Here is a 55,607-nt window from a genome sequence, read left to right as displayed (position 1 = left end):
GTCACGGGCGGGTTCGGCGCGGCTCTCCCGCTGCTGGCCGAGGTACCGGTCGCCGAGGCGGTCCTCGCGGAGATCCCGGCCGATACGCGGGCCGCGGCGGCGCTGCGACTGTTCGCCGAGTCGCTCGAGCCGATGGCACCGCGCGCGGCGCGGCCGGCGTTGCGGTGGCTGCGCGGCAAGGCTCATGAGCGGCTGGGCGACGTGATCGCGGCCGAGGCGGCCTACGAGGCCGCCGAGTCGATGGATCCGAAGTGGGCACCGGCGCTGTACGCACTGGCCCGCTTCGCGGGCGATCGCGGCGACGCCGCCCGTGGACTGGCCCTGCTGCGCCGGGCCGACGCTCCGCCGGACGACATCCTTGCCGAGCTCCTCGCACGGTTCGAGGCCAAGCCCCGCACCGACGTCGGCCGCAACGACCCGTGCTGGTGCGGGTCCGGCCGCAAGTACAAGAAATGCCACCTCAACCGCGAATCGCTGACGCTCGACGAGCGTGCCGGATGGCTGTACCAGAAGGCGGGCCTGTTCCTGGCCGACGGTCCATGGCGGATCGGGATGATGGAGGCCGCGCAGGCGCGAGCGGAGTTCTCCGACAACCCCTTCGCCCTGCTCGAAGCCCTGGAGGACCCGCTGACCGCGGACGCGGTCCTGTTCGAGGGTGGCGCGTTCGCCGACTTCGTGGCCACCAGGGGCGCCTTGCTGCCCGAGGACGAGCGGTCGCTGGCCGGGCAGTGGCTGCTCGTCGAGCGGTCGGTGTTCGAGATCGACGAGGTCCGTCCCGGCAAAGGCTGCACAGTTCGTGACATCCGAACGGGTGACGTCCACCAGGTCAGGGAGCAGACGGGCAGCCGGCAGCTCAAGCCGGGCATGCTGATCTGCGCCCGCGTAGTGCCGGTCGGTGAAATCGAGCAGATCTTCGGCGGCATCGAACCGGTCGCCCTGCACCAGCGCGACGAGCTCATCGCCCTCCTGGACTCCGGGCCTGATCCGGAAACCCTGATTTCGTTCTTGAGCAGGCGGTTCGCGCCGCCCGTGCTGCAGAACACCGAGGGCGAGCCGCTGGTGCTCTGCGAGGTCACCCTGCGGACCAGCGACCCGGCGGCGCTCGCCGCCGAGCTGGACGAGACATACGAGCGCGACGGCGACACGTGGCACGAGCACATCACTGGTGACGGTATGGAACGTATCCGGGCCACCCTTCGTCTCGACGGCCACGACCTGATCGTGAGCACCAACAGCGAAGCCCGCACCGACCGCGTGCTCGCCATCCTCCGCACGCTCGACCCGACGCTCACGGTCGTCGCCGAATCCCGCGAATCCGCGCAGGACGCGGCCCGCCGTCCGGCTCCGGCGGAGGCTCCCGTCACTTCTCCGGAGGCGGCGGAGGTCCTGGCACGATTCGTCGGCGACTACGAGCAGAAGTGGCTCGATGAGTCCATTCCGGCCCTGTCCGGCCACACCCCTCGCCAGGCCGCCGCGGATCCCACCCGCCGGGGAGACCTGATCCGCCTCCTCGACTCCTTCCCGGACACCCACGGCCACCCGGGCGCCATGGACCCGGGCCGCCTGCGCGCCGCCCTCGGCCTTGAATAACCGATCCACGAGGCCAGAGCTAGTCTGCCACCTCGTGACACGACACCAATGCCGATGAACTGGACGGACCGTGAGCGAGTACCAGTACTACGAGTTCGTGGCGATCGACCGCCCACTGGACGATGGCGAACAAGCTGCGGTCCGGGCGCTGTCGACCCGGGCACGGATCTCTTCGACGAGCTTCGCGAACGAATACCACTGGGGCGACTTCAAGGGTGACCCGCGCCGTCTGATGGAGCGCTACTACGACGCGCACCTGTACGTCGCCAACTGGGGCACCCGCCGCGTGATGTTCCGCCTGCCGTGCGATCTGCTCGATCCGGATGTCGTCGAGGACTACACCCTCGGCGACGAGGCGAGCGCTTGGGTCACCGGCGAGTTCATCGTCCTCGCCTTCACGAGCGAAGACGACGGCGGTGAGTTCGACTACGACGCCGAGAACCTGTTGTCGGCGATAGTCGGAGTGCGCACCGAACTCGCCGCCGGTGATCTCCGGCCGCTTTACCTCGCCTGGCTGGCGGCTTACGGCGCGTGGGAGCGTGACGAGGACGTTTTCGACCGCGAAGCCGACGACGATCTCGAACCGCCGGTTCCGCCGGGATTGGGCACGCTCACCGCGGCGCAGCGGGCGCTCGCTGACTTTCTCCGCATCGACGGCGACCTCCTCGCCATCGCGGCTCAGGCTTCTCCGCCGCTCGAGGACACTGCGGACAGTCCTGACGACCTCGCTGCCTGGGTGCCCCACTTGCCGGCCGCCGAGAAAGACCGGCTCCTCGTCCGTGTCCTGCTGGGGGAGGGCATGCGGGTGCGGATGGAGCTGCTGCACCGCTACCGGGGTGACACAGCTCCGGCCATCTCTCGTCCGGTTCGCAGGACCGTGGCCGACCTGCTCGACGCCGCGGCGCAGCGGCGGGCCGATGGCGAGCTGCGCTTGGCCCGCCGGCGTGCTGAAGACGAGGCACGCCGGGAACAAGCACTCTCCCTGGCCCGCGAGCGACGACTCGACAGGCTTGCCGAGGAGGGAGACGCCGCGTGGTCGCGTGTCGAGGCATTGATCGCTACCCGCAAACCGGCCGACTACGACGCCGCCGTCGCACTACTCACCGATCTGCAGGCCTTGGCCGAACGCGAGGACCTGGACGACACATTCGCCTTGCGTACCACCGCACTGCGGCGAACACACGCGCGCAAGCCCAGCCTCATCGAACGCTTCGACCGGGCCGGCATCTGACGCCCCGCTCAGTGCCCCCGGCAGGATTCGAACCTGCGACACCCGCTTTAGGAGAGCGGTGCTCTATCCCCTGAGCTACGAGGGCCTGCTACTGCCGCCGCAAGCTTAGCCTGCCGAGGCCGCCCCCAGCAGCAGGGGCACGGATGGAGTAGCCCGACTCTCGTCGTCACCCAGGTGAGTGGTTCTTACCCTCCGCCCACGGGCTGGATACACCCCGCGGCAGGGTCCACCGCACCTGACCTGGACGGACCAGTCAGTCACCTGGTCGTGTCTGGTTTCGAACTGCTGAACAACAGTAGGTAACCTTCGTTAACGGGACGCGGGGAGTCGCTCCCACCGGCTGTTGCGGAGGGCTTCGTTGATCAAGCTCATGTTCGCCGACGACGAGGAACTGGTGCGCTCGGGACTGCGCGCGATGATGTCCGGGGCCCAGGACATCGAGATCGTGGGCGAAGCCTCCGACGGCAGATCCGCGGTCGAGGTCGCCCGCCGGTATCACCCGGACGTGGCGCTTCTCGACATCAAGATGCGGGCTCCTGACGACGGCATTCGCGCGCTGCGGGCCATCCTCGCCCTGCCTGACCCGCCCACCGTCGCCATGCTGACCACCTTCGACATCGACGAGTACGTCAGCCTCGCCCTGAGGCTCGGGGCCAACGGTTTCCTCCTCAAGGACATCGATCCGGCCGCGCTGCTCAGGGCGGTCAGGGATCTCGCACGAGGGGGCGCTGTCCTTGACCCGGGCGTTGCCGCGAGGATGGTTCAAAGCCACCGGGACGAACAACGCGCTGCTCAGCCCGCCCGGAAGCTGCTCGCCTCGCTGTCCGAACGTGAACGTGAGGTCGTTGCGCTGATCGGCCAAGGGCTGAGCAACGCCGAGATCGGCGGGCGTCTTCACCTCTCCGAAGCCACCGTCAAGGGGTACGTCTCCGCCGTGCTCTCCAAGATCGGTGCGGCCAACCGGGTGCAGGCCGCGCTGCTGGCCTACCGCGGTGGGCTGCTCGACCAATAGAACCAATAGATGCTGCTCACCGGCCTGGAGTTCGTCGGGCTCGTCGCCTTCGCGGCGTCCGGGGCGCTCGCCGCCGTGCGGGCTCGGCTCGATGTCTTCGGTGTTGTCGTCGTCGGGCTCACCACCGCGCTCGGCGGCGGCGTCATCCGGGACGTCCTGCTCGGCATTCACCCGCCGACCACACTGCGGAACTGGCCCTACCTCGCCGTCTGCGCCGGGACGGCTCTCGTCGTCTTCGTCTTCCACCCGCAGGTCGCGCGGCTGCGGCGGGGTGTGCTGCTCGCGGACGCGCTCGGGCTCGGTGTCTTCGCCACCGCCGGGACGACCATCGCGCTCAACGCCGGCGCGACCGTCTACGCCGCGTGTCTGATCGGGATGACGACCGGGATCGGCGGCGGCGCCGTGCGCGATCTCCTGCTTCGGGAAATACCGCTCGTCCTGCGGAAGGAGATTTACGCCGTCGCCGCGCTGGCCGGCTCGGCGCTCGTTGCCGTCGGTCACGCTGTGCGACTGCCGGAAGGGCCGGTGGCCGTGATCGCGGCCGCCGTCGTGGTCACCGTCAGGATGGTCGCGCTCTGGCGGCACTGGAACGCCCCGGTCGCGCGCGGTCCCGAGTGAGAAATCCTTTGTGAGTTCTGTGTGTGTTCTTAGGCGGGTCTCAGCACGCTGCGTAAAACTAGCGGCATGCGCATCCTAGTGGTGGACGACGACCGCGCCGTCCGTGAGTCGCTCCGGCGGTCCCTGGAGTTCAACGGCTACCAGGTCCAGCTGGCGAGCGACGGTGCGCAGGCGCTGGAGGCGATCATCGCCGACCGGCCGGACGCCATGGTCCTGGACGTCATGATGCCCCGGCTCGACGGCCTCGAGGTGGCCCGCCGCCTGCGCAGCACCGGCGACGACCTGCCGATCCTCGTGCTCACCGCCCGCGACACCGTCTCCGACCGCGTGTCCGGGCTGGACGCCGGCGCCGACGACTACCTGCCGAAGCCGTTCGCGCTCGAGGAGCTGCTCGCCCGGCTGCGGGCGCTGCTGCGCCGGGCCGTCCCGGAGGGCCCGAGCGGCCAGGCGTCGGAGGTTCTGTCCTTCTCGGACCTGACCCTCGACCCCGGGACGCGGGAGGTCCGCCGCGGCGGCCGCGAGATCAGCCTGACCCGCACCGAATTCGCCCTGCTGGAACTGTTCCTTTCCTACCCGAAGCACGTCCTCACGCGTGGCCGGATCCTGGAGGAAGTATGGGGTTACGACTTCCCGACGTCGGGCAACGCGCTGGAGGTCTACGTCGGCTATTTGCGCCGCAAGACGGAGGCGGAGGGGGAGCCGAGGCTGATCCACACGGTGCGGGGAGTGGGGTACGTCCTGAGGGAAACCCCACCGTGACCGAACCCGGCGACCCCCGCGGCACGCGCTGGGGGACGCGCCGGTTCTCGCTGCGCGGCCGGGTCACGCTGCTCGCCGCCGCCTCTGTCGCCGGCGCCGTCGCGCTGGTGTCGATCGGCGCGTACATGGTCGTGCGCAGCAACCTGTACCAGCAGCTGGACGACGGCCTCATGGCGCGCGCCCAGGCGGCCGCCGACTCGCCGCAGGTGCAGACCTCGCTGCGGCAGGTCCCCGGCGCGTTCCTCGCGAGTGCCGACCTGCAGATCGGGCAGCTCAACGCCGCGCCCGACGTCCAGCACGCCGTGATGACCTATCCGCTGTCGAGCTCGGCGCCGCCGTTCGACCAGCGCGAGCTGAACGTCGCCAACGGCGATTCGCCGGAGTCGTTGCGGACCGACTTCCGCACCGACAGCCGCGTGGTCGCGTTGCCGTCCGGGCACGGCGAGGCGATCGTGCTCGCCCAGTCGATGGGCCCGACCAAGCGCACGCTGAACGAGCTCGCCCTGGTGCTGTTCCTGATCGGCGGCGCGGGCATCCTGGTCGCCGCCGCGGCCGGCACCGCGGTGGCCCGCACCGGCCTGCGGCCCGTCGACCGGCTGACGTCGGCCGCCGAGCGCGTCGCCAAGACCGGCGACCTGCGGCCGATCCCGGTCAGCGGCGACGACGAGCTCGCGCGTCTCACCCAGACCTTCAACACCATGCTCGGCACGGTCGCGGACTCGCAGGAACGCCAGCGCCAGCTGGTCGCGGACGCCGGGCACGAGCTGCGGACGCCCTTGACGTCGCTGCGCACCAACCTCGAGCTGCTGCTCGCGGCGAGCAAGCCGGGGGCGCCGCCGCTGCCGCACGAGGACCGTGCGGACATCGTCGAGGACATCAGCGGCCAGCTCGACGAGCTGACCCAGCTCATCGGCGACCTGGTCGAACTCGCGCGCCAGGACGAGCCCCGCGAGCGCTTCGAACGCGTCGAGCTGTTGGACGTCGTCGAACGGGCGCTCGACCGGGCACGGCGGCGCGCGGGTGAGATCAACTTCGACGTCTCGCTGCAGCCGTGGGTGCTCACCGGCGACAACAGCTCGCTGGAGCGCGCGGTGCTGAACCTGCTCGACAACGCGGTGAAGTTCTCGCCGCCCGACTCGACGGTCTGGGTGCGGCTGTACCCGCTCGGCGACGGCACCGCGGTCGTCGAGGTGGCGGACGCCGGCCCGGGCATCGCCGAAGAGGACCTGCCCAAGGTGTTCGACCGCTTCTACCGCTCGTCGGAGGCCCGGACGCTGCCCGGTTCGGGCCTCGGCCTGGCGATCGTGAAGCACGCGGCCGAGCGGCACGGCGGAGCCGTCTACGCCTCCCAGGCACCTGAGGGCGGCGCGTTGATGACGATCCGGTTGCCGGGGGCGCCCGGCTGAACCGTTCCCGGGCCGCCATGGGCCAGTATCTGCGGATGTCGCTTCGGGAGTCGGTCCGTCGTTGCCTGGTCTCGGCGGCCGGTGGGGTGCTCGCGGTGCTGGCCGTGGTCTTGTTGCGCGGGCAGTTGTGCGCCGGTTCCGGTTGCCTGGTCGTGCCGATCCTGCAGGAGCCGCTCATGCTGGGCGGCGCGTGGGTGCTCTCGTGGGTGACCATGGCGCTGGGCCGCGTCCGGCCCGCATGGCCCGTCGCTCTGGCCGGGCCGATGGTCGCGGCGGCCTTGGTCATCAGGCTGATCGACGTGGCGAAGTGGCCGCTCGCGGCGATCTTGGCCGTCGTCGCCGCGGGCTATGCGCTGGCCGCTGTGATGACCGCGGCCGGGCTGTCACCGGCGTGGCGAATAGCGCTCGTGACGCCGATGGTGGTGTTGTTCGCCTGGAGCGTGGTGCCCCACCTGGTGCCTGCGCCGTGACCTGCTGTTTCGAAGTTCACCCACACTGGCCATGCGGATCCTGTGTTGAATCGTGTAGGATTTTGTGTGGTTGAGGTGCGACGGACGGAGTGAACGGTGCTGGCGCGTCAGCGACAGGCGGTGATCCTGGAAGAGGCCCGCCGGACCGGCGCGGTCCGGGTCAGTGACCTTGTCACCAGGCTGGGCGTGTCCGACATGACGGTGCGTCGCGACCTCGACGTGCTCGCCGGGCGCGGGCTCGTCGAGAAGGTCTACGGCGGCGCGACCTCGGTCGTCGGCAAGAGCACCGACGAACCCGGGTTCGAGGCCAAGTCCGTGCGCCAGCGGGCGCAGAAGGAAGCCATCGCCGAGCTCGCCGCGACGCTGATCCGGCCCGGCACCGCGATCGGCATCTCCGCCGGCACGACCACGTGGACGCTGGCCCGGGCGCTCGACGCCATCCCCGGCCTCACCATCGTGACCAACTCGATCCAGGTCGCCGACGTGCTCCGCGGGTCGACGCAGCCGGATCGCACGGTCGTGCTCACCGGCGGGGTGCGGACCCCGTCGGACGCGCTGGTCGGCCCGGTCGCCGTGCACAGCCTGCGGTCGCTGCACCTCGACGCCGTCTTCCTCGGGGTGCACGGGATGGCCGACGGGCCGGGCTTCACGACGCCGAACCTCACCGAGAGCGAGACCGACCGTGCGCTGGTCGAGGCCGGGCGCAAGCTGGTCGTGCTCGCCGACCACACCAAGTGGGGCACCGTCGGGATCTCCACGATCGCCGACCTGGACGAGGCCGACGTCGTCGTCACCGATGACGGGATTCCCGACGAGGCCAAGGAAATACTCGCCGAACGGGCGGGGGAACTCATGATCGCCGAGACGGCGGAGACGGACGAGGCCCAAGAAGCGTGAAGCGCACCGTACGACACCTGGCCGACGGCCGGGAGATCATCTATTTCGACCAGCCCGGCGCGTCCGACCGCGTCGCCGAGGACACCCGCGACCTGCCGCCGGTTTCGGCCGCGTCGGAGATCCGGCTTGACCCCCTGACGGGTGAATGGGTCGCGATGGCCGCCCACCGGCAGACGCGGACCTACAAGCCGCCCGCGAACCTCTGCCCGCTGTGCCCGAGCAAGCCCGGCAAACCGAGTGAAATCCCGGAAAGCGATTACGACGTCGTCGTCTTCGAGAACCGGTTCCCCTCCTTCGCCGAGGACGTCGTCGGCGAACCGTCCACTGTGGATGGTTTCGGGCTGGTGCCGGTGCGGCCCGGCCGCGGCCGCTGCGAGGTCGTCTGCTTCACCAGCAACCACGACGGTTCTTTCGGCAAGCTGAGCCCGGAGCAGGTGCGGGCTGTGGTGGACGCGTGGGCCGACCGCACGGCCGGGCTGTCCGAGGTGCCCGGGGTGGAGCAGGTCTTCCCGTTCGAGAACCGCGGCGAGGAAATCGGCGTCACGCTGTCGCACCCGCACGGGCAGATCTACGGCTACCCGTTCGTCACGCCGAAGACCGAGCGCATGCTCGAAGTCGCCCGCGCCTACCAGGTCGAACACGGCCGTCCGGTGCTCGGCGACGTGCTGGCGGCCGAACGCAAGTCCGGCGCGCGCGTGGTGGCTTCCGGCGAGCACTGGACGGCGTACGTGCCGCCGGCCGCCCGCTGGCCGGTCCAGGTCCAGATCGTGCCGCACCGGCAGGTCCCGGACATCCCCGCGCTGACCGACGCCGAGCGCGACGACTTCGCCGAGGTCTACCTGGACGTGCTGCGCCGCTGCGACGCGCTGTACGACCGGCCGCTGCCGTACATCGCGGCGTGGCACCAGGCGCCGGTGCGCCGCGACCGCGACCTCGGCTGGCTCCACCTGGAACTGTTCTCCGTGCTGCGCGCGAAGGACAAGCTCAAGTACCTGGCGGGGTCCGAGTCGGGCATGGCGGTGTGGATCAACGACGCGACGCCGGAGCAGATCGCGGAACGGCTCCGCGCGGCGGGCTGAACCCGGCCATACTCATCTGCGATGCACAGGTTCGGCTCAGGAACCTCTCAGGACCATCGCGCAAGGTGAGGACATGACCGAGAACGACCCCAGCGCACACGACCCCGCGGCGCCGAGGCACCCCGAGACCGGCCGGCAGGCGGCTCAGGGCGGTTGGCCGGGGAGCCCGTACGGTGAGCAGGCCCAGCCCGAGTCCGGCGGTGCGCCGCAGTACTCCGAGCCGTCCTACCACGCGGTGACCGGGGCCGATCCGTCGTACACAGCGCCGCACTCGAACCCGTGGTCCGCCCAGGGTGCGCAGATGCCGTCCGGCCAGAACCCGCAGAGCGTCTACCCGCCGCCGAACCCGTACGGGCAGCCCGGCACGGCCGTCTACAACGCCGCCGCGCCGCAGCCGAAGCGGTCCGGCGGGAAGCTGCTCGCCGGCGTCGCGCTGGTCGCGCTGCTGGTCGGCGGTATCGCGGGCGGGACGGTCGGGTACCTCACCGGCGGGACGTCGGGGCCGGCCGGCAACGCGCTCAACGCGCCCAGGCCGGCCCAGCAGACCGGCAACGCGCCCGCCGGCACGGTCGAGTCGGTCGCGCAGAAGCTGTCGCCGAGCGTCGTCGAGCTGCAGGTCAGCGGGCAGCAGGGGGCGGGCGAGGGGTCCGGGTTCGTCCTCAGCACCGACGGCTACATCCTGACCAACAACCACGTCGTCGAGGTCGCCGCGAACGGCGGGCAGATCCAGGCCGTGTTCCAGGACGGCAAGAAGGCCGCCGCGACGGTCGTCGGCCGCGACCCGACGACCGACATCGCGGTGGTCAAGGTCAGCGGTGTCAGCAACCTGACCCCGGTGGAGCTCGGCCGGTCCGACGACCTGCGCGTCGGCCAGTCGGTGGTCGCCATCGGCTCGCCGTTCGAGCTGGCAGGCACGGTCACTTCGGGCATCGTCAGCTCGCTGCACCGGCCGGTGCGCGCCGGCGGCAGCACGGGCGACCAGACCACGGTGATGGACGCGGTCCAGACCGACGCGGCGATCAACCCCGGCAACTCGGGCGGCCCGCTCGCGAACATGGCAGGCCAGGTCATCGGCATCAACTCCGCGATCTACAGCCCGCAGTCGGCGTCCGGTGGCCAGGGCCAGGGCGCGTCCGAAGGCGGCAACGTCGGCATCGGTTTCGCCATCCCGATCGACCAGGCCCGCCGCACCGCGAACACGATCATCAAGACCGGCCAGGCGGTGCAGACGTTCATCGGTGCCCAGGTGAAGGACGCCCCGCAGGGCGGCGCCGAACTCGGCGCCATCAGCCCCGGCAGCCCGGCGGAGAAGGCCGGCCTGAAGGCCGGTGACGTGGTCGTCAAGATCGACGACCGCGCCATCGACAAGGCCGACACGCTGGTCGCGGCCGTCCGCACGCGGGCGCCGGACGAGAAGGCGACGTTCACGCTCGCCGGCGGCCGCACGGTCGAGGTGACGCTCGGCGGGCAGCCCGTCCAGCCCAACTGATCCGTTTCCCGTCGCTCGGCCGCCCGGTGCGGCCGAGACCAACTTCGGCTCGACCCCCGTTTTCCGGGGCCGGACCCACAAGGCCACGCGCGACCAGGCACTCGATGCCGGTCGCGCGTGGCCGCATTTGTGCCGGATTCAGGGACCCGGACGGTCGGCGGGCGGGCCCGGAGGATCGGTTCGCGTGACGGGAGGGGCATCTCGCGTGATCGGGCGGGCATCACGTGTGATTGGCGGGGCATCACGTGTGATTGGGGGGACGACACGGTGGGCCAGGGCCGTCAGGATGGCGACGAGCCAGACCGTGGCCACGGTGAGGGCCAGGCCGAGGGCCGGGCTGGTGTCGTGGAGGCCGGGCATCGGCGGGGTGCCGTACGGACGCCAGAGCAACGGGAACGCCAGGATAGCCAGCACGCCGGTGATCACCGTGGCGGCGACGACCGGGGCTTTCCACGGTGGCGGGAGGACGCGGGCCAGGACGACGCCGAGCAGCGCCGTCAGCGGGGCGACGACCGCGTCGTTGAGGATCGGGCCGCCGACGATCCAGCCGACTGCGCCGAAGACGTCCGGACGCAGGGGCAGCGCGTACTCGGCGAACAGCACCACGCCCCACGCCAGCGCCGCGAGGCCAGGCAGGGCGAGGAGCGCACGGGCGGTCTTCACAGCGCCTCCAGCTTCGTGACCCATTTCGTCTGCAGCACGCCGGGCCGGTTCGGGGCGATGATCCGGCACGGGAAGCCGTGGTCGGGGGCGAGGACCTCGCCGTTCAGCTCCAGGGCCAGCAGCGTCAGGTCGTCGGCCGTGTGTTCGCCGGGCAGCACGCTGACGCCGTAGAGCCCGGAACGCTCCAAAGAGGACACTCGCACCGAGGTCCCTGGCCGGGCGCCGGCGGCTTTCAGCAGCGCCGGCAAGGAGATTCCGCGCCAGGTGGCCGACTGGCTCCAGCCTTCCACACACGCGATCGGCAGTTCCGCCGTCGTCTGCGGCAGGGCGCGAAGCTCGTCGAGCGAGAACTCCGTCGTGCCGCGCGGGGTCACCACCGAGAGGCGCCAGCTCGGCGACCACGTGACGCCCGCGGCCGCTGCCGTGCGGTTCACGGGGAGGTGCTGGGTGCCCTTGCCGGTCCTCCAGGAAAGGCCGGAGACGCCGCGGAGGAACGGGACGGTCGCGCCCGCGGTGGCCACGACGGCGACGCCGGTCGCCAGCCCGGTGGTGAGCAGGAAACCCCGCCGGGACAGCCCCTCGGCGGGCGGCTCCTCAGCGGTGCTCCGGCTCAGGCCGCGCCGGATGATCGGCAGCTTCACCGCTACGTGCACCAGGATCGAGCCGATCGCCAGCCACGCGACCGCGTAGTGCACCTGCGGGAAGTAGAAACCCCACGGGTAGTTCTGCGCGACGTTCAGCAGCCCGGTCGTCAGCTCGAAGAACGCCGCACCGGACAGCACGAGGATCGACAGCCGCTCCAGGGCATGCGGAAGCGAGCGGACCAGCGGACGGCCGAACAGCTTCGGGTAGACGCTCCACAGTTTCGCGAGGAGCAAGGGAACCGACGCCACACCGGAGATCACGTGCAGCCCCTGCGTGACGCGGTATAGCCCGACCGGGCGGCTGGGCCAGAAGAACCACGTCGGCGGGTGCTGGATCAGGTGGCTGATCAGGCCCGTCACGAAGCACGTCGTGAACGTGATCGCGAGCGCCAGCCCGATCTTCGACGTCACCCGTTCGTCGTGTGCGGATGCCTTGAACTGGTCTTCCGTCGGGATCGGCAGCTTCATCGGGATGCGCAGCTTCACGACCGCTCCAATCGTGCGAACCAGCGGTGACCGTGCCGGGTCGTCCAGACGACACGCAGCCCGGCGCGCACGGCGACTTGGGCGATCGCGTCCACCCCGACCCAGGCCCAGGTGAACCAGGCGACGTCGGCGTGTCCGGGCCGCAGCCGGACGCGCGAGTGCCGCAGGCCGTGCCCGGGCGGCTCCAGTTCGACGAGGACGTCGCCGTCGGCCGCGATCAGCTGCGTCACGCGCCGCAGCAGCGCCGCCGGGTCGCCGCCGATGCCGATGTTGCCGTCGGCGAGCAGGGCGTGCCGCCACCGGCCCTCGCCCGGCAGCTGGTCGAAGACGTTGCGCTGCAACGCGTTCCCGCCGCGGCGGCGGGTCAGGTGGACGGCCGTGCGCGAGCTGTCCACCCCGAGCGCGACGACCCCGCGCCCGGCCAGCGCGGCGGTGAGCCTGCCGGGTCCGCATCCGATGTCGAGAGTGGGACCGGAACAGGCGTCGAGCAGGACGTCGTCGCCGTCGGAGGGCTCGGTCCAGCGTTCGACCGGCAGCTCGATCCGTTCGCCGTTCGCCAGTTCGAGCCAGCACCGGTGGCCGAGCAGGCCGCGGTCGAACTCGTTGCCGGTGGTCGCCGGGGCGGTCATCACGCGGCCGCCCGTCGGCCGACCGCCGCGACGGCGCGGGCGAACCGGCCGTCCGGGCACGCCGCCGCCACCGCGCGGGCGTCCGCCATCGTGTCCACATCGGACAGCAGCGCGGCCTTGCCCGGCCGGAGTCCGCACGAGGTGAGCGCCCGCCACGTGCGTACGCCGGTGTCGTCGCGGGACATCGGGACGCCCGCGAGGACCTGGGCGTGTCGTGGCTCGGCGAGCCCCAGCGCCCACCAGCCGCCGTCCGCGGCCGGGCCGAGCACCGAGTCGCGCCCGCCGTGCCGGATCGGTGCGGCCGCCGCGGCGAGGGACGCCGGCGTGACCTGCGGGGTGTCCATGCCGATCTGCAGGCTCGGCAGGCCGGCGTGCACCGCGGCGGCGTCCGCGTGGGCGTTCGCCAGCCGGGCGCCGAAGTCCCAGCCACGCTGCGGGATGGCGGTGACGCGCCGCAGCGCCATGGAGATTTCGGCGGTGCGGGCCGCGGCGCCGAGGTCGCCGGTCATGGCGACGACGGGCATGGCACCGGGCACCGCGCAGACGGCGTCGAGCGTGTCGAGCAGCGCGGCCGCGGCGATCTCGGCGGCCTGGGGCGGTGTCGCGGGCGGGCAAAGCCGGGTCTTGGCCAGTCCCGGGACCGGCGCTTTGGCCACGACCAGCAGGACGAACGGCGGTGTTGCCGGGTCAGTCATCGAGCCGGTCATCGGGCCAGCACCCGCCCGAAGTCGCGGACCGCGCGCAGCGTGCCCCGCACCGATCCGGAGACCTTCGACTTCGTGCCCTTGGCGCGTTCGCCGTAGCGGACGTCGAACTCGCGGACCCGCCACCCGGCGCGCTGCGCCTTGATCAGCAGCTCGAGGGGGTAGCCGAACGCTCGATCGGCGACGCCCAGGCGGAGCAGTGCCAGCCGGTCCGCGGCCCGCAGGGGCGCGATGTCCCGCACCGGCAGCCCGCGGTTGCGCAACAGCAGCGCCAGCACGACGTTGCCCGCCCGCGCGTGCCACGGCCACACCCCGGGACCGGTCGGCACCCGGCGGCCGACGGCCAGGTCCGCGCCGCCCTCGACGGCAGCCACCAGCCGCGGCAGGTCGGCGAGGTCCAGGGACCCGTCGGCGTCTGCGAAGCACACGATGTCGGCGGTGGCGGCCTCGAGTCCCGCGTGCACGGCCGCGCCGTAGCCGCGGCGCGGCTCGTGGACGACCTTCGCGCCGAGCGAGGCCGCCACTTCGGGCGAGCCGTCGGCCGAACCGTTGTCGACCACGATCGCGCGATAGCCCGGCGGGAGGCCGGCCAGCACGCCGGGCAGGGCACCCGCTTCGTCGAGGCAGGGTAGGACGACGTCCACGTCTGAGTCAGTCACGGTGCCGACCGTAAGTCCGCGCGGAACGCCGGAGAACCCTTGTGGCGCTTACCGAATCATGACATCCGACGAGTTCTTACCGCGTCGTTACGGCTGCGGTTCCGGGCGTGCGGACGGCCTTCCTCGGTCCTAGGGTGGATGACGATGAGCGAGCCGAACCCGGCAGCCCGGCTCGCCGAGCCGCCTGTCCGTGAACCCGATGCCGACCCCGGTGTCCCGGCACGTGATCGGCGCGGGCACCGCGCCGATCTCCTCGCCGTGGCTGCGGCCGTGGTGCTCGTCGCCGCGGCCACCGCGGTCGGCCTGTACTACAACCGGCCGCACTCCGGCGTGGTCATCTTCGTGTTCGCGCCGCCGTTGTTCGCCGACTGGCTGCCGCACGTCGGCCCGGGCTCGGTGTTCGCCGTGCTCGTCGCGCTCGCGGTGGTGCTCCACGGTCCGGTGCTGGCCGCCCGCCTGCCGTGGCGCCGCGCGCTCGCCGCCGGCTATCTCGCCTCGCTCGCCTGGATCTTCTCGCTGGCCATGGTCGACGGCTGGTCCCGCGGGTTCGCCGGGCACCTCACCATTCCGCAGGAGTACCTCCACGAGGTGCCCGGCATCACCGACATCCCGCGGATGGTGCGTGAGTTCTCCTCCCGCATTCTCGACTTCCAGCCGGACTCGTGGACGACGCACGTGTCCGGGCACCCGCCGGGCGCGACGCTCGTCTTCGTCTGGCTGGACCGGCTCGGCCTGCACGGCGGCGCGTGGGCGGCCACGGCGGTCGTGCTCGCCGGCAGCCTGGTAGCGGTGGCCGTGCCCGCCACGGTGGCCCTGCTCGGCCGGGCCGAGGCGGCCCGCGCGGTGCTGCCGTTCGCCGTGCTCACCCCCGGCGCGGTGTGGATCGGCGTCTCGGCCGATGGTCTGTTCGCCGGAGTGACCGCCACCGGACTGGCCCTGCTCGCGTTGTCCGCGAAGGGGTTCACCCAAGGCCGCCGGTTCGCCGTGCCGGCTGGGCTGGCGGCCGGTGTGCTGCTCGGCTTCGGGATCTTCCTGTCCTACGGCCTGGTGCTGCTCGGCCTGCTCGCGGCGACAGTGGCCGTCCTCGGCAGGCAGTGGCGCGCCGCGGCCCTGGCGATCACCGCGGCGCTGGCCGTCGTCGGCCTTTTCGCCTGGGCGGGCTTCTGGTGGCTCGACGGCTATCACCTGGTCGTCGAGCGCTACTACCAGGGAGTCGCGCTGGTCCGGCCCTACTCGTACTGGGTCTGGGCGGATCTGGCGGCGGTGACCGTCGCCCTCGGCCCCGCGGTGGTGGCCGCCCTCCGGCGGGGGCTCGCCGAGACGTTCCTGCCGCCACGCCGTGCGGTGCTCGCCGACCCGGTCCTGCTCCTGGGCGTGGCAGCTCTGCTCACCATCGTCTTCGCCGATGTTTCGGGCCTGTCGAAAGCCGAGACCGAGCGGATCTGGCTACCGTTCGGGGTGTGGTTGCTGCCGATGACGGCGTTGCTGCCGCGGCCCGGACGCCGGTGGTGGCTCGCCGCGCAGGCCGCGACGGCGCTGGTGGTCAACCACCTGCTGCTGACCGGCTGGTGAGGGAGACGTGATGAACGATCAGGTCGGGCGGGTCCTCGTGGTCGACGACGACGAGACGGTCCGCGACGTCGTCCGCCGCTACCTCGAGGTGGCCGGGTTCACCGTCGACATGGCAGGCGACGGCGCCGAGGGGCTGGCGAAGTTCGCCGCGCACGAGCCCGACCTCGTCGTCCTCGACGTCATGATGCCCGGGATCACCGGCCTGGAGGTGTGCAAGCGGCTCCGGCAGATCAGCCAGGTGCCGATCGTCATGCTCACCGCCCTCGGCGAGGAGGAGAACCGCATCGCCGGGCTCCAGCTCGGCGCCGACGACTACGTGACGAAACCCTTCAGCCCGAGGGAACTCGCCCTGCGCGTGGCCTCGGTGCTGCGCCGCGTGCGGATGCCGCGCCCGGCACCGGTCGCCGCGGAACTCGTGGACGGCGATCTGTGCCTGCAGATGACCGCGCGCACCGCGACCCTCGCCGGCCGGGAACTGCCCCTCACCACCCGTGAGTTCGACCTGCTGGCGTTCTTCCTCGCCCACCCCGGCGCCGCCTATTCACGCGCGGACCTGCTGGAGAAGGTGTGGGGCTGGGACTTCGGCGACCAGTCCACAGTGACCGTCCACGTGCGACGGTTGCGCGAGAAGATCGAGCGCGACCCGGCCAAGCCGGTCCGGGTGGCAACGGTGTGGGGCGTCGGTTACCGCTACGACCGGGAGTCTCAATGATCGGCTCAGGCGAGTCCTTCTCGGAGATGCTGACGCATCTCTGGCACATCCTGCCGTTCGCGCTGGCGTTCTCGCTGCCGGTCGCGGCGCTGGGTGGCGTGGCGCTCTACGTCCTGCGCCGCGGTTCGCTGGCCACGACGCTCACCGTGCTGGTGCTGATCCCGGTGCTCGCCACGCTGGTCGGCGTCCTCGGGATCAGCGGTTTCATGTTCACCCCGGCGCTGACCACGATGCTGCTGGTCTGCCTGCTCGTCGGGCTGGTCACCGTGCCGGCGGCGATCATCCTGGGCCGGGCCATCGCGCGCCGCAGCGTGTGGGAGCGGGAAGCACGCGAGCGGGAGCGCGCGGCCGAGGCGTCCCGGCGCGAGCTGGTCGCCTGGATCAGCCACGACCTGCGCAGCCCGCTGGCCGGCATCCAGGCCATGGCCGAAGCGCTGGCCGACGGCGTGGTCTCCCAGCGCCACGAGGTCGCCGACTACGCCCAGCGGATCAGCGGCGAGACCCGGCGCCTGTCCGCGATGGTCGGCGACCTGTTCGAGCTCTCCCGGATCACCGCCGGCGCCCTGGAGCTCACGATGTCCGCGGTGCCGCTGCGGGACGTCGTCAGCGACGCGGTCGCCGCCCAGTCCCCGGTCGCCGAGCGGAAGCGGGTCCGGGTGCTCGCCAAGGCGTCGACCTGGCCGGTGGTGACGGGCAGCGACCCGGAACTGGCCCGGATCGTGCGGAACCTGGTGTCCAACGCGATCCGCCACACCCCGCCGGACGGGACGGTCGCGGTGCAGATCGGCGTCGACGGCGACGAGGCCCTGCTGGCCGTCGACGACTCCTGCGGCGGCATCCCGGACGACGAGATCAACCGGGTGTTCGACGTCGCGTTCCGCGGGACGCAGGCGCGGACACCCGAGCGCGGAGGCACCACCAGCGGCGGCGGGCTCGGGCTGGCCATCGCCAAGGGCCTGGTCGAGGCCCACCGCGGGAAGATCGGCGTCCACAACCACGGACCGGGGTGCCGGTTCGAGGTCCGCCTGCCGCTGGCGCTGTCTTAGCCGGACCCGTTCCCGTCAGAGGGAGACCGGTTCACGGAGCTCCGCTGTGGCGAAGTCCGCGATGCCCTTTGCGAAGCCGATTTCCGCGGTGAATCCCAGCAGCTCGCGGGCACGGGCCGGATCGGCGACGACGTGACGGACATCGGCGGCACGCGCGCCGCCGATCACCTGGGGTGCCGGGCCGTCGCACGCCCGGGCCAGCTCCTCCGCCAGCTCGCCGACCGTGTGCGGGGTGCCGGAGCAGACGTTCACCGGCATGATGTCGCCTGCCGGGCCGTCCGTGCGCAGTGCGAGGACGTTCGCCCTCGCGACGTCGTGCACGTGGACGAAGTCGCGCTGCTGGCGGCCGTCCTCCAGGACCCGCGGTGCCTCGCCGCGCACGAGCGCCGAGCGGAAGAGCGACGCGACCCCGGCGTACGGCGTGTTCTGCGGCATCCGCGGGCCGTAGACGTTGTGGTAGCGCATCGCCCACGCGGCGCCGCCCGTCTGGCGCGCCCACGCACCGGCCAGGTGTTCCTGCGCGAGCTTCGTCGCCGCATACGTGCTGCGCGGGTTCAGCGGCGCGTCCTCGGGCACGAGCGCCCAGCTCAGCTCGGCCTCGCACGAGGGACACCGCGGCTCGAACCGGCCGGCGTCCACATCGGACCGGCGACGCGGCGACGGCACCACCACGCCGTGGTCCGGGCACGAGTACCGGCCTTCGCCGTAGACGACCATCGACGACGCCAGCACCAGCTTCCGCACCCCGGCCGCGTGCATCCCGGCCAGCAGCACCGCCGTGCCGTAGTCGTTGTGCAGGGCGTACGACGGCGCGTCCGACGGGTCGATCCCGTGCCCGACCACCGCCGCCTGGTGGCACACCGCGTCGACGCCGTCCAGCAGCTCCGCGACGATTTCGGCGTCGGTGACGTCGCCGCGCAGGAAGCGGTGCCTGCCGGTGTACGGCGGCGGGGTGGAGGATCCGTGGGCCGTCGGGAGCAGGTTGTCCAGCACCACGACCTCGTCACCCCCGTCCGCCAGGAGATCGGCGATGTGAGACCCGATGAACCCGGCTCCGCCGGTGACCAGCACGCGCATACCGGCCACGCTAGGCGCCTGGCCCGGGGCGCACCCCGGCTCGCGTGCCCACGTCACCGAATCGTCAGAACTCACCCGGCACCTCCCGGCGCCGGGAGGGCGAAACCGACTACGGTGGGCGCCATGGAACGGAGTGCACAACGGCTGGGCCGGGCCCTCGTGGTCATCGTGGACGATCGCGTGGCGCACGGCGAACACGAGGACACCACTGGCCCGCTGGTCACGGAGCTGCTCGAAGAAGCGGGCTTCATCGTCGACGGTGTCGTGGTCGTCGAAGCCGAGACCGCGGCGATCCGCAACGCGCTCAACACGGCCGTGATCGGCGGCGCCGACCTGGTGATCACCGTCGGCGGCACCGGTGTGCTGCCGCGTGACCGCACCCCCGACGCCACCGCCGGTGTGCTCGACCGCCCCATCCCGGGCATCAGCGAAGCGATCCGCGCGTCCGGCCTGGCCGCCGGTGCGGTCGACGCCGGGATTTCGCGTGGGCTCGCCGGGGTGTCGGGCAGCACCCTGGTGGTCAACCTCGCCGGCTCGCGGTCCGCGGTCCGCGACGGGATGGCGACGCTGACCTCGCTCGTGCCGCACGTGATCGACGAACTTTCGGGCATCGAAGAGGTCTGATCTTCCGTTGCGGATCCGGGGGGACGGAGACTTCGTCGCCCCCGGCTTCACTCTGGAGTTGTCAACGAACGCGTCGTGGGAGACTGGGGGTATGCCCGGTCAGAAACGCGACCCCAAGGCCAGCAGCGACCAGCGCCGCCGGGTCGACGAGATCTTCGGGGACGTCCTGCCCGAGACGACCTCCGACGAGCGCGATCCCGAGCGGCGCTCCGGTCTCCCGGACGACTGGTACCGGGAGAACCGGCCGCCGCACCACGACCGCTGACCGCGTCAGTCGCGGTCGTTGCCGCGCTGGTGCTGCGCGCGCAGCAGGTCGCGGATCTCGATCAGCAGCTCCACGTCCGTCGGCTCCGACGGGCCCGGCTCCTGGCCGCGCTTGCGGCGTTCCTGCACCTTCTTCACCGGCATCACGATGACGAAGTAGACCACCGCCGCGACCAGCGCGAAGTTGATCGCCGCGTTGATGACGCCGCCGAAGTCCAAGAACGTGGCTTTGTTGTTGTCGAAGATCTGGTAGCCGAGGCCGTTCGCGGCGTCCGTGCCGCCGATCGTGCTGATCAGCGGCTTGATCAGGCCGTTGGTGAACGCCGTGACGATGGCCGTGAACGCCGAGCCGATGACCACCGCGACGGCGAGGTCGACGACGTTGCCGCGCATCAGGAAGTCCTTGAAGCCTTTGAACATCTTGCTCTCCTCAGGAACCGGGGAAGGGGACGCCGTCGCCCGTCTCGGCGGGTGCGGGCTAGCGGAGAGTAACCGTTACCGGACGCTCCAGTGAAACCGCCGCCACCCTGGTCGCGATCCCTTCCGGGAGTCGAAGCAGCACGAGCGGTCCCTTGTCGGGCGGGCCGAGCGCCTTCGGTGACGGGTCCTGACGGCCCACCTCGACCACCGTCGCGCCGGCGGCCAGCACGGACGCGGGCGTCCCGGGTTCGGGCGCGGCCACGACGTCGACGTGCCGGCCGGGCTCCAGCAACCCGGCGACGGCCGCGTCGGCCAGCCGGACCGGCACCGTCGCCGTCCCGGGATCACCCGAGCCGGGGAGGACCGTGGCCAAGCGGACGTCGGTCAGGGGTTCACCGGCACGGACGGCGCCCGCCAGCAGGCGCCCGTCGAGGGCATCCAGGGTGCTCAGCGCGCCCTCGGGCCGGGTTTCGTCGGGGAAGTCGGCCAGCCGGACGTCGCCGGCGCGCAAGGTGGCGCCGGAAGGGAGGTCGCGGGCCGCGACGACGGTCGGAGTCGTCGGTGCGCCCCGCGCGGAACCGGGGTGGGCGAACAGCAGCACCCCGATCAGCAGCAAGCAGGCGGCGAGCCAGCGGCGGATCAGCCGCGTCCGCCTGCCCGGCAGCCGGGTGAGAACGGGAGGGTGGAGCTTCGACAGGACGTCCACGGGGCCCCCTCGGCCGGATCGGATGCGGCGGTGTGCCGCACGAGATCGACGTTAGGGAAGCCGGACGGGCCGCCGGAAGGGCCGCATCCGGCATCTGTGGACAACGGGGGTGTTGTGGACAACCTCCGGCGTCAGGATGTCGCGGCGGCCGTTTTTGTCGTACCCGAGGAGGATGATGCCGCGCTCGTGTCCGGCTTCGACTCCGTCTTGGTCTCGGTCTTCGCCGGCGTCGACGCGGTGCTCGACTTGCTCGAGTCGCGCGAGTCGGTGCGGTAGAACCCGCTGCCCTTGAAGACCACGCCGACCGCGCTGAAGACCTTGCGCAGTACGCCGGAGCACTGCGGGCACACGGTCAGGCTGGGGTCCGAGAACGACTGCACGGCTTCGAACCGGTGGTCGCATTCTTTGCAGGCGTACTGGTACGTAGGCACTGACGGCTCCTTTGCTGGCACTCATCCGACCAGAGTGCTAACCCGATTGTGCTTGAAAGCATTCCCCGAAAGCAATTCCTCGTTGCTCACATCGGCAGCTCGAGCACGCCTCGACCCGGTGTCAAGGCCCCGCTCATGCGCACGTCGTGAGGTTCCCCGGGCAGCCGTTCGACCAGCTCTTCGTCGCGGACCACCGCCAGCAGCGTCGCGCCGGCCGCGGCGAACACCAGCGAGCGATCGTAGTGGCCGGCGCCCCGGCCGAGCCGGACGCCCCGGTGGTCCACGGCCAGCGCGGGCACCAAGATCAGCTCCGCCGCCCCCACGGCGCCGGTACCCAGGCGTTTCCCGCCGGGCTCGCGGATGCCGCGGAACCGGCTGGGCACGAGGTCGGCCTCGCCCGTGTACTCGGCCCAGTCGAGCGGACCCGGCTCCGGCAGGATCACCGGCAGCAGCACTCGCGCGCCCCCGGCCGCGAGCGCGTCGACGAGGGCGGTCGTGCCCGGTTCGGTGCCGAACGGCAGGTAGGCGCACACAGTCCTCACTGTGACCTTCGACACCATGCTGACCAGCGCGGATGCTTCGCGGGCGTGGGATTCGGCCGTCTGGTCCGCCCGCGCGCGCGTCAGCCGGTCGCGCCACTCCGGCTTGCTCAGGTGCTCATTGCCCAGCGCATGCATGACCTCACGTTAGGCTTTGCGCCCATGACGGGCGCCGCAACCACCCAGACGTTCAGAACCGCCATCGTGCCTGCCGCCGGCCTGGGGACACGGTTCCTTCCGGCGACGAAGGCCGTGCCCAAGGAACTGCTGCCGGTGGTGGACACCCCGGGGATCGAGCTGGTCGCGGCGGAGGCCGCCGCCGCGGGTGCGGAACGCCTGGTCATCGTGACCTCGCCGGGCAAGGACGCGGTCGTCAAGTACTTCGAGAAGCAGCCCGAGCTGGAGCAGAACCTCGAGGCCAAGGGCAAGACCGAGCTGCTCGCCAAGGTGCGCCGCGGGTCGGAGCTGCTGGCCGTCGAGACCGCCATCCAGGAGCAGGCGCTCGGCCTCGGCCACGCCGTCGCGCAGGCCGAACCGAACCTGAAGCCCGACGACGAGGCCGTCGCCGTGCTGCTCCCGGACGACCTGGTGCTGCCCACCGGCGTGCTGGACCGGATGAGCGCGGTCCGCGCCCAGTACGGCGGCAGCGTGCTGTGCGCGTTCGACATCCCGAAGGCCGAGATCTCGCCGTACGGCGTCTTCGACGTCACCGACACCGACGACGAAGACGTCAAGCGGGTGCACGGGATGGTCGAGAAGCCGAAGCCGGAGGACGCGCCGTCGACCTACGCCGCGGCCGGGCGCTACCTGCTCGACCGGGCGATCTTCGACGCGCTGAAGCGGATCACCCCGGGCAGCGGCGGCGAGCTGCAGCTGACCGACGCGGTCGCGCTGCTGATCAGCGAGGGACACCCGGTGCACGTCGTCGTCCACCGCGGCGGCCGCCACGACCTGGGGAATCCGGGTGGTTTCCTGCGTGCCGCGGTCGATTTCGCGCTTGAAACGCCCGAGTACGGTCCATCTTTACGGGCGTGGCTGACGGAACGGCTCGGGACAGAGCGCCCATGACGGAATCCCTCGACGCGGCGCGGCCCGAGGTGGCCGGGGACGAGGCCGAGCTGCGCTCGGTCGACGCGCAGATCTTGATGACCTTGGACGCCGCCGTCCGGCCTCAGCCGGTGCGCGTGGCGATCTCCGAGGCCCAGGGGCTGCTCTGCGCCGAGGAGGTGGTCGCCGAGCACGCGCTGCCCGGGTTCGACCAGGCCGCGATCGACGGGTACGCCGTGCGCAGCGTCGACGTGCGCACCGCCGGGCAGGAGCCGGTGCAGCTGCCGGTCGTCGGGGAGATCGCGGCGGGCTCGCGCCAGCCGCGGCGGCTCCAGCCCGGCCAGGCCGTGCGGGTCGACACCGGCGCGCCGCTGCCGACACTCGCCGACGCGGTCGTGCCGCTCGCCTACACCGACGGGCACCAGGCCCGCGTCACCGTGCACCGCTCGGTGCCGTCGGCGGGATACGTGCGCCGGGCCGGCGAGGACGTCCAGATCGGCGACGTCGCGGTGCGCCGCGGCGACACGATCGGCTCGGCGCAGGTGGGCCTGCTGGCCGCCGTCGGCCGGGCGAAGGTCCTCGTCTACCCGCGGCCGCGGGTGTCGATCGTGTCCGTCGGCGACGAACTGGTCGACGTCGACCGGACGCCGTCGGTCGGGCAGGTCTACGACGTCAACTCGTACGCGCTGTCCGCGGCCGCCCGGGACGCGGGTGCCGAGGTCAGCCGGGTCGGCATCGTGCCGAGCGAGCCGAAGCGGCTGCGGGAGATCGTCGAGGGCCGGCTGCTGATGTCGGAGATCGTCGTGGTCGCGGGCGGCGCCGGGGGCGCCACCGGCGACGAGGTCCACGCCGCGCTGTCCGACCTCGGCCGGATCGACATGACGCGGGTGGCGATGCACCCCGGCTCGGTCCAGGGCTTCGGCAGGCTCGGCCCCGACTCGGTGCCGACGTTCCTCATCCCGGGCAACCCGATGAGCGCGCTGGTCGTGTTCGAGGTGCTGGTGCGTCCGCTGATCCGCGCGGCGCGCGGGACCCGGAACCCGCACCGCCGGATCGTCGGGGCGCGGCTGCTGTCGCCGATCACGTCGACCGAGGGCAGGCGCGGGTTCCTGCGCGGCCAGCTGCTGCGCGACGAGTCCAACGGCGAGTACCTGGTCCAGCCGCTCGGCCAGTCCGGGGCGCACTTGCTCGCGTCGCTGGCCGAAGCGAACTGCCTGATCAACGTGCCGGAGGAGCTGACCGAGGTGTCCGCGGGCGAACAGGTCCAGGTCACCTTCCTGGCGCAACGGGCCTGATGAACTCCGTGTCGGGCGTGTCCTACCCGGTCGAAAGCCGGCACCCGGGCTGGCCGGCCCGGCTGGGCCCGCTGCGGGTGCCCGCGGGCGAGGTCGCGATCCGGCCGGTCCGGCTGCGCGACGCCGGTGAGTGGAGCCGGATCCGGCTCCGGGACCGGGCGCACCTCGAGATGTGGGAGCCGACCGGCGTCGGCCCGTGGCCGGAACGCAACGCCTTCTGGTCGTGGCCGTCGCAGTGGGCGGCGTTACGTTCGCTCGCTCGGCGTGGTCAGTGCCTGCCGTTCACCATCACCCTGGACGGTCGTCTGGCCGGTCAGATCACGGTGGGTAACGTCATCCGGGCGTCACTGCGGTCGGCCTGGATCGGCTACTGGGTGTCGTCCGAAGTGGTCCGCGGCGGGGTCGCGACGGCCGCCGTCGCCCTGGTCACCGACCACGCCTTCGGCCCGGCCGGGCTGCACCGGCTGGAGGCCACCGTGCGACCGGAAAACGCCGCCAGCCTGCGAGTTCTCACGAAGGCGGGCTATCGGCAGGAGGGGCTGTTCGAGCGTTACCTCGACGTCGCAGGCTCTTGGCGGGACCACTATTGCTACGCCGTCACGCGCGAGGAGACCGGGTCCGGGCTGGTGTCGCGGCTGGTCGCGGCGGGCCGCGCCGACTACGCCTGAAGGTGATTACCCACCCGGGTCAGTAGCCGCGTTACCACATGCTGTGAGTTTCACCTAATCCGGTGAGGCTTTTCCGTGATCGAACCCGGCGAGTCTCCGTCCGATCTGTTACTCCTGTGACTAACGTGATTCGTGGTGGAAGGATCGGGGGAGGTGACGGGAGATGCCCAGCTCCGTGATCATCGTCGCGCTCGCCGCGGCATGGCTCGTCGTTCTCGTGCCTATGGTCGCGCGCCGGCGGCAGCAGGTCGCGAGGACGGCCGACTCGGCGCTCGCGGCCAGGGTCGTACGTAGTGGACGCAACGAAGACCGGGAGGAATTCGCCATGTCCGATCCCGGGAAGTCCCGGCCCTCGGTCGAGGACGACCTCGCCGAGCTGGAGGCCGAGCTCGAACTTGAGGACGACGTCGACGAGCCGGAACCCGAACCGGAGCCGCTCCCGCAGCCCAAGCGCGGTTCGCGGGCCGAACGCGACCGGTCGGGCTACCGTCCCGGCCGGGGTGGTTTCGACCCCGAAGCCGCCGAGATCGCAGCCCGCGCGAAGTACAGCTTCCGGCAGCGCGTCGTCGTCATCCTCCTGGTGATCGCGGTGGCCACGGCGGCCGTCGCCGGCTTCGTCATCCCGCTGGTGTGGTGGGGCCACGGCGCGGTCGACGTCGTGCTCGTCGGTTACCTCGTGTACCTGCGCCGCCAGGTGCGCATCGAGGAGGAGATCCGGCAGCGCCGCCTCGCCCGCTTCAACAGCACCCGCGCGCCGCGGCGCCCGTCTTCTCCGGGTTCCGTTGCGGCGCCTTCGTCTTCGTCTGCGCCTTCGGTGGAGGAGGAGCGCACGGAGGTCGAGGACGTCGAGGTCGTGGAGCCGGTCCGCCGCGAGGTGGTCGAGCGCCGCCCGTCCCCGACATCCCGCGTCCGCCGCAGCGCGGTGGTCGTCGACCTCGACGACGAGGACCCGGCGTTCGAGGAGCTCGACGAGCCGGGGACCGGGCCATACCGGCGTGCGGTCGGAGAGTGACCCCCCTGCGTGAGGTGCTCGTAGGGCGCTGCTAAGCTCTACGAGCACGATCAAGGGGCTGTAGCGCAGTTGGTAGCGCGTCTCGTTCGCATCGAGAAGGTCAGGGGTTCGATTCCCCTCAGCTCCACAACTTGTCAGAACCCGAACTCTCGGGTTCTTGGACACGAACCATTGGTTCGTGTCCATTTTGTTATATGTGGTCTTGTGGGCCGGGCCGATGCATGAGTTGATCAGTCATGCTGTGGGTAGTTGCGTCTGTACTCGCCCCGTATTGGCCGCGCGACTCTCCGGTCCAGAGTTGGCTCACGCTAGTGCCCTCGTCGACGAGGAAGCCGAGGTGTGGTTGCGGGGTCAGAAAGCGGCTCCGAGGAATTGGTCTCAGCCGACTGCCCCGAGCCGCCCCAGGTCACCGAGATCAATAGCTTCGCCTGCCGCCTACCTGAACCTGCAGGACGTCGGACGCCGTGCGGCATTCCTGGCGGTAAGGACACGTAGGTGGCCAAGCTCGAGGTGATGCACGCCGTCACGGTCCGCCAGCGCAGCGCAATGCTGGGGTCGTCAGTGCAGGATAGGAACATGAGCGGCGCGATTTTGTATGACGGTTGGTGCGGCGAGCCTATTGCGTGGGCCCGAGTCGGTGATCTTGTTATCGGGCAAGAGTGGACCGAGCATGGCTCGGTGGCCGTGACTAGTCGGTTGTCCCCGGTGCCAGCGGACATGAAAAAATCCGGGTGGGCGGACAGTTCGGTCCGGGTGGGCGGACATGAAATCTCCGGGTCGATGGACATGAGATCTCCGGGACAACGCCCTGACATCAATGCAGGTAGGGACCCCTCCGGCGGGGGTTGGCTCTGGTTGCTGATCAGTTGCCCGCCCGTGCGGCCGGAGGAGTCCCTTGACCAAGTCTGACAGGGAAATCATGGACATCTTGGAAGCGTTCGATTTGACACGCTGTGCGCACTCGGCAGCGGAGCTGGCGGGGGTGGATGAGAAGACCGTCGCCCGTTATGTCGCGATCCGCGACGCGGGTGGTGACCCGTTCACCCCGGCGCGGCGGGCTCGTGGGATCGACCCGTTCCTGGGCAAGATCGAGGAACTGGTGGCGAACTCCCAGGGCCGGGTCCGCGCCGATGTGGTGCATCAGCGGCTGGTCGCGATGGGGTTCACCGGCACCGACCGCACAACCCGACGCGCGGTCGCCGAGGCGAAAGCAGCGTGGAAGGCCGGCCACCGCCGCAAGTACCGGCCGTGGACCCCGGAGCCGGGGATGTGGATGCAGTTCGACTGGGGTGAGGGCCCTCGAGTCGGCGGGCGGCGCACGCAGTTGTTCTGCGCGTGGCTGTCGTGGTCGCGCTTCCGCGTGGTGCTGCCCGCATGGGGACCAGACCTTGGGCACTCTGGTGTCCTGTGTGGATTGCNACGTTTGCGTCGGATCGGTGGCGCACCAACATATCTGCCTGACCGACAACCCCCGGACGGTGACGATGGACCGGGTCGCCGGGGTGCCGGTACGTCACCCTGAGATCGTCGCCGGCGGGCCGGTATTACGGCTGCAAAGTCGAAACGTGTGAGCCGTTCGACCCCGAGTCCAAGGGCGGCGCCGAGCACACCGTCAAGATCGCCAAGGCGGACCTGGTGCCCACCACGGCGAACCTGCTGCCCGCCTACTCGACGTTCGCCGACCTGGCGGACGCGTGTGTCGAGTGGTGCGAGCGGGTCAACGCCCGCACCCACCGGCGAGACCGGGGCCGCTCCGGATGTCCGGCTGGCCACCGAACTGCAGCATCTGCACGTCCTGCCCGCCGAACCGCACGCGATCGCCCTCGGCGAGGAGCGCCTGGTCGACGATGACCAGACGATCCGGTTCGGGTCGGTGCGCTACTCCACCCCCGACGGGCACCAGGGCAGCAAGGTCTGGGCCCGCGTCACCGGCGACGAGCTGGTCATCGTCGGCGACACCACCGCCGGGGCTGACCGAGGATCGCCCGGCATGTGCTGTCCACTCCGGGTTTCTCCGCATCGACGACGCGCACTACCCGCACCATCCGGGCGGGAATCTGCCTCGCCCGCCGAAGGTCAGGGCACGCACTCCGGAGGAGGTCGCGTTCCTCGCCCTCGGCGAGGGTGCTCGCCGGTGGCTGGTCGAAGCCGAAGCCGCTGCGACCGGGGTGACCCGGATCCGGGGTCAAGATGGCCCGCGCGGTGGAACTGGCGGCGATCCTGGATGCCGGCCGGGTCGACGACGCGCTGGGGGCTGGCGGCGATCGCGGGCCGGTTCGCCGAGGACGACCTCGCCTCGATCCTGGACCACCTGACCTCCTCCCGGGCCGCCGAGTGACGTGGTGGTGGCCGATGAGGCCCACTCCGCGCAACCGGGCACCAGCGCGGCTGGGGAGGTGTTCGGCCAGTGAGCAGCCCCCAAAGCCCCCGCCCTGCGCCTGAGGAACTGGACCTGGTGCTGCGCCGGATGCGGCTGGCCCTACCTGCGCAAAGCCGCACCCGACGTCCTGGCCACCGCGCGGGCGCAACGCTGGGATCCCGCCGAGGTGCTGCGCGTCCTGCTCGGCGAGGAGTCACCGGCCGCGGCGCCGCGACCCGGCGGATGCGGCGCAAGACCGCGAACTTCCCCACCGGCAAGACGTTCTCCTCCTGGCGCGCCGAGGAATCCTCGATCTCCGAGGCTACCCAGAACTCACTGTCCACATTGGAATGGATTGGAAGACAAGAGAACCTGGCCGTCGCGGGGCCGTCGGGCACCGGGAAGTCGCACTTCGTGGAAGCCCTCGCGCACTCGGCGATCGAGAACGACATGCGGGTGTCCTGGTTCACCCTGGAAACCTTGACCGCCGCGGTCGGCAAAGCCAAGGTCGACGGCTCGGTGGCCCGCACGATCTCCCGGATCTGCGGCTGCGACCTCATCGTCGTCGACGACATCGGGATGCTGCCCGCCGGGCAGGACGCCGCCGAGGCGTTCTACCGGATCATCGACGCCGCCTACGAACGCCGCTCGATCGCGGTGACCAGCAACATCCATCCCAGCGGGTTCGACTCGATCATGCCGAAAACCCTCGCCACGGCCACCGTCGACCGGCTACTGCACCACGCCCACCTGGTCACCCACCAAAAGGCGGACAGCCACCGCCTCGCCGAAGCCATCGCGGGCAAGGGGGTGGTCCCCTTGACCTAACCAAGATCCGGAGAACCGCTGTCCATCAGCCCGGACAAGTACTGTCCGCCAGCCCGCAGACCAGCTGTCCGCCCGCCCGGAGTTCCCAATGACCGTTGACACCCGGCCGAGGCGCTTCGTAAGTACGGTCCCATCACTGAGCTGGTGGTTGGTCGCAACGGCGGCTTTGAGTCCGTCACCTACGGTGTGACCAAATTCGTCTCCCGGTTCGTGGATCCGCGAGGCACGGGTCTGTATGACGACACTGTTGTCGTCGTGCACGACCCTGCCCGGGACAATTACGAGTGCCCGGTCTGCCAGGCTGCGCCCGGTGAGCAGTGTGTGAACAAGAAGAAGCAGCCGTGCGGAACGCACAGCAAGCGGTCTCAGGGGCGCTCGCGATGGGAGATCGAGCAGGCTGATGCGGCGGCCCGAAAGGTGCGCGAGGAAGCGGAGGCTGCTGAACAGTGGCAGCGCGAGATGGCCACGCCGCCGACTCGCGGCGCGGCGCTAGAAGTCAAGCGCTGGATGCTTGCTGATCAGGCGACATCCGATGTTGCCGACCGATACACCGTCGAGCGAACCTACGCCAACCGGACGGTTCAGGCCACCGCGGACAGCGGGGAACGAGTGTTCCTGGCCCGCAACGAATACACCGGTGGTTGGCACGTCATCTGTGGCCAGCCGACGTCTATGCGCCTGCCATGCCGGGGTGGCGGTGCTGGCGTGCCGTGCAGGGTACGGCACAAGCCAGGGTTGCACCTGCGAGAGGACTCGGCGTGGACCTGACGCGGCAAGCATGCTTCCCGAATTAGTGCCCTAAACTTCGCCGATCTAAGGCGCGAATGCGCAGCTCAGCGACTCGCGGCCTGTCTGGGGCCATGATCTATGACCTACGTCGGGTTTCACAACCAGAACTTTCCGGTTCTTGGACATGCTCCAGCGGTTGCCGACGCGGGCGAGTGACCAGCCTAGGCGGTAGGGGTGCTCGGCGTCGTCACTCTGGTCGTTGGTGAGGCCGTGCCTCCTTTGCCGTCGCGGTGAAGGGGGTGAGCCAACCGAGGACGGTGCGGCGCCACGGAGCTTCCACTCACATGGCCCCGGAGCGTGGGAGGCCGTCTTGACTAAGGACAACGCCGACCGGATTGGTGTACTCCCCGGCGTTGGCTCGTGCGCCGACCCCGTCGCGGTTACTCCTTTCGTGTTAATGCCCAGCGTCAAGGCCCATCGGGATCAATGCGTCATTCCGGCGATGACTCTCCCCGTCATGTCGGTATCCAGGTACGTTCGGACCCATGGCGGACCCGCACCTGACACTGCCGGAACGATCTGCGCTGCTCGCGCTGATGACCCTGATCCGCGAGGCGTCGAATGCCAACCTCGCGGACGAACTGGGCATCAAGATCAAGAAGGAGGAGAGGGAACATCTGGTCGAGTTGGGCTACATCAAGGCGCGGCAGACCGGTCGATACAGGGCATGGGTGCACGAACTGACCGACGAGGGTTGGCGGCGCTGCAGTGACGAACTGGGCAGCCCCACCCCGAAGGGCGCTCCAAAAGCCACACGGCTGCAATACTCGCTGACCCGCCGGTTCGCCGTTTTCATGGCACGATCCGACCTGCGTATCGCGGACATCTTTGTCCTCGACGACGAGTCGACAGCCCCGGCCGTTGACATCACGGATCGAATCTGCGCCGCGTACACCGAATTGGCTACCGCCCCTGGTGCCGGTGTCAGCCTGACTCGGCTGCGGCGCGCTTTCCCCGACGTGGCGCGTTCCGACCTGGACGCCGCCCTTCTGCGGCTAGCCCTGGAACCGTCAGTGCGGCTCAATCCTGAGTTCAACCAGAAAACGCTGACCCCGGCCGACCGGGCCGCAGCGCTGCGCACCGGCGGAGAGGACGTGCACCTGCTGTCCATCGAACAGTCATGAAGGCGGCCGAACGCGACGCACTGACGGAACTAGCCAAGACCAACTGGGCGCCCACCAGGGAAAGCGTGTGGACGGAGCCCGAGGCGCACGTCGACGGCCTTAACGATCGGGCGTTGCGGACGGTCATGGCTGGCTTCGCTGACGCCAAGGCTAGTGACGCGGAGAGCCCGATCGGCGTGGTCGTCACCGGACGGCCCGGTTCGGGCAAGACCCACCTCGTCGCCACCGTACGGAAGCGAGTCAGCGCGGCGGACGGCTACTTCTTCGCCCTTGAACTACGGCACGAACGATCTTTCTGGCAGAAGGTTGTGCTCGACGTGCTCAGCGGGCTGCTCCAGTTCGGCACTGACGGTTTGGAACAGGGCGTCATCCTGCGGCGGGAACTGTCCCGGAAACTCAACTTGCCCGAACCCTTGCATCGGCAACTCGTGGGACTGGACAAACCAACCCGGGCCGGGCTTGATGGCATGGTAGAGGCGCTGGATCAGGTTGATCGGCGGCTCGCATTCGAATGCGGGCACACTCTGCGAGCCTTGGCGCTGCTCGCCAGCGATTCGGTGACAACCAGGGAGGTCGGCATCGCCTACCTTTCCTCGGAAAGCGAATCGGTAGTTGGCGAACGAGCCGAATGGGGCCTTCGTGCCGACGCTAGGACTTCGCACGAAATGGTCAGTGAACTGTTCAAGTTGATCGCGCTCACTGGACCAAGTGTGATCGCGCTGGATCAAATCGATACGCTGATCAAGCAGTCGGAGCGAGGAACCGACAGCGCTACATCTGAGACTACTTCCGACGCTATATCGGACCCGATAGGATTGCCTAGGCGGCGGTTGTTCGAGGATGTCGGCAGCGGGCTCATGGAGCTGCGCGAAGCCACCCGCCGGTCACTGGTTCTGGTCGCCTGTATGGACTTGGTCTGGCAGGGCATCCGGGACTTTGCGCCAGGCTCTGTCGAGCAACGATTCCGCCGTGCCGAACAATTGGATACGATCCCGACGGCGGCGGTAGGGCAGGCGCTTATTGAAAGACGGTTCGCGCTCAAATTTGAAAAGGCTGGCTTCGTTCCGCCCTATCCGAGTTGGCCAATAAGTTTGGAGGCGTTCGCCGACGCGGTTCGGTTCACCGCTCGCGGCCTCATTCGCCGGGTCGACACCCACATTCAGGCGTGCTTGGATGCAAATGAGGTCATCGAACTGAGCAGCCTCGCCGAGTCGAGCCGCGCTGACGCCGCCGCGCCGCGACCGGGGCCCGCAAACGTTCCGGTCGATCATGGCGCGCTCACCGAGATAGACCGACAGCTGGCCGCCTTGGTGAACGATGTCAACCTCATCGCGGAGGTCGACAAGGCGCTCGACCCGTACCAGGAGGATCAGCGCGTACCGGACCTCTTGTGTCCCGCCTTGAATCGGTGGGTCGCCGAACAGGGCGAAGAACGCTTCCAGTACGAGGTGCTTACGGAGACGATGGCCGCCGGCAATCCGGCCCTGCACGCCGAACTGCGACGGACCTTGGACGAGAGCACCGAGGACAAGATTTATTGGTCGTTTCGGGCGATCGCGTGGAGTGATGGGCGAGCGGTGATCAACCGGATTGACCGAGTCCTGAGTACCACCGGCCTGGACCCGGCGGCGCCGAAACGTAAAGTCTACCTATTGCGCACCGGCGATTGGTCGAACGGTCGCAAGACCCGACAGAAGGTCCAGGAATTCGAGACGGCGGGCGGAGTCGTGATCCGACTGCCAAAGGAGACATTGGAGACAGACCTCCGCACGTTCGTGGCATTGGAGCGACTAGCTGCGACCCAGCCACCGGCTCAGTTCAACGCATGGTTGCTCAGTCGCCGCCCGGCCAGCCACACCGCCTTGCTGCGCGCGGTGTTCGGCGACCCGCCGGATGACGCGGAGCCACCGGGTCCCGAACCCGAACCGACCCCTGCGCCACGACCGTCCGATGTCTCCTGGCCGATGGCCGACCCGGACACCACCAACCTTGCCACTGCGACATCAGGTGGGGTGACGGTGGACCCGGTGACGCTGCACGTCGGCGACCGGATCGACACCGGCGCGGCGGTGACGATCGCGTTGGAATCGTTGCGAAAGCACACGGCGATTTTTGCCGGTTCCGGGTCGGGTAAGACGGTGTTGATCCGCCGGCTGGTCGAGGAATGTGCGCTGCGTGGCGTGTCTGCCATCGTGCTCGATCCCAACAACGACCTGGCCCGGCTCGGCGACTCATGGCCGCAGCCACCGGACGCTTGGGGACCCGACGACTCGGTCCGCGCCGACGACTACCTTCGCAACACCGACGTCGTGGTCTGGACGCCCCGTCGGGAAACAGGCCGGCCGTTGACGTTTCGCCCGCTCCCCGACTTCGCCGCGGTCGCCGACGACCCGGACGAGTTCCGCCAGGCCATCGACACTGCTGTCGCCGCGCTCGCACCACGCGCCCGCGCCGACGGCGCAACCGCGAAGGCCGAGCGGTCCCGCGCGGTTCTCAACCAGGCGTTGCAGTACTTCGCGCACGAGGCTGGCGGCGAGCTCAGCTATTTCCTGGACCTGCTCGGTGACCTGCCCGATGACGTAACACCACTGGCCAAAGCGCACGAAATGGCCGCGGACATGGCGCAAACACTGCGCGCGGCTATGATCAACGATCCGTTGTTCGGCGGCGTTGGCGAGCCGGCGGACCCGGGCGTGCTGCTCACCCCGGCGGCTGGCAAACGCGCCCGGATCTCGGTGATCAGCCTGATCGGCTTGCCTGCCGAGGAACAACGGCAGAGCTTCGTCAACCAACTCCAAATGGCCCTGTTCGCCTGGATCAAGCAGCATCCCGCCGGAGACCGGCCACTCGGCGGGCTGCTGGTCATGGACGAGGCGCAGACCATCGCCCCGTCCGGTTCGCTTACCGCAAGCACGTACAGCACCCTTGCGTTGGCCTCGCAGGCCCGCAAGTACGGACTCGGCCTGGTGTTCGCCACACAGGCGCCGCGCGGCATCCACAATCGGATTTCCGGCAACGCTGCTACGCAATTCTTCGGCTTCCTCAACAGTCCGCCGCAGATCGCCGCTGCCAAGGAGATGGCAGCCGCGAAATCCAGTTCGGTGCCGGACATCTCCCGGCTGGGCGCCGGCCAGTTCTACGCCGTCGCCGAGGGTTTGGCGTTCCAGAAGATCCGCACCCCAATCTGCCTGAGCTACCACCCGTCGAGCCCGTTGACCGTCGAAGAAGTCATCGTCCGCGCTCGGCGTGACTGATGCCCGTGCAAGGAGTGAACCCGCCGTGGAGAAGGTGATCGAGAGCCTGGTCAAGGGCTTCCAGCAGGACCAGGACTTGACCGAATTGCCGGAGTCCGAGGCGTTCGAGGCATTTGCTGCTTATTGCGTGCTCAGTTCGTATTATAACGATCCATTCAACCCAGACGTGTACCGCACCGGGGGCGGTAACGATCTCGGCATCGACGCGTACGCCGTCCTGATCGATGGGGACCTGTACCGGGACCCGACGGAAGTGCAGGCGGCGATGAAACGCAAGCGGCCGCAAGTGCAGGTAGTGATCATCCAGGCCAAGACCAGCGGCAAGTTCGAAACCAAGGTGATCTCGGACCTGGCAGAGAATCTCGGTCACCTGTGTGGGGCCGGCAGGATCCCGTACGATGTGTCGACCGACGTGGCGAGCTTGCGTGACTGCCTGGACGCCGTGTTCGAAAACTCGGCCCGGCTGGCCGGCCAACTGCCGCAACTGCACGTCCGTTATGTGACCACCGGCGATCAAATCTCGGATATGGTCAACCGTAAGGCGCGATCGGCCGAGAAACATTTGGACAAGCTCAACCGATTCGATACGACCGACGTGCGCTGCGTGAACTGGCGGGAGCTGCGCACGTTGTACCAGCAGGCGACTAGCACCGTCCGGGTCACCCTGCCGGTACCGAAACAGTTCGCGGTGCCAGCGGGCCCCGGCGTTGAACAGTCGTTTGTGAGGCTGATTTCCGCGCCGGAGTTGGTCTGCACCATATTGGACGACGGCTCGGGCAAACTGCGTGAGAACCTGTTTGAGAGCAACGTACGTGCCTTCCAGGGCTACAACAGGGTCAACAGCGGTATTCGGGACAGCCTGCGGGATCGAGACAAGCGGCAAAGGTTCGCTGTGATGAACAACGGCATCACTATCGTGACCCGGAGACTGGACCGCGTCGGCGACGATTTCGTGTTGGACGATTTTCAGATCGTGAATGGCTGCCAGACCTGTCACGTGCTGTTCCACGAGCGTGATCAACTCACCGACCAAGTTTTCGTCAGCGTCCACATCGTTCACTCGGTGGACGAGGACGTGATCCAGGGTATTGTGGCCGCAACCAACCAGCAGACCCCGGTCAGCGACGAGGACCTAGCCGCACGGGAGGACTTCCACAAGGAACTGGAGGATTTTTTCACCCTTGGCTGGGACAAGCCGCGCCAGTTGTTCTATGAGCGTCGGGCGAAACAGTACAGTGAACGCAAGGACGTGGAGAAGACCCGGGTCATCAGCCGGGCCCAACTCAGCCGCGCGTACCTGGCGATGTTTCTAAACGAACCGTCCCGTGTAGGCCACTATCAGGAGCTGATCAAGGCACGCGGTACCGAACTGTTCGTCACCGGCCAGCCATCGATCCTGTACTACACGGCTGCGGCAACCTGGTACCGATTGGAGTGGATGATCCGGAACCACCGTATCAATCGCGGCTACCGGCCCGCCCAATATCACCTGATGGCGATGATTCGACAGAAGCTGGTCGGTTCGCTGAAACTGCCTCCCAATGGTAAAGTCGCGCAGAAAGAGTGCGACCAAATTCTGAAGGTAATCTGGAATACGGAGGCTGCGGAGAAGCTAGTCGTCCGCGAGCTGCTGCCGGTGATCCAGCGGGCCATCGACGCCGAACGGGCCGCCGGAGTGCCGCTGGGGGAGGCGGTGCGCAACGAGCGATTTGCGGAGCTGGTCCGTAAGGAGCTGACCGACAGCACCGGTCGCTAAGGGCGCGGTGCGACCAGCCCGGTGTGCCGGTGCGACTCTGGCACCGGGGTTGGGCGTCTTCAGCGCCGCCGGTGGCGCAGTGCGTGCCCCGCTGGAGAACAATCTTGGGTGCGCGTAGCGGCCGGCAGTCGGTGCGCTACGGCGGTTGTCGCGCAGGGGCAGAGGCCTGCTCGCCGCGACGCACCCGCAGGTCAACGAGACGAGGTGCCGATCAGGCCGGAAGACGTCTGGCCAAGTCAGTTAGTCACCGATCCGGCCGTGATCTCGGCAAGTCGCCCAGACGAGTGATCTGCCAATGCCGCTCGATGCTGTGGTGGCCGCTGATGATGGACAGCGTGAGTGACGATTCTCGGGTCGAGCGCCGTCGGCGGGACTACGCGGTCGACCAGATTGAAACCGTGCCGATGACTGCCGAGCAGTACGAGCAGGCGGTCAGTGCGTTGGCCAACTTGATTGCCGAATGGGCGACGAGCCGCCGCCGGGACAACAGCGTGACACCCGGTATGGCATCCGGTTATTCCGACATTGATTGACCAGCCACCACAGCGGCGTTTCGGTCGTCGGACCGTTCGGCTCGGATGATCGAGACGAGCATCCGTGAGCGCGTCGCGCTGATGCGCAGGTTCTTGCGGAGCGTCTCGGCCGAGATGGGCCGCTGGTGGATGGTCCAGTGGCGGGTGTCTTCGTGCCGAGCGCGGTCAAGCAGGTCGCCGTTGGGCGTGATGGCTACTGGTCGGCTGGTGGTATCGCTGGCCGGCCCTTCGCTCGGCCTCATCGCGACGGTGTTCGTGGTGGCGGCGTCGGTGTTGGCATCGGTTCCGTTGGAGTGTGCGTGGGTTGTTTCCTTCGGTTGAGGGCTGATGGTGCTGATGGCCTGTAGCAGTCCGGGTCCGACTTCGGCCCAGCCGATAAGTAGGAGTGGGCCGACGGCGTCGAAGGCCGCTTTGCCGTAGGCGCCGGTGACGAGTGGGTCGGCGGTGTTGAGGGCGAGGGTGGTGAGGCTGGCGAAGGTGAGTAGTCGGCGGGCTGGTCGGAGTTGGTCTGGTGTGGCGTCGTGGAGGGCGAGGTGTCGTCTGCCCAATAGGAGGCCGAGGATGGACAGGTCGACGGCGGGTGCGACCAGTGGTGCGACCCAGGCGGGGACGCCAAGCCGGAGGGCAAGGTTGAGGACGTCGCCGAAGCCGAAGAGGAAGGTGAGGGCGACGACGGTGCCCATGATCACGGTGACGGCCTGCACGACGGGACCGGTGTCCGGACCTGGTCGGGTCGACGGCTCGACGGTAGACCTGGTCATCGAAGCTCACCGGCCTCGGAGGACGCGTCGGTGCGGGGACGTCCCTGGGTGTCGCGCATGGCGACGCCGCGTTCGAGCAGCCGCGCCCGGACGGTGTCGGCGGTGACGTCCATGCGGTTGCCGATGCGGGCGAGTGACCAGCCTTGCTGGTAGAGGCGCTCGGCGTCATCGATCTGGTTGTCGGTCAAGCCGCGGCGTCGCATGGGCACGTTGTGGCGATGGAGGATGGCGCTGACGGTGCGGCGTTCGATGTCGAACTGGGCGGCGAGTTGGTACACGGTCGAGCCGGCCTGGTAGGCAGCGATGAGCTGCTGGGTCTGGTCATTGTCGAGTCGAAAGCGACGGTTACTGTTGGTAGATGCCGAGTGACGGGGAGTGGGTGGCTCGATGGTGAGCTCTGGTCCGTCGACCAAGAGCAAAGAGTTCGGGTTGTGCCACGTTAGGCCCACTCCCGTTACAATGTGTAATTGTCGGCTTTTTGGACAGGCATCGACGAAAGTTGCCTCGTTCGTTATGAACGGTGCCTGATTTGAGCCGCTCGGCTAAACCGCAGACCATCCGATCAGCCCACCTCGTCGGGCTCGAAAGCTTCCTTCGTCGGGTCGGGCAGCGCGATCGGGTAGTGGTCGACGTATGCCTGGCGGAACAGCCGCAGCCGCGGCTCGGCGCTGAGTAGCCACTCAACCGGCTGGGACCAGCCACCCACATCGCCTCGCGCGTGGGTGCCGCCACTGGTCAGGAAGGTCATCGTTCGACAGGATCGTTGGGTGGCCAGACTCCCGTTCCAGATGCGCGCGTTCACGAGACAAATCCCACCGGCATCTGGTGAATTGCCGGTTTCCTTGGCGCGACTGCTCTGGGGCGCGATGACGGTCGGGACGACGCCGATCTCACTGGGCGTGCCTTCTCGCCCGCTGATCGAATTGTGTTGGCGGGCGGCCATGGCCGCGGCAAGCGTCACCGAGGATGACAGGGGCGCGCGATGGGTCAAGACCGCCTCCTACAACCGGCTGGACCCCAGCGAGAAGTCGGCCGTGAGCTACTTCCTCGGCATGACACAAGCCAAGATCACTTGCGAGATGCTGCTTGGCGTGCCGCATTTGGTCCATCTCGACGCCGTGCTGGCCCTGCTCGGCCGCTCGACGAACGCATCGCGCCCAGATTTCGTCGGCTTCGACCTGGCATCGATGCGCTACACCATCGCAGTCGAGGCCAAGGGCCGCACCAACGATAGAACGAGCGATGTCACTGCCAGGGCCAAAAGCCAGGCGGGACTGTTGCCCAGGATTATCAACACGACCACAAGCGTCCGGGTGGCGTCTGTTGCCTCGTTTGATGGGAACGACCACTGGCATGCCTACCTAGAGGATCCGCCAGAGCCTGATGACATGCTTCCGTCATTGACGATCGAGATGCTCCTCGTGGCCTACTACCGACCACTGGTCGCGGCGCTCCTGGCCGCCGGGGTGAACACCGACGACAGCGACGAGACGACCAGCGTGGCTCGCCTGCCGGAGATAGACCTCAGCCTTGGTGTACCGCAGCCGATCGTGAGTATCCTGAGCAGTGCGCCGTTGTCCGGGCCAGTTGAAGCGGACCAGCTACAGACAATCGGCGCCGACCTGATGGGGGTGTTGATGGAGACACCCGGCAAGTCCGAAGCGGGTAATGCGCCGGAGTTGTGGCGGTCTCGTGGGCGCGCCGAAGCCGAAAACCCGAAGCAATGCACCGGGCTGGATGGCGTCCGCGTGATTTTAGGTCAATCGTGGCCGCAGAACCGTTTCACAGTCGGTGTTCAGTGACGTGATCTCAACAAGACCACACGGCGGCCTGGCCGGCCAGACGCCGTATGAGAGGCTGCTACAGAAGGCGCGGACCCGCATCCACGACCAATTGGGCCAACGTCATGCCACCAGGGTTGCATCGGCGTTCTGCACCTCACGCGTAGCCTCTCGTCCACCAAATCGGGAGCACCGGTCCCATCGAACTCAGCACGAATGATCTTGACAAGTCGTCGAGCCGGTGTTGCGCCAATCCTCATCCGAACACGCAGAGTATCCGCCGATATTGGCCTCTGGTGGGCAACGCGATGAGCCGCATCTTCCTGTCGGGCCTGCTCAAGGAGCACTTCCAGCGGACGGTCGAGAAAGGCCCGTCGACTGAGCTCTGACAGGGCCGATCCTTTGCTCACAGCCTCGAATCGTCCCGAATCGCTGACCACCAGCTCCTCGGTTTGCACACTTTGCTGCTTGACACCGATACCTCTGTGAATGATGGCAGTTTCCGGCGGATTGGCTGCACTGATCGCCTGCAAGAAGCTAGGTCCAACCTCGGCCCAGCCGATCAAGAGAAGCGGTCCGACGGCATCAAACGCCGCCTTACCGTACTCGCCGGCAAAGAGCGGGTCCGCCACGTTCAACGCCAAGGTGACCACGCTCGCGAAGATCAGCAGCCGACGGGCCGGCGCCAGCACCTCGGCAGAGGCGCCGGTGAGCGCGAGGTGTCGAGTTCCAAGCAGAAGCCCGAGGATGGAGAGGTCTACAGCGGGTGCGACGAGCGGAGCGACCCAGATGGGTACGCCGAGGCGGAGGGCGAGGTTGAGGACGTTGCCGAAGCCGAATAGGAACGTGAGGCCGACGACGCCCATGATCACGGTGACGGCCTTAACGACGGTGGCCGCGTCCGAACCTGATATAGCTGCAGCCCGGGTCATCGAAGATCACCTGCTTCGACGCGCGGACGTCCGTGGGTGTCTCGGGTGGGGATGCCGCGTTCGCGCAGCTTTTTCAGCACGGTCGTGTGGTTGACGCCCAGGTGATCACCGACTCGTGCCAGGGACCAGCCGAGGTTGTAGAGGTGGATGGCGTCGTCGACCTGGTCTGGTGCGAGGCCGCGGCGGCGCATCGGCACGCCGTGGCGATGGAGGATGTTGCTGACCGTTCGCCGTTCGATGCCGAACCGGTCGCCGAGTTCGTACACCGTCGCGCCGGACCGATAGTCGGCGATCAGCTGCTCGACATGCTCAGTGCCGAGTTGCTGGGCGCGGCCGGGGCGGTCGCGCTTGATCGACGGCGGCTCGGGCGTATCGAGGTTGGGAAGCCGTCGACCTTGCTATCGACTGCACGTTGTATTTTTTGTAAAATTACAGAATGCTGGACTTGACGGGACCTCGGAAGATCTCGCAGGTCAACCAGGTAGCGATACCGGTCAAGCTGCTGCGCGCACTCGGCCTCGCCCCTGGTGACTCTGTGTACTTCGAACTGCGAGACGGGACGAGTGGCGAGCTCACCATCGTGGCTGAGTGGAAGGTGCACCGTCGCTACTCAGATGGCGACGAGGCCCCTCCCTCTGGTGCGCGATCGGGTGACGCGTCTAGGCTCTCCGACCGGCCGTCAGCACGAACCCAGGAAGAAGGCACGACCGATGTCCAGTGAGCGGCGGGGCGGCCTGCTCATCTCAGCCTCATGCGACCATCATGATCCTGAACAGCTCGCGGTCGACGCCCTCGGCTGGAGCGGTGCGCTGGTGAAGGACATCACCCTTTTCTGCAGCCGCGTCTCGGTCCTCGCACACGTAGACCACGAAGCTCACGAACTCCGGCAGCAAACGAACACGCCGCCGGTCGTGGACCGACCGGCGGTCGCGATGTGGGAGTGGCCCGAGTTCACAGCCCCGCCGTCCGCGGTCAAGTTGGTGGCGGTCATGGCGATCGGCTCTCGCTGGCAATCCGCGATGAAGGCAGTCAGCGGCTTCGCAGGCTTCAGCTCGACAGTCTTGATCCTGCCCCAAGACGCGCCTGCACCCAGCTCATGCGTGGCGATGGCTGAGCGTTATGGGGTCTGGGTGGTGCGGTCCGGCCGCGCAGGAGCCGTCATCGACCATCAGGGCCGCGTCGGCCCGGTGGCGACATCACGACCGACAACGGTGACGAGGTGGACCGAGGAGCTGGTCTACGCCCGCCTCGTCCAGGATGGCCTCATCGAGGCTTCGCCGGCGCGCTGAGGTCGCTCGGGTCCTTTCCGCGCTCGCGCCAGTGGGCGAGGTGCTTGGGAACCTCCCAGTTGTACCGCGTGTTGTCGATGTCCATGTGGTTGAACTGAGCGGCCGAACACTGCTCTGTCCAGGCTTCGCGTCGAGCCGTCAAGTCGCCGGCCATGAGGATGTTTGTTCGGATGCGGAAGAGGACCTCTATGGAGTGCAGAAACGCGGCGAGCTCCGGATCGGGTGCCGACGCAAGGGACTGCAGTGACCGGCCGTTGCACCAGTCGCAGGAGCAGTGCCAGTCGGGGTGATCGGGATCCAGCTGCGCGGTCTGGTCGATCTTATCGAGGTGCACGTAGGACAAGAGCCGCTCGACAACGGCCGCGGGCTTGGGCGGCCGGATCGGACCGCCACCGTCCGTCACGGGATAGAAGTGCCGGAGGCTCGAACGTGTTCCAACGGCGGCCGCGACAGCTCCGTAGGCCAACGCGCCGATAGACGAGGTGTCGCAACGGAGCAAAAGCACTGGCACGGGCACTTGCAGGAGCGCCACGAGCCCGTAGACCGCGGCCTTCTTCGCGAGCGGGTCCTTCTTGTGTTCAAAGGCGACCGCGATCGGAACGCCGGCATCGGTGACCGCCTCGACCAGGCGCGGGAGCCTCTCCCGCTCTAGCCAGCTCGCGGCGAGGAACAGCGGAGCTACGACGTCCGGCCCCAGGTCTGCGGTCCGGCGCAGCACACTCAGCAGGCCTGGTTCGTCGTGCTCGGCGACGTAGCCGCCGTCCGGAAGCACGGCGGGCAGGCCCAGGAGTCGCTGCCGCTGGATCCAGACCGGGTCGAACGAATGCGACGCGAGCACCCGGTTCTTGCCCGTGTACCTGCCGCGATCGGGCACGACTGGCCGCTGGTACCGCTGAGTGCGGATGAGGTGCTCGGCCTTCTGCAGGGCGTTTTCCCCGGTCAGCACGATGCCGCCGCCCACGCGGTCGGAGCGCTTGATGGCGATGTCGGTGTGGGCGTCACCCGCGTCGGCCTGGACCAGGAGGACGTCGGCCAGCGCCGTCTTCAGTCGGCCGAACGGCGCATCTTGCGCCGACGCGATGGAACTGGGGTTGACCACGCTAACCCCCTCGGGTCCCAGGTTGTCCGGATTCATGATCGCACCGCCGTGGTGTCGAGTTCGTCCACCACAAGGGGCATGTAGTGGCGCCGGAACGGCTCCGGGAGCATCAGAGCCTGCCCGGCGACGGCATCGATGTCGTGCCCGTGGCGGTCAAGCTGAGCGGTGACCAACCCGGCGATGTGCCGCGGCGTCTCGGCGGGGAGGTCACCCGGCTCGTAGCGTGTCCAGCCGTACTGGTTGAGCCGGATACGAAAGGATTTGAACTGGCTCGCGGAGATGCAGTCGAGGTCGGCGGCGCGCTGGATCAGCATCGCCATCGAGACCTTCCAGGTCATCTTCAGCTCGGCCAGTTTCGGGAACTGCCGCACGGTCAGGCCGTGCAGCAGTGGCTCCAGATCGCTCGCGGGGGCGAGGAACTCGCCGGCGAACTCGTTGGCTTCCTTCTCCTGATCCTCCGAAGGCAGCTCGTGCATGGCCAGGTGGCCGACTTCATGCGCCAGAGTGAACCGCTCCCGGTCGGGCGACAGATCCCGGTTGATCAGGATGAGAGGCGGCTGCCCAGCGGGCCACGTGCTCACCGCGTCCTGCGCGGCGGTGCCGAGATCACGGCGCATGATCCGCACGCCGGCGGACTCGAGCAAACCGACCAGGTTCTCGACTGGGCCTTCGGGCAGGTCCCACGCAGCACGCAACGCAGCCGCGACCGCGGCAGCGGCTCCATGTCCGGCGATCGGCATTCTGCGCAGCTTGTGCTTCGACGGCACGCTGTCGACGTCAACCGACAGGCCGTCGACGGACAGCCGGGTCAGGTACGTCAGCCCCTCGATCGCGCGCATGGAGTTCACCGACATAACGCTGGATCTGCGCCGATGGTGCAGGCAGGTGGTTTCGACGCCGCCGACCGGACCGGAAGTGAGGAGCAGGTCAGTGGGCACGGCGAGCGCGGCGGCGACCTTGTCGAGGTACTCGGCCGTCAGCGGAAGCAGTCCCTGCTCGATCTTGGAGACGAAACCCTGTGAGATGTCGGCGGCCGTCGCAAGGTCACGCTGGAACCACCCCCTGGCCTCCCGGACCAGGCGCACCATGCGCGCTACGGCAGCCGTATCGGTCATCGCACCTCACGTTCTGAGCACCAATCATCGAAGTCTACCAAAGGTGGTCGCAGATATTCCGAAGCTACGCCGACTCGGCTCCCGATCACACCGAGTGTCACCGTGCAATCACCTATTGCCCTGATCGGCCAGTCCGAGCTCGCGACCGAGACAGGCCGAGTCACCCGCGGGCAGCTGCCGTCACGGTCATCAGGGCCACATGCAGAAGTCCGGGACTCCGCCGAATCCAGGGGGCACCCCCAGAATCTGCTCGAATCGCGCCAGCCTGCTGTATAGCGTCGGGCGGCTCAGGCCCGTCGCCGCGGCTGTGCGGGTCTTCGAGCCCCGCTTTCCAGGTGGATCTTCAGCAGTGGGAGCAGCGCGCGGTGCTCCGGTCATATAAGTGCCGATTCGGGGACGTGCAGTACCACGCGTTCGTTTCCGCCCTCGTCAGCGGCAAGCGGTTCGAGTTCCCGCCGCAACCGGCCTGGCAGTTGGTCGAACTGCCACACGCGTTCCTCGTCACCGCTGAGGACCAGCACGCGGTCTGGTTGGTTGCCCTCGCCAGCGATGGTGCGCCATCGGACTCCATCGCCCGGCCCGCACCGGGTCACGGCTGCCCAGAACGGCGCCCAGCCCATCGGTGCGGCAGGCGGCGTCCGGGCGAACAGACTCGTCCAGTCCGGCATCCTGCCGACGGTGTGGGGTGTGCTCAGGGTGAACAGTCTTGCCCGCGCCCTCGACGGGGCCGCCCAAGTGGGCAGCAATGCCTTGCCGAGTGACTGTGCTGACATCACGTAGAGCCAATCGCCGAACCACGGCCATCCAACCCGCCGCCACCACTCCGGTGGCGCTACGGTCATCTGGGGCGGGGCAGTAGGTGTTGTACCCGGCGGTGCCCTGAGCGGCCCATTCCAGTGCGGTACCGGAAACACGTAATAGACAGGCAGCGGTGGCCCGAACGGTGGGTTGAGATAGCGATCCAGCTGACGGGTATCGATCCACAGCGCGTGATTACTACCGGTCGCCTCGGTCGTCTTCAGTTCGAGGGCTAACGTCTTTCCCAGCCCGGACGCGGCGAGTCGAGGTAGTTCGGCCAAGACATCCTCGCCGGACGTGGGCCACCACATCGCTCCGTTGGGAAACCGGCTCGACAGGTAGATGCTCGCCCAATGCTCCAACGTCTTCTCCGGAATGGAATGCATACGATCCCCCAACCCTCCGGTTCGATATCGACCTTGCAGGTGACCGATTGTCTACCCGCCGACTGGCCGCACTCGTAGACACGCCCAAGAAGGCAACCCGAACTGCGGTGATCATCGGTCGTCACACTCCAGCCTGTGCGGTCACGTCGTCGTGAGCCGATCGTCGTTGCGAGTCCGCCCGGACGATCGCGACGAGCAGTCTGGAGCGGGCCGCACCGATGCGGAGCTTCGTCCGGAGCGTGTCTGCGCTGATCGGCCGGCGATGCACGTCCCAATGGCGCGCGTCCTCCTCCCGCGCCCGCTCAAGCAGATCATTGTCAACCCGCTCAAGCAGATCGTTGGCAACCGACCGGGTAGTTGACGAATGGCTCTGGTTGTCTGCTGGAGTCTCGTCGGGCTCCGCCTCGTCCTCGGAAGTTTCCGATGCCGCCTGCACGACAACGGTCGATTCTTCACCGCGCGGGGCCTGCTCTGTTTCCACCTGGTCGTGCGCTGCTTCGGCCGGCCATCTTGTGGTGGTCAGCGCCCTCAGCAGATCGGGGCCGACCTCGGCCCAGCCGATCAGCAGCAGCGGGCCCACGGCGTCGAACGCAGCCTTGCCATACTGACCAACTACGACTGGGTCAGCCACGTTTGAGGCCAGGGTCACCAAGCTGGCGAAGATCAGCAGGCGGCGGGCTGGCCGCAGGTGCGTTGGCGCTGCCCCGGCGAGGGCCAAGTGTCGGCTGCCGAGGAGGAGCCCGAGGATCGAGAGGTCAACAGCGGGTGCGACGAGTGGGGCGACCCAGACGGGCACACCGAGGCGGAGTGCGAGGTTGAGGACGTTGCCGAAGCCGAAGAGGAAGGTGAGGCCGATGACGACGCCCATGATCACAGTTACGACTTGAACGACGGCAGCGCTGTTGGACTCTGATCGAGCCGAAAAGTTGGTTGCGGGCAGGGTCATCGTGGGCCGCCTGCCGCGATGCGCGGACGCCCGTGGGTGTCACGCATGGTTACTCCGTGTTCGAGGAGGCGTTTGCGTACGGTGTCAGCCGTGACGCTCATGCGGATGCCGATCCGGGAGAGTGACCAGCCGAGCTTGTAGAGGTGGATGGCGTCGTCGATCTGTTCAGGGGTGAGGCCGCAGCGGCGCATCGGCACGCCGTGGCGCTGGAGGATGTTGCTGACCGTTCGCCGTTCGATGCCGAACTGATCGCCGAGCTCGTACACCGTCGCGCCGGACCGGTAGCCGGCGATCAACTCCTGGATCAGTTCGTCGGCGAGTTGTCGGGCACGCCGAGGTCGGCCTCGCCGAGGCGGCGTTGGTGCGGGTGTATCTAGGCGGGGGAGCTTCTCGCGGAGCTGTTCCAGGGCTCTGACCTGGTCTTTCGGGTTGTAATAAGCTCCCCTAAGGTCCACATAAGGGTACTAATAGTCCTCGACCTGTGGCTATTACCCTGCGTGGCCGCAAGACTCTGGCCTGGCGTTCGACTGAACGCCAGGCCAAATGCCTATTCGAGGGTTCCACTCACCTCAGGTGTCGGATTCTGATCACTCTGTGTCGCAACTACTGGCCGGTTTGACTCCTGCTCTCGCACAAGACCAATGAGAACCTTTGCAAGCTTCTCGACATCGAGCGGATCACGACGTTCGTCACTTACCCGGAGCCGCCGTGAATCAGAGCGACGCACGCGACGCGTCCGATCTCGTTGAGCACCCACGACACACCACTTTCGGGAAGAGAGCAGGTTCCCGGGCCACCCGGCTCCGGGAGGCCGTGCCGGAGCCGTTCTCGTTCGCCTGGGTGGCACGGTGCTGAGCGCGAGCAGCAGCCCCTCCCGACTTTGCCGGGTCCGGCCATGGTTCACCAATGATTGATTCATCAGTATTGTGATGCTCTATCATTGAAGCATGGCAGCATCTCGATCCGGCCGCACCGAGCCCGGCACTCGCGCTGAACGGCGCAAGGCCAGCACGCGGCAGAAGCTGATCGACGCCGCGCGTGGTTTCCTCGCGAGCGACACGCATTCCACGGCGAGCATCCAGGACATCACCGACGCCGCGGACGTGGGTTTCGGGTCCTTCTACAACCACTTCTCCAGCAAGACCGAACTCTTCCAGACGGCTGTGTCGGAGGTGCTGGAGGAACTCGGGCTGCTGCTGGACGAACTGGGCAGCAGGGTCGACGATCCGGCGATGGCATTCGCGCAGTCGGTGCGATTGACTGTGCGGCTCGCGGTGGCGCGGCCGGAGATGGCCCAGGTGCTGGTGCGGCACGGGATGGCCTACATCGACGCCGACGAAGGTCTCGCTCCGCGTGCCCTGCGCGACATCCAGGCCGGTGCGGCGTCGGGCCGGTTCCGCGTCGGTGAGCCACGGATCGCCCTGGCGACCACCGCCGGCGCGCTGCTGGCCGTGTTGCACGTGTCGCTGGTGAATCCGGACGGCGTCACCGACGCGATGTGCGACGAGGCGGCCGAGCAGCTGCTGCGGATGCTCGGTGTCCCGCTCGACGAAGCGCGCGAGATCGCGACGGCGCCGCTGCCGGCCGTCGACCAGGTCTGACCACCCACTGGTCAGGCGGGCAGTTCGGCGATGGTCGCCGGCTCGTGCTGCTCGATCCCGTTGTAGCCGTGGCGGAAGCCGCTGGACTGGGCGTAGGCCCGGCGGCGGGAGCGCATGATGGAGCCGAGCGGGCGGTGGGCCTGGAGGGCGTGCCACGGGTTGAACGAGAGGACGTCGTCGGCGTAGCGGCGGCGGGCGTCGCTGTAGGCGTCCTGGGCCGGCAGGTGGAGCGTCGCGACGACCTGGTGCGGCGACAGATCGTCCGGCCATCGCACGGAGGCGTCCTCGACGGGCATGGTGTCGAGGTCGGTGCACAGCTGGGCGCGGAGTTCGTACTCGGCGTCGTTGTCCGCGAAGAAGCCGACGACGAGGTCGCGCAGCGCCGATTCACCGGCCTTCTTCTCGACCGGGGTGCCGGTGAGCGCACGGACGTTCGGCGAGAGGGGTGCCGCGGAGATCTTGGCGACGTAGTCGCCGTAGCGCAGCGCGGCCATGGAGTGGAAGGTCTCGCCGAGGATGTGGTTGTTGGCGGCGGCCAGGGTTTCCACGCTCGGCGGGATCGGCCGTCCGGCGCGGTGGAGCACTCGCGCGGCGGTGCGGGCGGCCAGACCGGCGAGCTGCAGCTGGCTGTCGCTCTGGCCGGGCTGCTTTTCGAGGATCTTCTGCAGGTCGGCGTAGGCCGCGATGGTGCCGAACGGCAAGGTCGGATGGTTGACGAGCAGGAAATCCTGTGTGCTGAACCCGTCGTCGATCGCGCGGGCACCGGGCACCCCGAGGACCTTGATCGCGAAACCGCGCTGGACCGGGACCTGGTCGGAGCGCAGGTCACCGGGCGCGGTGGAGAACCGGACGATCACCGGGTAGCTGCGCGCTTCGGCGAACAGGCCTTGACCGAGGTGTTCGGGCAGACCGGGGTGCACCCGCAGTTCGCCGGCGAGGATGCCGTGGCTCTTGGCGTGGGCGTCGCGCAGGCCGTGCCGGTGCTTGGCCGCGACCTGTTCGTTGGCGTGCTGCATCGCGGCGACGACCTGGCGGGTGAGCTCCTCCTCGTCCGGGAAGGGCTGCTCCAGGTCCGGACGGTAGCGGACGTAGGTGGACATTGATGGCCTCTCAGGTGCTGAGCCAGCGGATGGCGGACAGGCTGGGCATGAAGAAGTACTCGCCGCCCCGCAGGGTGTTGAAGCTCTGGATGCCCTGCACCCGCCGCGGGGGTGTGCCGGGCACGGTGAAGTAGGCGCCCGTGTCCTGCAGCGAAATGAGCGGGTCTTTTTCTTTGCCGAGGCCGACGAAGTTGCCGGAGTTGACCCATTCGCTCTGCAGGAACTCGACGTTGTCGATCGCGCGTGCGCCGAGGGCGATGAAGTCCAGCCCGCGATCGGCGCCGTCGTCGGACAGCGCCGTCGTCGGCTCGCCGAAGGAGGTGCTGCGCCGCACGACGCGCCGGATGTTGACGTCGGTGAGCACTTCGAGCTTGGTGTCGCGCGGGTTCATCCGGCGGATGTGGGAACCCAGCGGGGTCTTCAGTCCGCGCGGGTCGTCGGCGTAGTCGAAGTCGTTGATCCGGCGCGGATCTTCCCCGAGTGCCGGGTCGTCGCCGGTGGGCGAGAGCGCCAGTGGCGCGCCGCTGCGCCAGCGGCCCACGAGCTTGGCCGCCAGCAGCTCTCGTTCCTGCTCGGTCCGCCCGTTGTCCCGCAACCACCGGTTGAACGCGGCCACGTGCGAGTGGTATTTGCGGAACACGACGAAGGTTCCGTTGCGGCCGAGCACGTCGGGCGCCGGCATGGCCAGTGGGTGGCCTGTTTCGCTGGGGTAGCCGAGCACGAACTCGCCCGCCTTGATCGGCCGCCCATCGCCCGGCAGCGGCTCGGCGCCACTGCCCTCGACCACCGGCTGGGAGAACCCGTCCCGGTAGCCGAACACGTTGAACCCGTTCGCGCCGAAGTCCTGGTGCGACAACAGCTTCACTCCGGGCAGGCCGCGCAGCTGCTGCTCGTAGCCCGTGACCTCGGTGCGCCGATCGGCCTCGTTCGCGGCATAGACCGTGACGGCCAGGTGCACGGCCGGGCCGCCGAACGGGGCTTCCCAGTGCTCCGGCGCGTTCGGACCGGTGTCGCGCAGCCGCTCGGCACGCCCGGCCATGCCGGCGCGGAAGTTGGCCGGAAAGGAGTCGAGCGACGCCTGCGGCACGCCCAAGGCCACCAGCCCGCGGTAGCTGATCGCCAGTGCCAGCCAGGACGGGCGCGGCTCGTCCCAGCGGGCCGCGGAGGGCACGCGCGGGGCCAGGCGCCGCAGCAGCTCCTTGCCCGCGGCCTGGTCGGTGATCTCGATGATCGCGTGCGTGCCGAAGTAGGGCTCCGGCCGCGCACGCAGCACCGTCGCCTGGATGTCGTCCAGGTCGAGCGTCGGACGCCTCTTCAGGTGTCGGAACACGTCCACGGCCGTCAGTTGAGGTCGCCGAGGAACTTCTGCACCGTGGCGTCGAGCCGCTTGAGACGGTTGGTCTCCGCCACGGTGACGTTCGGGTGCGACACGAACCACGCCTCGGCCGGGATCTGGTAGCGGACGATGAAGTCCTTGACCTCCGGCGAGGCGATGCCCGGCCAGCCCTCGACGTTGCTGAACAGGTAGTCCATGAAGTCGGGGATCTTGGTGGCGAAGTCGTCGATGTAGGGGTCCCACTCACCGTCGTAGGCCGTGGCGAACAGCAGCTTCGTGTCGTTGTCCAGGAACACGAACCGCATGTTGTGCAGCGTTCCGACCTGGCCGCGCCCGCGAGGTTTCCGCCGACCAGCCGGAAGAACTTTCGCAGCCGCTCCGCGCCGTTCGGCTTCAGCGGCATGATGGCCGTCAACTCGGAGACCTCACCGCTCTTGGCGCCGACCCGGCCCGCGGTGGTGACTGCGTGCTCGGCCTGCTCTTCCTTGTCCGCCAGAAATTCCGCGATCCGCAGCTTCAGTGCGACCTTCGCATCGGCCAGCACGGTGTCGACCTTCTCGCGCACCGCGACCGGCAACTTCTCGAACTTCGCCTGCAGCTCTTGCACCGGCATTGCGTACCTCCTCGATCGACGGCCCGAGCCAGCCTCGACCCGATAGTTTCATCAAAAGTGATGATGTAATCAGTCGCGAGGCTGCGCAAGGCGACTCCGGTCACCTCGATGGGGAATCTCGCCTGACCGGGCGGGCCGGCGGCATGGGCACGGCAGCGCGAGATCAGGTCGGGGAGGGCGGCAAGGCGTGGGCTTACGTGAGGCGATGAGCTCGCGCGGGCGCCGGAGGACGAGTGGGAGAGCTTCGGCGGCTGTGGCACGCCCTCTGGTCCGTGTTCCGCACTGGGGAAGAGCGGCGCGGTCACGGCAGTGGCCAGCGCCGCGACTACCAGCTGAACTTTGACGAGAAGTGACCAGACCTTGGAAGGGGTCACTTCTTGCGCCGGTTCCACGGGGTATTCGCTGCCGATCCGGGGGTCTCGGCCGTTCGCCGGTGAATGATCTTGACGAGTCGTCGAGCAGACGTTTGAACCATGGCTTGGCCGGGTAAGCGTGCCAAGGGCAACCGGGGTAATAGCCTCACTCGCGCGGAAGAAGGACCTTATGGCGCCGATAGTGGAGGGCGCTGCGTGAGTGCAGACCCCGGGCTACCCGACGATGCGTTGCGCATCAGCTCGAACGTCGTCGAAGGCCCCGGCGGGGCACTGGTCATCGCGCTGCACGGCGAAGTCGACCTGCTGACCGCGCCGCTGGTGAGCGAGGCCGTCACCGCCGCGGCCGCCCGGCACCCCACAACGCTGATCATCGATCTGACCGCGGTCACCTTCCTGGACTCCTCCGGGCTGTCGATCCTCGCTCAAGCCCACACGGCGGCGTCCGCGGGCAGCCAGGTCCGCGTGGTGGCCCCCGCCGACGGTATGCCGTATCGGGCCATGGCCCTGACCGGCCTCGACAAGATCCTGACGGTCTTCCCCAGCCAGACCGACGCTCTCCCCCCGTCCTGATCCGCCATGCCCACCCCGAATTCCCCAGTCGGCGATTCCGGCAACGAAAGCATCTCCGGCCCGGCCGCCCGCGAATCGGACGTCTCGGATCTTTGCCATCCCACAGCACCGGCGAACCCGGCGCAGCTCGCCCTCTTGCGCGAGGAGATCGCCGCCTGGGCCGCCCGCGCCGGCCTGTATCCCGATCGGATCCCCGGACTGCAGCTGGCGGTCTACGAGGCCATGGCCAACGTCGTCGTGCACGCCTACCCCGGACAGCTCGGCACCTTCTCGCTGCTCGCCCGCAGCCACGACCAGAGCCTCACCGTGACCGTCGCCGACCACGGCCGGTGGCAACCCGCCGCGCGCCCCGGTCTGCTGCACGGCCGCGGACTCCCGCTCATCCACACGCTGGCCGACCACGCCACGATCGACAACGGAACCGAGGGCACCACTGTCACCATGACCTGGTCTCGGTGATGGTCGCCGCGAGGTAGCCCACGCCGGAACCGCAGCCCGCACAGCCACGACATGCCTTCGTGACAACCCGGCTCCCGCGCCCGGGAGACAAGTTCCGGCGCAACCAGTGTTTCTCTCCAGCGACCCCGACCAGTAGTCACCGATCGTGGCCAGAAGGACGAGTAACTACCTGCACCGGGGGTAGGCCAATGGGATGGAGTGCCGCGCTCGCAGCAGCCAGCGCGGCACAGCTAAGGAGCCGCACGGTGCTCGTCACCTGGAGTACATACGGTCAGGAAGGCTGGCAGGTCCTGGAGCTGGCCGGCACGAACCCCGGGGCCCTGACCGCCGCCCGTCGATGGATCGAGGGCCGACTGACCACGTTGAGTGAAAACGATCGCCTCGACACGATGATGGTCGCCGAGGAACTGCTGGAGAACGCGTACCAGCACGCTGGTGGACCCGATCAGTTGCGGATCCACCACACGCACGACCCGTGCAAGGTCACGGTCGCGGTCGCCGACGTCGGTGCCGGCGAGCCACGGATGCGCGTTCCCGACCACAGTGGCGGCCGTGGACTGCTGGTGGTCGATCAGGTGTGTGCCGAGTGGGGGGGAGTTCCCACGATGACGGCAAGCTCGTCTGGGGACGCGTCGACTGCGATGATCCCGACAGTTCGTAGCCGGCCTGGGAAATCAGCGGATGTCCTGCCCGCTCAGCCTGGGCAGAAATGCCAGCCAGGCGAGCGCCTCGGCGGTGCTGCGATGAAGAGGTGGGGCGTGGTTGAGGCCGAGCACGTCGATCGGGCGCAGCAACGGCCGGCACTGGCCACAGATCGCGAACGGCACTCCGGCGATGAGGGCGTCGGCGGTCGCATCGAGCAACACGGCGAGCCCGCGCGCGGCGCAGAACGTGAGCGAAGTTCCTGGTTGATGAGCGCGGCGAAGCGGCCGGCGACGGCGAGGTCGACCTCGCCGGCGACCGCGATCACGGTCGACTCGGCTGTCCTGGTCGCGGTGAACAACGCGGTCGGCATGTGCGCCGATCCGTTGCGGGGCAAGAGAAAAACATCGGCGGCATGACGGCTCGGCTCCTCGGCTCACTGGTGAGGCCAAACCGCCCGCGCTCCAGTCCCGTCCCACGCCGGCCCTCCACGAAAGGGGCTGCGGGTGTGGTGCAACGGCTCCTGGACTGAACCGCTCCACGACGACGGACAACCGATGAGCCGACGATGCAGCGCCGTCTCGAAGATGTTCACCAGTATCTTTCGCGTGGGTCGTGAACCGCTGGTAGAGCGCCGACCTCCTCACCCCGGCGCCGAAGCACCGGCGTGGTCGCCGGGAGCCCTTCGGCAAGCGAGTTGATGCACGCTCGGCAGGCGAATCAGACGGTTGATCTTTTCACCACAGGTACGGGACCTGGGGTGGCCAGCTGGTTGAGACTCCAGCATTCCGGCCACCCCACACCAGGGTTCGACCTGACGATCGGACTCGGAAACGACGCCACGCAGTTGCCCGGAAGCTCCGCCGGTGTTCGGTGGCGCCGGCCTCGAACGGCGGGAGCGACCGCCCACAGCGTAACCAAAGTAGCGCCGAGTGGGCCCGCCACTCGGTTCGGCTCGGGGCGCCGAACGAAATGCGGGAACCTTGTACCAGCGAGCAGACTGGGGCGATGGTGTCATCCCCGCTCAAAATCCCCGGCGCGCCGGGGCACACCGCTGCGCCGGTCGTCGCGCTGGTCGCGTCCGCGGGCGGGCTCGGGGCCATCACCTCCGTGCTCAGCGCGCTGCCCGCCGATTTCGGGTTCGCCGTGGTGGTCGCCCAGCACCTGGGCGGGCACGGCGGGCGGCTGGTCGACATCCTGGGCCGCCGGCTGCCGCTGCGCGTCGAGTGGGCCGCCGACGGAGAGGCGCTGCGGCCGGGCACCGTGACCGTGTGCCCCGGGCGGACGGTGCTCGAGTTGCTGCCGGACGGCACGCTGTCGCTGGCCCCGGCCACCGGTCCCGGTTCCGGCGGCGTGCTCGACGTGTTGCTGGCCTCCCTCGCCGGCTCGGTCGGCGAGCGCGCGGTGGCCGTGGTGCTGTCGGGCATGGGCCACGACGGCCTGGCCGGGGCCCGGGCGATCAAGAAGGCGGGTGGAACCGTCATCGCGCAGAGCGAGCAGTCCGCCGAGTACTCGTCGATGCCGCGGGCCGTGTCCGAAGCGGGCGTGGCGAACCTGGTGCTCGACCTGCCCGAGATCGGGCCGGTGCTGTGGGACGTCGCGCAGGGCGGCCTGCTGCCCCGGGGCGCCGGGGACCGCCCCGGCGCCGACGTCGTGTTCGCCGGGACCGGCGAAGTCGCCACGCTGGCGCGGAAGGTCGACTGGAGCCAGACGCCGCTGGGGCCGGTGCGGCAGTGGCCGGCGCAGCTGGTCACCCTGGTCCGGACGGTGCTCGACAGCCCGGTGGGGATGTGCGTGCTGTGGGGCCCGGATCTGCTGCAATTCTACAACGACGCCTACCGGCTGGTGATGGGTGCCAAGCACCCCGCCGGCCTCGGCCAGGCCAACCGGGAGTGCTGGCCGGAGGTCTGGCACCTCAACGAACCCCGCTACCGGCGGGCGCTGGCGGGGGAAGCCGTCTCGCTCAAGGACGCGCTCTACCCGATCACCCGGCACGGCGACACCGAGAACGCCTGGTTCGACCTGACCTTCAGCCCCCTGCGCGGAGACGGCCCGGCACCGGCGGGCGTGCTGGTCACGGCCATCGAGACGACGCACGAAATGCTCGGCCGTCGCCGCCTCGACCTGCTGAGCACTCTCGCCGGGTACACCAGGAAGTCGGCGTCCGGGCGCGCGGCGCTCGAAACCTTCATTGGGGCGCTCGGCGACGACGCCCCCGACATCCCCTTCGCCGCCGGCTACCTCACCGACCCGACGCGGCAGCGGGCGGAACTCGTGGCCACCGTGGGCACCCCGGCCGGCGGGCCGCTGGCGCCGCACACCGCGTTGCTGTCCTGGCGGCGGCCGAAGTGGCCGCTGGCCGAGCTGGTGGCGACCGGCGAACCCGTCCTCACGACCGATCTGGCACACGCCTTCCGCGGGGTGACCGTCGGCGCGGACGACGAAGAACCCGGGTCCGCGATGCTCTTCCCACTCGGCGAAACCCCCGCCCGCGCACCCGCGGGGGTGCTGATCCTCGGCGTGAGCCCGCGGCTGCCGCTGGACGAGACCTACCGGCACTTCCTCGGCCTGGTCGCCGCCCAGGCCACCGCCGCGCTCACCGACGCGGTACACCGCCGGCGCCAGAGCGAACGGATCGACCAGCTGGCCGAACTCGACCGCGTCAAAACGCAGTTCCTGTCCACCGTCAGCCATGAGCTGCGCACCCCGCTCACCCTGCTGCTCGCTCCCCTCGACGACCTCGCCGCACCCGTGTCGGAGTTGCCCGCCCACCTGCGTGACCAGGTCGACATCGCCGCCCGCAACGCCCGCCGGCTGCTGGGCATGGTCGAAACCCTGCTCGACTTCTCGCAAATCGGGGCGGGCCGCCTGCGGGCCCGGTCCGAACCCACCGACCTCGCCCAGGCCACCGAAGACATCGCCAGCACCTTCCGCGGCGCGACCGACCACGCCGGGATCACCCTGGAGGTCGACTGCCCGCCCCTGAGCGCGCCGGTCCCGGTCGACCCGGAGATGTGGGAGAAGATCGTCGCCAACCTGTTGTCGAACGCCGTGAAGTTCACCTTCACCGGCACGATCACCATCACCTTGCGCGAGCTGCCTCAGCACGTTCAGCTCGTCGTGCGCGACACCGGGGTCGGCATCCCGGAAGACGAGCTGGCCAAGGTGTTCACCCGCTTCCACCGCGCCCCCGCCACCCGCTCGCGCACCCACGACGGCGCCGGCATCGGCCTGGCGCTGGTCCACGAGCTCGCCCGGCTCCTGCACGGCCGGGTCAAGGTGCGCAGCACCGTGGGCGAGGGCAGCGAGTTCACCGTGTGGATCTCGCGCCGGGAGTCCCGGACCGCCGAGAAGCCCGGTTCCGGCCGCATCCACCGCGCCACCGCCGTCGCCCTCGCTGAGGCCGCGGAGCA

Annotated in this window: 59 protein-coding genes and 2 tRNA genes (2 of these 61 running past the window's edge); 36 read left to right on the top strand and 25 right to left on the bottom strand. The window is 68.9% G+C overall.

The window, feature by feature from the left end:
• Both A3CE_RS0118090 and A3CE_RS0118085 read left to right on the top strand, forming a co-directional pair.
• On the top strand, positions 1 to 1,590 hold the 3' portion of the coding sequence (locus A3CE_RS0118090) for a YecA family protein (protein ID WP_211231855.1). It extends 957 nt beyond the left edge of the window; the window shows 1,590 of its 2,547 coding nt (coding positions 958–2,547); its start codon lies off the left edge, out of view; its stop codon occupies positions 1,588 to 1,590.
• Positions 1,591 to 1,660: 70 nt separating this feature from the next.
• A complete protein-coding gene (locus A3CE_RS0118085) occupies positions 1,661 to 2,821 on the top strand; it encodes a hypothetical protein (RefSeq protein WP_020641513.1) in 1,161 nt (386 codons plus the stop codon).
• A gap of 12 nt (positions 2,822 to 2,833) precedes the next feature.
• On the opposite strand, the gene A3CE_RS0118080 is transcribed toward A3CE_RS0118085, so the two are convergent.
• A tRNA-Arg gene (locus A3CE_RS0118080) sits at positions 2,834 to 2,906 on the bottom strand.
• A gap of 273 nt (positions 2,907 to 3,179) precedes the next feature.
• Here A3CE_RS0118080 and A3CE_RS0118075 point away from each other — a divergent pair.
• The 8 genes from A3CE_RS0118075 (at position 3,180) to A3CE_RS0118040 (ending at position 10,551) form a co-directional block, all read left to right on the top strand.
• On the top strand, positions 3,180 to 3,833 hold the full coding sequence (locus tag A3CE_RS0118075; protein WP_003087851.1) for a response regulator: 654 nt from the start codon (positions 3,180 to 3,182) through the stop codon (positions 3,831 to 3,833).
• Positions 3,834 to 3,842: 9 nt separating this feature from the next.
• The gene (locus tag A3CE_RS0118070) at positions 3,843 to 4,451 is read left to right on the top strand and encodes a trimeric intracellular cation channel family protein (protein ID WP_020641512.1); all 609 of its coding nucleotides are present in this window, start codon (positions 3,843 to 3,845) and stop codon (positions 4,449 to 4,451) included.
• 66 nt (positions 4,452 to 4,517) lie between these two features.
• Positions 4,518 to 5,210: a response regulator transcription factor gene (locus A3CE_RS0118065; RefSeq protein WP_026468612.1), complete on the top strand. Its 693-nt coding sequence runs from the start codon at positions 4,518 to 4,520 to the stop codon at positions 5,208 to 5,210.
• Positions 5,207 to 6,616 carry a sensor histidine kinase gene (locus A3CE_RS0118060; RefSeq protein ID WP_020641510.1) on the top strand — a complete coding sequence of 470 codons (1,410 nt, stop codon included), beginning with the start codon at positions 5,207 to 5,209 and terminating at the stop codon, positions 6,614 to 6,616. Before A3CE_RS0118065 ends, A3CE_RS0118060 begins: the two co-directional genes overlap by 4 nt.
• Before the next feature lie 35 nt (positions 6,617 to 6,651).
• Positions 6,652 to 7,086 carry a hypothetical protein gene (locus tag A3CE_RS0118055; RefSeq protein WP_125591898.1) on the top strand — a complete coding sequence of 145 codons (435 nt, stop codon included), beginning with the start codon at positions 6,652 to 6,654 and terminating at the stop codon, positions 7,084 to 7,086.
• Between the two features lie 96 nt (positions 7,087 to 7,182).
• A complete protein-coding gene (locus A3CE_RS0118050) occupies positions 7,183 to 7,983 on the top strand; it encodes a DeoR/GlpR family DNA-binding transcription regulator (protein ID WP_020641508.1) in 801 nt (266 codons plus the stop codon).
• Positions 7,980 to 9,062, top strand: a complete 1,083-nt coding sequence (galT, locus tag A3CE_RS0118045) for a galactose-1-phosphate uridylyltransferase (RefSeq protein WP_020641507.1) — start codon at positions 7,980 to 7,982, stop codon at positions 9,060 to 9,062. The genes A3CE_RS0118050 and galT overlap by 4 nt, the downstream gene beginning before the upstream one ends.
• Before the next feature lie 73 nt (positions 9,063 to 9,135).
• Complete coding sequence (locus A3CE_RS0118040; RefSeq protein ID WP_020641506.1) at positions 9,136 to 10,551, top strand: S1C family serine protease; 1,416 nt, start codon at positions 9,136 to 9,138, stop codon at positions 10,549 to 10,551.
• Positions 10,552 to 10,689: 138 nt separating this feature from the next.
• On the opposite strand, the gene A3CE_RS0118035 is transcribed toward A3CE_RS0118040, so the two are convergent.
• Genes A3CE_RS0118035 through A3CE_RS0118015 form a run of 5 tightly spaced genes read right to left on the bottom strand, consistent with a single transcriptional unit; the run spans position 10,690 to position 14,321 of the window.
• Complete coding sequence (locus A3CE_RS0118035; protein ID WP_020641505.1) at positions 10,690 to 11,214, bottom strand: hypothetical protein; 525 nt, start codon at positions 11,212 to 11,214, stop codon at positions 10,690 to 10,692.
• Positions 11,211 to 12,326, bottom strand: coding sequence for a molybdopterin-dependent oxidoreductase (locus A3CE_RS0118030; RefSeq protein WP_026468611.1), 1,116 nt, complete (start codon positions 12,324 to 12,326; stop codon positions 11,211 to 11,213). Before A3CE_RS0118030 ends, A3CE_RS0118035 begins: the two co-directional genes overlap by 4 nt.
• 14 nt (positions 12,327 to 12,340) lie before the next feature.
• Positions 12,341 to 12,973: a methyltransferase domain-containing protein gene (locus A3CE_RS0118025; RefSeq protein WP_026468610.1), complete on the bottom strand. Its 633-nt coding sequence runs from the start codon at positions 12,971 to 12,973 to the stop codon at positions 12,341 to 12,343.
• Positions 12,973 to 13,668, bottom strand: coding sequence for a TIGR04282 family arsenosugar biosynthesis glycosyltransferase (locus A3CE_RS0118020; RefSeq protein WP_026468609.1), 696 nt, complete (start codon positions 13,666 to 13,668; stop codon positions 12,973 to 12,975). Before A3CE_RS0118020 ends, A3CE_RS0118025 begins: the two co-directional genes overlap by 1 nt.
• Positions 13,669 to 13,676: 8 nt before the next feature.
• A complete protein-coding gene (locus A3CE_RS0118015) occupies positions 13,677 to 14,321 on the bottom strand; it encodes a glycosyltransferase family 2 protein (RefSeq protein WP_020641501.1) in 645 nt (214 codons plus the stop codon).
• Positions 14,322 to 14,480: 159 nt separating this feature from the next.
• Here A3CE_RS0118015 and A3CE_RS0118010 point away from each other — a divergent pair, with 159 nt between their 5' ends.
• Genes A3CE_RS0118010 through A3CE_RS0118000 form a run of 3 tightly spaced genes read left to right on the top strand, consistent with a single transcriptional unit; the run spans position 14,481 to position 17,666 of the window.
• Positions 14,481 to 15,908 (top strand): hypothetical protein, encoded by a 1,428-nt coding sequence (locus A3CE_RS0118010; RefSeq protein WP_020641500.1) that lies wholly within the window; start codon positions 14,481 to 14,483, stop codon positions 15,906 to 15,908.
• A 10-nt stretch (positions 15,909 to 15,918) separates the two neighbouring features.
• Positions 15,919 to 16,620, top strand: coding sequence for a response regulator transcription factor (locus tag A3CE_RS0118005; RefSeq protein WP_020641499.1), 702 nt, complete (start codon positions 15,919 to 15,921; stop codon positions 16,618 to 16,620).
• On the top strand, positions 16,617 to 17,666 hold the full coding sequence (locus A3CE_RS0118000; RefSeq protein WP_020641498.1) for a sensor histidine kinase: 1,050 nt from the start codon (positions 16,617 to 16,619) through the stop codon (positions 17,664 to 17,666). Before A3CE_RS0118005 ends, A3CE_RS0118000 begins: the two co-directional genes overlap by 4 nt.
• Positions 17,667 to 17,681: 15 nt before the next feature.
• Here the strand turns inward: A3CE_RS0118000 and A3CE_RS0117995 are convergent, their stop codons facing one another.
• Positions 17,682 to 18,743, bottom strand: coding sequence for an NAD-dependent epimerase/dehydratase family protein (locus tag A3CE_RS0117995; RefSeq protein WP_020641497.1), 1,062 nt, complete (start codon positions 18,741 to 18,743; stop codon positions 17,682 to 17,684).
• Positions 18,744 to 18,866: 123 nt separating this feature from the next.
• On the opposite strand from A3CE_RS0117995, the gene A3CE_RS51285 reads away from it, so the two are divergent.
• On the top strand, positions 18,867 to 19,367 hold the full coding sequence (locus A3CE_RS51285; protein ID WP_043790922.1) for a MogA/MoaB family molybdenum cofactor biosynthesis protein: 501 nt from the start codon (positions 18,867 to 18,869) through the stop codon (positions 19,365 to 19,367).
• Between the two features lie 91 nt (positions 19,368 to 19,458).
• Positions 19,459 to 19,632 carry a hypothetical protein gene (locus A3CE_RS51280; RefSeq protein ID WP_020641495.1) on the top strand — a complete coding sequence of 58 codons (174 nt, stop codon included), beginning with the start codon at positions 19,459 to 19,461 and terminating at the stop codon, positions 19,630 to 19,632.
• Between the two features lie 5 nt (positions 19,633 to 19,637).
• Here A3CE_RS51280 and mscL read toward each other — a convergent pair whose 3' ends face one another.
• The 4 genes from mscL to A3CE_RS0117965 all read right to left on the bottom strand — a co-directional run bounded on the left by mscL (position 19,638) and on the right by A3CE_RS0117965 (position 21,865).
• Positions 19,638 to 20,051 (bottom strand): large conductance mechanosensitive channel protein MscL, encoded by a 414-nt coding sequence (gene mscL / locus A3CE_RS0117980; protein WP_020641494.1) that lies wholly within the window; start codon positions 20,049 to 20,051, stop codon positions 19,638 to 19,640.
• A gap of 58 nt (positions 20,052 to 20,109) precedes the next feature.
• The gene (locus A3CE_RS0117975; RefSeq protein WP_020641493.1) at positions 20,110 to 20,757 is read right to left on the bottom strand and encodes an SAF domain-containing protein; all 648 of its coding nucleotides are present in this window, start codon (positions 20,755 to 20,757) and stop codon (positions 20,110 to 20,112) included.
• Positions 20,758 to 20,888: 131 nt separating this feature from the next.
• Complete coding sequence (locus A3CE_RS0117970; protein WP_020641492.1) at positions 20,889 to 21,188, bottom strand: FmdB family zinc ribbon protein; 300 nt, start codon at positions 21,186 to 21,188, stop codon at positions 20,889 to 20,891.
• An 86-nt stretch (positions 21,189 to 21,274) separates the two neighbouring features.
• Positions 21,275 to 21,865, bottom strand: coding sequence for a 5-formyltetrahydrofolate cyclo-ligase (locus A3CE_RS0117965; protein ID WP_020641491.1), 591 nt, complete (start codon positions 21,863 to 21,865; stop codon positions 21,275 to 21,277).
• A gap of 24 nt (positions 21,866 to 21,889) precedes the next feature.
• Here A3CE_RS0117965 and A3CE_RS0117960 point away from each other — a divergent pair, with 24 nt between their 5' ends.
• From A3CE_RS0117960 to A3CE_RS0117940, 5 genes are all read left to right on the top strand, one after another.
• Positions 21,890 to 22,795, top strand: a complete 906-nt coding sequence (locus A3CE_RS0117960) for a UTP--glucose-1-phosphate uridylyltransferase (protein WP_020641490.1) — start codon at positions 21,890 to 21,892, stop codon at positions 22,793 to 22,795.
• Positions 22,792 to 24,069: a molybdotransferase-like divisome protein Glp gene (gene glp / locus A3CE_RS0117955; protein ID WP_020641489.1), complete on the top strand. Its 1,278-nt coding sequence runs from the start codon at positions 22,792 to 22,794 to the stop codon at positions 24,067 to 24,069. The genes A3CE_RS0117960 and glp overlap by 4 nt, the downstream gene beginning before the upstream one ends.
• Positions 24,069 to 24,737, top strand: coding sequence for a GNAT family N-acetyltransferase (locus tag A3CE_RS0117950; RefSeq protein WP_020641488.1), 669 nt, complete (start codon positions 24,069 to 24,071; stop codon positions 24,735 to 24,737). The genes glp and A3CE_RS0117950 overlap by 1 nt, the downstream gene beginning before the upstream one ends.
• Positions 24,738 to 24,900: 163 nt before the next feature.
• On the top strand, positions 24,901 to 25,749 hold the full coding sequence (gene sepX, locus A3CE_RS0117945; protein WP_020641487.1) for a divisome protein SepX/GlpR: 849 nt from the start codon (positions 24,901 to 24,903) through the stop codon (positions 25,747 to 25,749).
• Positions 25,750 to 25,803: 54 nt separating this feature from the next.
• A tRNA-Ala gene (locus A3CE_RS0117940) sits at positions 25,804 to 25,876 on the top strand.
• A gap of 1,590 nt (positions 25,877 to 27,466) precedes the next feature.
• Here the strand turns inward: A3CE_RS0117940 and A3CE_RS58670 are convergent.
• On the bottom strand, positions 27,467 to 27,649 hold the full coding sequence (locus A3CE_RS58670; protein WP_020641485.1) for a hypothetical protein: 183 nt from the start codon (positions 27,647 to 27,649) through the stop codon (positions 27,467 to 27,469).
• Here A3CE_RS58670 and A3CE_RS59900 point away from each other — a divergent pair.
• The 7 genes from A3CE_RS59900 (at position 27,566) to A3CE_RS0117900 (ending at position 36,392) form a co-directional block, all read left to right on the top strand.
• A complete protein-coding gene (locus tag A3CE_RS59900) occupies positions 27,566 to 28,087 on the top strand; it encodes a hypothetical protein (protein ID WP_425387611.1) in 522 nt (173 codons plus the stop codon). The genes A3CE_RS58670 and A3CE_RS59900 overlap by 84 nt on opposite strands.
• A 264-nt stretch (positions 28,088 to 28,351) precedes the next feature.
• A complete protein-coding gene (locus tag A3CE_RS51275; protein ID WP_020641483.1) occupies positions 28,352 to 28,936 on the top strand; it encodes an ATP-binding protein in 585 nt (194 codons plus the stop codon).
• Between the two features lie 144 nt (positions 28,937 to 29,080).
• The gene (locus tag A3CE_RS56580; protein WP_125592427.1) at positions 29,081 to 29,704 is read left to right on the top strand and encodes a hypothetical protein; all 624 of its coding nucleotides are present in this window, start codon (positions 29,081 to 29,083) and stop codon (positions 29,702 to 29,704) included.
• A 506-nt stretch (positions 29,705 to 30,210) separates the two neighbouring features.
• Complete coding sequence (locus tag A3CE_RS0117915) at positions 30,211 to 30,849, top strand: hypothetical protein (protein WP_020641482.1); 639 nt, start codon at positions 30,211 to 30,213, stop codon at positions 30,847 to 30,849.
• Complete coding sequence (locus A3CE_RS0117910; protein WP_020641481.1) at positions 30,846 to 34,103, top strand: ATP-binding protein; 3,258 nt, start codon at positions 30,846 to 30,848, stop codon at positions 34,101 to 34,103. The genes A3CE_RS0117915 and A3CE_RS0117910 overlap by 4 nt, the downstream gene beginning before the upstream one ends.
• A 25-nt stretch (positions 34,104 to 34,128) precedes the next feature.
• A complete protein-coding gene (locus A3CE_RS0117905) occupies positions 34,129 to 35,859 on the top strand; it encodes an AIPR family protein (RefSeq protein WP_020641480.1) in 1,731 nt (576 codons plus the stop codon).
• 305 nt (positions 35,860 to 36,164) lie between these two features.
• Positions 36,165 to 36,392, top strand: coding sequence for a hypothetical protein (locus A3CE_RS0117900; RefSeq protein ID WP_020641479.1), 228 nt, complete (start codon positions 36,165 to 36,167; stop codon positions 36,390 to 36,392).
• On the opposite strand, the gene A3CE_RS0117895 is transcribed toward A3CE_RS0117900, so the two are convergent.
• The 3 genes from A3CE_RS0117895 to A3CE_RS0117885 form a co-directional block, all read right to left on the bottom strand.
• Positions 36,374 to 37,096, bottom strand: a complete 723-nt coding sequence (locus A3CE_RS0117895) for a hypothetical protein (protein ID WP_020641478.1) — start codon at positions 37,094 to 37,096, stop codon at positions 36,374 to 36,376. The genes A3CE_RS0117900 and A3CE_RS0117895 overlap by 19 nt on opposite strands.
• A 53-nt stretch (positions 37,097 to 37,149) precedes the next feature.
• Positions 37,150 to 37,572 carry a helix-turn-helix domain-containing protein gene (locus A3CE_RS0117890; protein WP_026468607.1) on the bottom strand — a complete coding sequence of 141 codons (423 nt, stop codon included), beginning with the start codon at positions 37,570 to 37,572 and terminating at the stop codon, positions 37,150 to 37,152.
• A gap of 143 nt (positions 37,573 to 37,715) precedes the next feature.
• On the bottom strand, positions 37,716 to 37,901 hold the full coding sequence (locus A3CE_RS0117885; RefSeq protein WP_020641476.1) for a hypothetical protein: 186 nt from the start codon (positions 37,899 to 37,901) through the stop codon (positions 37,716 to 37,718).
• 19 nt (positions 37,902 to 37,920) lie between these two features.
• On the opposite strand from A3CE_RS0117885, the gene A3CE_RS0117880 reads away from it, so the two are divergent.
• The gene (locus tag A3CE_RS0117880) at positions 37,921 to 38,955 is read left to right on the top strand and encodes a hypothetical protein (protein WP_026468606.1); all 1,035 of its coding nucleotides are present in this window, start codon (positions 37,921 to 37,923) and stop codon (positions 38,953 to 38,955) included.
• Here the strand turns inward: A3CE_RS0117880 and A3CE_RS56575 are convergent.
• On the bottom strand, positions 38,949 to 39,866 hold the full coding sequence (locus tag A3CE_RS56575; protein WP_312024844.1) for a hypothetical protein: 918 nt from the start codon (positions 39,864 to 39,866) through the stop codon (positions 38,949 to 38,951). The two genes, A3CE_RS0117880 and A3CE_RS56575, sit on opposite strands and share 7 nt — an antisense overlap.
• Before the next feature lie 143 nt (positions 39,867 to 40,009).
• Between A3CE_RS56575 and A3CE_RS56570 the strand changes: the two genes are divergently transcribed.
• Positions 40,010 to 40,315 (top strand): hypothetical protein, encoded by a 306-nt coding sequence (locus tag A3CE_RS56570; RefSeq protein ID WP_157376787.1) that lies wholly within the window; start codon positions 40,010 to 40,012, stop codon positions 40,313 to 40,315.
• Between the two features lie 261 nt (positions 40,316 to 40,576).
• Positions 40,577 to 41,155, top strand: coding sequence for a hypothetical protein (locus A3CE_RS53530; protein WP_020641471.1), 579 nt, complete (start codon positions 40,577 to 40,579; stop codon positions 41,153 to 41,155).
• Here A3CE_RS53530 and A3CE_RS53525 read toward each other — a convergent pair.
• The 6 genes from A3CE_RS53525 to A3CE_RS0117840 all read right to left on the bottom strand — a co-directional run bounded on the left by A3CE_RS53525 (position 41,130) and on the right by A3CE_RS0117840 (position 45,795).
• Positions 41,130 to 42,254: a hypothetical protein gene (locus A3CE_RS53525; RefSeq protein ID WP_020641470.1), complete on the bottom strand. Its 1,125-nt coding sequence runs from the start codon at positions 42,252 to 42,254 to the stop codon at positions 41,130 to 41,132. The two genes, A3CE_RS53530 and A3CE_RS53525, sit on opposite strands and share 26 nt — an antisense overlap.
• A 32-nt stretch (positions 42,255 to 42,286) precedes the next feature.
• A complete protein-coding gene (locus tag A3CE_RS51260; protein WP_084641611.1) occupies positions 42,287 to 43,369 on the bottom strand; it encodes a helix-turn-helix domain-containing protein in 1,083 nt (360 codons plus the stop codon).
• Between the two features lie 189 nt (positions 43,370 to 43,558).
• On the bottom strand, positions 43,559 to 43,747 hold the full coding sequence (locus tag A3CE_RS58050) for a helix-turn-helix domain-containing protein (protein WP_084641608.1): 189 nt from the start codon (positions 43,745 to 43,747) through the stop codon (positions 43,559 to 43,561).
• The gene (locus tag A3CE_RS56565; protein ID WP_125592425.1) at positions 43,744 to 44,553 is read right to left on the bottom strand and encodes a hypothetical protein; all 810 of its coding nucleotides are present in this window, start codon (positions 44,551 to 44,553) and stop codon (positions 43,744 to 43,746) included. The genes A3CE_RS58050 and A3CE_RS56565 overlap by 4 nt, the downstream gene beginning before the upstream one ends.
• 121 nt (positions 44,554 to 44,674) lie before the next feature.
• Positions 44,675 to 45,499: a hypothetical protein gene (locus A3CE_RS0117845; RefSeq protein WP_026468605.1), complete on the bottom strand. Its 825-nt coding sequence runs from the start codon at positions 45,497 to 45,499 to the stop codon at positions 44,675 to 44,677.
• Positions 45,496 to 45,795, bottom strand: a complete 300-nt coding sequence (locus A3CE_RS0117840) for a hypothetical protein (RefSeq protein WP_020641467.1) — start codon at positions 45,793 to 45,795, stop codon at positions 45,496 to 45,498. The genes A3CE_RS0117845 and A3CE_RS0117840 overlap by 4 nt, the downstream gene beginning before the upstream one ends.
• Before the next feature lie 651 nt (positions 45,796 to 46,446).
• On the opposite strand from A3CE_RS0117840, the gene A3CE_RS0117835 reads away from it, so the two are divergent.
• Positions 46,447 to 47,100, top strand: a complete 654-nt coding sequence (locus tag A3CE_RS0117835) for a TetR/AcrR family transcriptional regulator (protein WP_020641466.1) — start codon at positions 46,447 to 46,449, stop codon at positions 47,098 to 47,100.
• Positions 47,101 to 47,111: 11 nt separating this feature from the next.
• Here the strand turns inward: A3CE_RS0117835 and A3CE_RS0117830 are convergent, their stop codons facing one another.
• From A3CE_RS0117830 to A3CE_RS58045, 3 genes are read right to left on the bottom strand one after another with little or no spacing between them, the layout of a single operon-like run.
• Entirely contained in the window at positions 47,112 to 48,200 is a 1,089-nt protein-coding gene (locus tag A3CE_RS0117830) for a catalase family protein (protein WP_020641465.1), read from the bottom strand.
• Positions 48,201 to 48,210: 10 nt separating this feature from the next.
• On the bottom strand, positions 48,211 to 49,536 hold the full coding sequence (locus tag A3CE_RS0117825; protein ID WP_020641464.1) for a Dyp-type peroxidase: 1,326 nt from the start codon (positions 49,534 to 49,536) through the stop codon (positions 48,211 to 48,213).
• A 5-nt stretch (positions 49,537 to 49,541) separates the two neighbouring features.
• A complete protein-coding gene (locus A3CE_RS58045) occupies positions 49,542 to 49,841 on the bottom strand; it encodes a hypothetical protein (RefSeq protein WP_020641463.1) in 300 nt (99 codons plus the stop codon).
• A gap of 161 nt (positions 49,842 to 50,002) precedes the next feature.
• On the opposite strand from A3CE_RS58045, the gene A3CE_RS58040 reads away from it, so the two are divergent.
• The 5 genes from A3CE_RS58040 to A3CE_RS51240 all read left to right on the top strand — a co-directional run.
• The gene (locus tag A3CE_RS58040) at positions 50,003 to 50,218 is read left to right on the top strand and encodes a hypothetical protein (protein WP_211231854.1); all 216 of its coding nucleotides are present in this window, start codon (positions 50,003 to 50,005) and stop codon (positions 50,216 to 50,218) included.
• A gap of 500 nt (positions 50,219 to 50,718) precedes the next feature.
• Positions 50,719 to 51,093: an STAS domain-containing protein gene (locus tag A3CE_RS0117815; RefSeq protein WP_063714210.1), complete on the top strand. Its 375-nt coding sequence runs from the start codon at positions 50,719 to 50,721 to the stop codon at positions 51,091 to 51,093.
• Positions 51,094 to 51,099: 6 nt separating this feature from the next.
• Entirely contained in the window at positions 51,100 to 51,552 is a 453-nt protein-coding gene (locus A3CE_RS0117810) for an ATP-binding protein (RefSeq protein WP_020641460.1), read from the top strand.
• A 245-nt stretch (positions 51,553 to 51,797) separates the two neighbouring features.
• A complete protein-coding gene (locus tag A3CE_RS58665) occupies positions 51,798 to 52,613 on the top strand; it encodes an ATP-binding protein (RefSeq protein ID WP_245589546.1) in 816 nt (271 codons plus the stop codon).
• A gap of 589 nt (positions 52,614 to 53,202) precedes the next feature.
• Positions 53,203 to 55,607, top strand: partial view of a chemotaxis protein CheB gene (locus A3CE_RS51240; protein ID WP_020641459.1) — the 5' portion only. 784 nt of this gene lie beyond the right edge of the window; the window shows 2,405 of its 3,189 coding nt (coding positions 1–2,405); its start codon is at positions 53,203 to 53,205; its stop codon lies beyond the right edge, outside the window.

Source organism: Amycolatopsis balhimycina FH 1894 (genome assembly GCF_000384295.1).
Taxonomy (GTDB): Bacteria; Actinomycetota; Actinomycetes; order Mycobacteriales; family Pseudonocardiaceae; genus Amycolatopsis; species Amycolatopsis balhimycina.
This window is presented reverse-complemented; position numbering and strand designations above follow the sequence as displayed.

Coding starts and splice junctions, on each gene's coding strand:
- A3CE_RS0118070 (WP_020641512.1), top strand. CDS start 3,843: ATGCTGCTCACCGGCCTGGAGTTCGTCGGGCTCGTCGCCTTCGCGGCG.
- A3CE_RS0118065 (WP_026468612.1), top strand. CDS start 4,518: ATGCGCATCCTAGTGGTGGACGACGACCGCGCCGTCCGTGAGTCGCTC.
- A3CE_RS0118055 (WP_125591898.1), top strand. CDS start 6,652: ATGTCGCTTCGGGAGTCGGTCCGTCGTTGCCTGGTCTCGGCGGCCGGT.
- A3CE_RS0118040 (WP_020641506.1), top strand. CDS start 9,136: ATGACCGAGAACGACCCCAGCGCACACGACCCCGCGGCGCCGAGGCAC.
- A3CE_RS0118030 (WP_026468611.1), bottom strand. CDS start 12,326: ATGAAGCTGCCGATCCCGACGGAAGACCAGTTCAAGGCATCCGCACAC.
- A3CE_RS0118025 (WP_026468610.1), bottom strand. CDS start 12,973: ATGACCGCCCCGGCGACCACCGGCAACGAGTTCGACCGCGGCCTGCTC.
- A3CE_RS0118020 (WP_026468609.1), bottom strand. CDS start 13,668: ATGACTGACCCGGCAACACCGCCGTTCGTCCTGCTGGTCGTGGCCAAA.
- A3CE_RS0118010 (WP_020641500.1), top strand. CDS start 14,481: ATGAGCGAGCCGAACCCGGCAGCCCGGCTCGCCGAGCCGCCTGTCCGT.
- A3CE_RS0118005 (WP_020641499.1), top strand. CDS start 15,919: ATGAACGATCAGGTCGGGCGGGTCCTCGTGGTCGACGACGACGAGACG.
- A3CE_RS0118000 (WP_020641498.1), top strand. CDS start 16,617: ATGATCGGCTCAGGCGAGTCCTTCTCGGAGATGCTGACGCATCTCTGG.
- A3CE_RS0117995 (WP_020641497.1), bottom strand. CDS start 18,743: ATGCGCGTGCTGGTCACCGGCGGAGCCGGGTTCATCGGGTCTCACATC.
- A3CE_RS51285 (WP_043790922.1), top strand. CDS start 18,867: ATGGAACGGAGTGCACAACGGCTGGGCCGGGCCCTCGTGGTCATCGTG.
- A3CE_RS51280 (WP_020641495.1), top strand. CDS start 19,459: ATGCCCGGTCAGAAACGCGACCCCAAGGCCAGCAGCGACCAGCGCCGC.
- mscL (WP_020641494.1), bottom strand. CDS start 20,051: ATGTTCAAAGGCTTCAAGGACTTCCTGATGCGCGGCAACGTCGTCGAC.
- A3CE_RS0117965 (WP_020641491.1), bottom strand. CDS start 21,865: ATGCATGCGCTGGGCAATGAGCACCTGAGCAAGCCGGAGTGGCGCGAC.
- A3CE_RS0117960 (WP_020641490.1), top strand. CDS start 21,890: ATGACGGGCGCCGCAACCACCCAGACGTTCAGAACCGCCATCGTGCCT.
- glp (WP_020641489.1), top strand. CDS start 22,792: ATGACGGAATCCCTCGACGCGGCGCGGCCCGAGGTGGCCGGGGACGAG.
- A3CE_RS0117950 (WP_020641488.1), top strand. CDS start 24,069: ATGAACTCCGTGTCGGGCGTGTCCTACCCGGTCGAAAGCCGGCACCCG.
- sepX (WP_020641487.1), top strand. CDS start 24,901: ATGCCCAGCTCCGTGATCATCGTCGCGCTCGCCGCGGCATGGCTCGTC.
- A3CE_RS51275 (WP_020641483.1), top strand. CDS start 28,352: ATGCGGCGCAAGACCGCGAACTTCCCCACCGGCAAGACGTTCTCCTCC.
- A3CE_RS0117915 (WP_020641482.1), top strand. CDS start 30,211: ATGGCGGACCCGCACCTGACACTGCCGGAACGATCTGCGCTGCTCGCG.
- A3CE_RS0117910 (WP_020641481.1), top strand. CDS start 30,846: ATGAAGGCGGCCGAACGCGACGCACTGACGGAACTAGCCAAGACCAAC.
- A3CE_RS0117900 (WP_020641479.1), top strand. CDS start 36,165: ATGCTGTGGTGGCCGCTGATGATGGACAGCGTGAGTGACGATTCTCGG.
- A3CE_RS0117885 (WP_020641476.1), bottom strand. CDS start 37,901: ATGACCTTCCTGACCAGTGGCGGCACCCACGCGCGAGGCGATGTGGGT.
- A3CE_RS56575 (WP_312024844.1), bottom strand. CDS start 39,866: ATGACCCGGGCTGCAGCTATATCAGGTTCGGACGCGGCCACCGTCGTT.
- A3CE_RS53530 (WP_020641471.1), top strand. CDS start 40,577: ATGTCCAGTGAGCGGCGGGGCGGCCTGCTCATCTCAGCCTCATGCGAC.
- A3CE_RS51260 (WP_084641611.1), bottom strand. CDS start 43,369: ATGACCGATACGGCTGCCGTAGCGCGCATGGTGCGCCTGGTCCGGGAG.
- A3CE_RS58050 (WP_084641608.1), bottom strand. CDS start 43,747: ATGACCGGAGCACCGCGCGCTGCTCCCACTGCTGAAGATCCACCTGGA.
- A3CE_RS56565 (WP_125592425.1), bottom strand. CDS start 44,553: ATGCATTCCATTCCGGAGAAGACGTTGGAGCATTGGGCGAGCATCTAC.
- A3CE_RS0117845 (WP_026468605.1), bottom strand. CDS start 45,499: ATGACCCTGCCCGCAACCAACTTTTCGGCTCGATCAGAGTCCAACAGC.
- A3CE_RS0117835 (WP_020641466.1), top strand. CDS start 46,447: ATGGCAGCATCTCGATCCGGCCGCACCGAGCCCGGCACTCGCGCTGAA.
- A3CE_RS0117830 (WP_020641465.1), bottom strand. CDS start 48,200: ATGTCCACCTACGTCCGCTACCGTCCGGACCTGGAGCAGCCCTTCCCG.
- A3CE_RS58045 (WP_020641463.1), bottom strand. CDS start 49,841: ATGCGGTTCGTGTTCCTGGACAACGACACGAAGCTGCTGTTCGCCACG.
- A3CE_RS0117810 (WP_020641460.1), top strand. CDS start 51,100: ATGCCCACCCCGAATTCCCCAGTCGGCGATTCCGGCAACGAAAGCATC.